General features: G+C 44.7%; 62 protein-coding genes, 1 pseudogene and 1 riboswitch (1 of these 64 only partly in view). Of the genes and pseudogenes, 42 read left to right on the top strand and 21 right to left on the bottom strand.

Annotated elements, in window-relative coordinates; genetic code table 11:
• Positions 1-533 precede the first annotated feature (533 nt).
• From rpsJ to rplQ, 28 genes are all read left to right on the top strand, one after another.
• Positions 534-845 carry a 30S ribosomal protein S10 gene (rpsJ, locus tag WR49_RS14445; protein ID WP_004736761.1) on the top strand — a complete coding sequence of 104 codons (312 nt, stop codon included), beginning with the start codon at positions 534-536 and terminating at the stop codon, positions 843-845.
• A 14-nt stretch (positions 846-859) separates the two neighbouring features.
• Entirely contained in the window at positions 860-1,489 is a 630-nt protein-coding gene (rplC, locus tag WR49_RS14440) for a 50S ribosomal protein L3 (protein ID WP_017054816.1), read from the top strand.
• Between the two features lie 16 nt (positions 1,490-1,505).
• Entirely contained in the window at positions 1,506-2,108 is a 603-nt protein-coding gene (gene rplD, locus WR49_RS14435) for a 50S ribosomal protein L4 (protein ID WP_017054815.1), read from the top strand.
• Complete coding sequence (gene rplW / locus WR49_RS14430) at positions 2,105-2,407, top strand: 50S ribosomal protein L23 (protein ID WP_004736765.1); 303 nt, start codon at positions 2,105-2,107, stop codon at positions 2,405-2,407. Before rplD ends, rplW begins: the two co-directional genes overlap by 4 nt.
• Before the next feature lie 14 nt (positions 2,408-2,421).
• On the top strand, positions 2,422-3,246 hold the full coding sequence (gene rplB, locus WR49_RS14425; RefSeq protein ID WP_017054814.1) for a 50S ribosomal protein L2: 825 nt from the start codon (positions 2,422-2,424) through the stop codon (positions 3,244-3,246).
• A gap of 19 nt (positions 3,247-3,265) precedes the next feature.
• The gene (gene rpsS / locus WR49_RS14420) at positions 3,266-3,544 is read left to right on the top strand and encodes a 30S ribosomal protein S19 (protein WP_004736729.1); all 279 of its coding nucleotides are present in this window, start codon (positions 3,266-3,268) and stop codon (positions 3,542-3,544) included.
• A gap of 10 nt (positions 3,545-3,554) precedes the next feature.
• Positions 3,555-3,887 (top strand): 50S ribosomal protein L22, encoded by a 333-nt coding sequence (gene rplV, locus WR49_RS14415; RefSeq protein WP_004736732.1) that lies wholly within the window; start codon positions 3,555-3,557, stop codon positions 3,885-3,887.
• Positions 3,888-3,905: 18 nt separating this feature from the next.
• Positions 3,906-4,604: a 30S ribosomal protein S3 gene (gene rpsC, locus WR49_RS14410; RefSeq protein WP_017054813.1), complete on the top strand. Its 699-nt coding sequence runs from the start codon at positions 3,906-3,908 to the stop codon at positions 4,602-4,604.
• Between the two features lie 11 nt (positions 4,605-4,615).
• Entirely contained in the window at positions 4,616-5,026 is a 411-nt protein-coding gene (gene rplP, locus WR49_RS14405) for a 50S ribosomal protein L16 (RefSeq protein WP_004736736.1), read from the top strand.
• Complete coding sequence (rpmC, locus tag WR49_RS14400) at positions 5,026-5,217, top strand: 50S ribosomal protein L29 (RefSeq protein WP_004736737.1); 192 nt, start codon at positions 5,026-5,028, stop codon at positions 5,215-5,217. Before rplP ends, rpmC begins: the two co-directional genes overlap by 1 nt.
• On the top strand, positions 5,217-5,471 hold the full coding sequence (gene rpsQ / locus WR49_RS14395) for a 30S ribosomal protein S17 (protein WP_008224753.1): 255 nt from the start codon (positions 5,217-5,219) through the stop codon (positions 5,469-5,471). The genes rpmC and rpsQ overlap by 1 nt, the downstream gene beginning before the upstream one ends.
• 162 nt (positions 5,472-5,633) lie before the next feature.
• Positions 5,634-6,005, top strand: a complete 372-nt coding sequence (gene rplN / locus WR49_RS14390) for a 50S ribosomal protein L14 (protein ID WP_004736740.1) — start codon at positions 5,634-5,636, stop codon at positions 6,003-6,005.
• An 11-nt stretch (positions 6,006-6,016) separates the two neighbouring features.
• Positions 6,017-6,334, top strand: coding sequence for a 50S ribosomal protein L24 (rplX, locus tag WR49_RS14385; protein ID WP_004738792.1), 318 nt, complete (start codon positions 6,017-6,019; stop codon positions 6,332-6,334).
• Between the two features lie 24 nt (positions 6,335-6,358).
• Positions 6,359-6,898 carry a 50S ribosomal protein L5 gene (gene rplE, locus WR49_RS14380; RefSeq protein ID WP_004736744.1) on the top strand — a complete coding sequence of 180 codons (540 nt, stop codon included), beginning with the start codon at positions 6,359-6,361 and terminating at the stop codon, positions 6,896-6,898.
• Positions 6,899-6,914: 16 nt separating this feature from the next.
• Positions 6,915-7,220, top strand: a complete 306-nt coding sequence (rpsN, locus tag WR49_RS14375; protein ID WP_046224474.1) for a 30S ribosomal protein S14 — start codon at positions 6,915-6,917, stop codon at positions 7,218-7,220.
• A 29-nt stretch (positions 7,221-7,249) separates the two neighbouring features.
• Positions 7,250-7,642, top strand: coding sequence for a 30S ribosomal protein S8 (gene rpsH / locus WR49_RS14370; RefSeq protein WP_004738788.1), 393 nt, complete (start codon positions 7,250-7,252; stop codon positions 7,640-7,642).
• Positions 7,643-7,652: 10 nt separating this feature from the next.
• Positions 7,653-8,186, top strand: coding sequence for a 50S ribosomal protein L6 (rplF, locus tag WR49_RS14365; protein WP_017054812.1), 534 nt, complete (start codon positions 7,653-7,655; stop codon positions 8,184-8,186).
• Positions 8,187-8,195: 9 nt separating this feature from the next.
• Positions 8,196-8,549, top strand: coding sequence for a 50S ribosomal protein L18 (gene rplR, locus WR49_RS14360; protein WP_017054811.1), 354 nt, complete (start codon positions 8,196-8,198; stop codon positions 8,547-8,549).
• A 14-nt stretch (positions 8,550-8,563) separates the two neighbouring features.
• Positions 8,564-9,064, top strand: coding sequence for a 30S ribosomal protein S5 (gene rpsE / locus WR49_RS14355; RefSeq protein ID WP_004738783.1), 501 nt, complete (start codon positions 8,564-8,566; stop codon positions 9,062-9,064).
• A gap of 7 nt (positions 9,065-9,071) precedes the next feature.
• The gene (gene rpmD, locus WR49_RS14350; RefSeq protein ID WP_004736756.1) at positions 9,072-9,248 is read left to right on the top strand and encodes a 50S ribosomal protein L30; all 177 of its coding nucleotides are present in this window, start codon (positions 9,072-9,074) and stop codon (positions 9,246-9,248) included.
• Positions 9,249-9,253: 5 nt separating this feature from the next.
• On the top strand, positions 9,254-9,688 hold the full coding sequence (gene rplO, locus WR49_RS14345) for a 50S ribosomal protein L15 (RefSeq protein ID WP_004736758.1): 435 nt from the start codon (positions 9,254-9,256) through the stop codon (positions 9,686-9,688).
• Positions 9,689-9,708: 20 nt separating this feature from the next.
• Positions 9,709-11,043 (top strand): preprotein translocase subunit SecY, encoded by a 1,335-nt coding sequence (secY, locus tag WR49_RS14340; protein ID WP_017054810.1) that lies wholly within the window; start codon positions 9,709-9,711, stop codon positions 11,041-11,043.
• Between the two features lie 41 nt (positions 11,044-11,084).
• Entirely contained in the window at positions 11,085-11,198 is a 114-nt protein-coding gene (rpmJ, locus tag WR49_RS14335; protein WP_000868186.1) for a 50S ribosomal protein L36, read from the top strand.
• Positions 11,199-11,347: 149 nt separating this feature from the next.
• On the top strand, positions 11,348-11,704 hold the full coding sequence (gene rpsM / locus WR49_RS14330; RefSeq protein WP_004738779.1) for a 30S ribosomal protein S13: 357 nt from the start codon (positions 11,348-11,350) through the stop codon (positions 11,702-11,704).
• A 19-nt stretch (positions 11,705-11,723) separates the two neighbouring features.
• Complete coding sequence (rpsK, locus tag WR49_RS14325; protein ID WP_004738778.1) at positions 11,724-12,113, top strand: 30S ribosomal protein S11; 390 nt, start codon at positions 11,724-11,726, stop codon at positions 12,111-12,113.
• A 31-nt stretch (positions 12,114-12,144) separates the two neighbouring features.
• Positions 12,145-12,765, top strand: coding sequence for a 30S ribosomal protein S4 (rpsD, locus tag WR49_RS14320; protein ID WP_004738777.1), 621 nt, complete (start codon positions 12,145-12,147; stop codon positions 12,763-12,765).
• A gap of 22 nt (positions 12,766-12,787) precedes the next feature.
• Positions 12,788-13,780: a DNA-directed RNA polymerase subunit alpha gene (locus tag WR49_RS14315; protein WP_004729813.1), complete on the top strand. Its 993-nt coding sequence runs from the start codon at positions 12,788-12,790 to the stop codon at positions 13,778-13,780.
• Between the two features lie 24 nt (positions 13,781-13,804).
• Positions 13,805-14,185 (top strand): 50S ribosomal protein L17, encoded by a 381-nt coding sequence (gene rplQ / locus WR49_RS14310; protein ID WP_017054809.1) that lies wholly within the window; start codon positions 13,805-13,807, stop codon positions 14,183-14,185.
• A gap of 231 nt (positions 14,186-14,416) precedes the next feature.
• Here the strand turns inward: rplQ and WR49_RS14305 are convergent, their stop codons facing one another.
• Entirely contained in the window at positions 14,417-14,911 is a 495-nt protein-coding gene (locus WR49_RS14305; RefSeq protein WP_046224473.1) for a DUF2780 domain-containing protein, read from the bottom strand.
• A gap of 134 nt (positions 14,912-15,045) precedes the next feature.
• A complete protein-coding gene (locus tag WR49_RS14300) occupies positions 15,046-15,666 on the bottom strand; it encodes an FKBP-type peptidyl-prolyl cis-trans isomerase (protein ID WP_017055369.1) in 621 nt (206 codons plus the stop codon).
• Positions 15,667-15,880: 214 nt separating this feature from the next.
• Between WR49_RS14300 and WR49_RS14295 the strand changes: the two genes are divergently transcribed.
• The gene (locus tag WR49_RS14295) at positions 15,881-16,459 is read left to right on the top strand and encodes a LysM-like peptidoglycan-binding domain-containing protein (RefSeq protein WP_017055368.1); all 579 of its coding nucleotides are present in this window, start codon (positions 15,881-15,883) and stop codon (positions 16,457-16,459) included.
• Positions 16,460-16,502: 43 nt separating this feature from the next.
• Here WR49_RS14295 and WR49_RS14290 read toward each other — a convergent pair whose 3' ends face one another.
• From WR49_RS14290 to WR49_RS14245, 10 genes are all read right to left on the bottom strand, one after another.
• Positions 16,503-17,351, bottom strand: coding sequence for a DMT family transporter (locus WR49_RS14290; RefSeq protein WP_017055367.1), 849 nt, complete (start codon positions 17,349-17,351; stop codon positions 16,503-16,505).
• On the bottom strand, positions 17,351-17,803 hold the full coding sequence (locus tag WR49_RS14285) for a GNAT family N-acetyltransferase (protein WP_046224472.1): 453 nt from the start codon (positions 17,801-17,803) through the stop codon (positions 17,351-17,353). The genes WR49_RS14290 and WR49_RS14285 overlap by 1 nt, the downstream gene beginning before the upstream one ends.
• Before the next feature lie 57 nt (positions 17,804-17,860).
• Positions 17,861-18,427 (bottom strand): Crp/Fnr family transcriptional regulator, encoded by a 567-nt coding sequence (locus WR49_RS14280; RefSeq protein WP_017055365.1) that lies wholly within the window; start codon positions 18,425-18,427, stop codon positions 17,861-17,863.
• A 71-nt stretch (positions 18,428-18,498) separates the two neighbouring features.
• On the bottom strand, positions 18,499-20,253 hold the full coding sequence (locus WR49_RS14275) for a lysophospholipid acyltransferase family protein (RefSeq protein WP_046224471.1): 1,755 nt from the start codon (positions 20,251-20,253) through the stop codon (positions 18,499-18,501).
• A 102-nt stretch (positions 20,254-20,355) separates the two neighbouring features.
• The gene (locus WR49_RS14270) at positions 20,356-20,793 is read right to left on the bottom strand and encodes a YHS domain-containing (seleno)protein (RefSeq protein WP_046224470.1); all 438 of its coding nucleotides are present in this window, start codon (positions 20,791-20,793) and stop codon (positions 20,356-20,358) included.
• Between the two features lie 12 nt (positions 20,794-20,805).
• Complete coding sequence (locus tag WR49_RS14265) at positions 20,806-21,555, bottom strand: NRDE family protein (protein ID WP_046224469.1); 750 nt, start codon at positions 21,553-21,555, stop codon at positions 20,806-20,808.
• Positions 21,556-21,557: 2 nt separating this feature from the next.
• A complete protein-coding gene (locus WR49_RS14260) occupies positions 21,558-22,100 on the bottom strand; it encodes a DinB family protein (RefSeq protein ID WP_046224468.1) in 543 nt (180 codons plus the stop codon).
• 19 nt (positions 22,101-22,119) lie between these two features.
• Entirely contained in the window at positions 22,120-23,253 is a 1,134-nt protein-coding gene (locus tag WR49_RS14255) for an ATP-grasp domain-containing protein (protein WP_046224467.1), read from the bottom strand.
• Positions 23,250-23,837, bottom strand: coding sequence for a DedA family protein (locus WR49_RS14250; protein WP_046224466.1), 588 nt, complete (start codon positions 23,835-23,837; stop codon positions 23,250-23,252). Before WR49_RS14250 ends, WR49_RS14255 begins: the two co-directional genes overlap by 4 nt.
• A 286-nt stretch (positions 23,838-24,123) precedes the next feature.
• Entirely contained in the window at positions 24,124-26,100 is a 1,977-nt protein-coding gene (locus WR49_RS14245) for a bifunctional 2',3'-cyclic-nucleotide 2'-phosphodiesterase/3'-nucleotidase (protein ID WP_046224465.1), read from the bottom strand.
• A 399-nt stretch (positions 26,101-26,499) separates the two neighbouring features.
• Here WR49_RS14245 and cysD point away from each other — a divergent pair, with 399 nt between their 5' ends.
• From cysD to cysC, 4 genes are all read left to right on the top strand, one after another.
• Positions 26,500-27,444, top strand: coding sequence for a sulfate adenylyltransferase subunit CysD (gene cysD / locus WR49_RS14240; RefSeq protein ID WP_261382954.1), 945 nt, complete (start codon positions 26,500-26,502; stop codon positions 27,442-27,444).
• Between the two features lie 18 nt (positions 27,445-27,462).
• Positions 27,463-28,893 (top strand): sulfate adenylyltransferase subunit CysN, encoded by a 1,431-nt coding sequence (cysN, locus tag WR49_RS14235; protein ID WP_046224464.1) that lies wholly within the window; start codon positions 27,463-27,465, stop codon positions 28,891-28,893.
• Positions 28,894-28,957: 64 nt separating this feature from the next.
• Positions 28,958-30,682, top strand: coding sequence for an SLC13 family permease (locus tag WR49_RS14230; protein ID WP_046224463.1), 1,725 nt, complete (start codon positions 28,958-28,960; stop codon positions 30,680-30,682).
• Positions 30,683-30,706: 24 nt separating this feature from the next.
• Positions 30,707-31,327, top strand: coding sequence for an adenylyl-sulfate kinase (gene cysC / locus WR49_RS14225; protein WP_046224462.1), 621 nt, complete (start codon positions 30,707-30,709; stop codon positions 31,325-31,327).
• A 111-nt stretch (positions 31,328-31,438) separates the two neighbouring features.
• Here the strand turns inward: cysC and WR49_RS14220 are convergent, their stop codons facing one another.
• The 7 genes and pseudogenes from WR49_RS14220 to WR49_RS14195 form a co-directional block, all read right to left on the bottom strand.
• Entirely contained in the window at positions 31,439-32,347 is a 909-nt protein-coding gene (locus WR49_RS14220; RefSeq protein WP_046224461.1) for a TIGR03899 family protein, read from the bottom strand.
• 350 nt (positions 32,348-32,697) lie between these two features.
• Positions 32,698-33,213 carry a DUF3299 domain-containing protein gene (locus tag WR49_RS14215; RefSeq protein ID WP_046224460.1) on the bottom strand — a complete coding sequence of 172 codons (516 nt, stop codon included), beginning with the start codon at positions 33,211-33,213 and terminating at the stop codon, positions 32,698-32,700.
• Positions 33,214-33,226: 13 nt separating this feature from the next.
• Entirely contained in the window at positions 33,227-34,486 is a 1,260-nt protein-coding gene (locus tag WR49_RS14210) for an ABC transporter permease (RefSeq protein WP_046224459.1), read from the bottom strand.
• Positions 34,483-35,199, bottom strand: coding sequence for an ABC transporter ATP-binding protein (locus WR49_RS14205; protein ID WP_046224458.1), 717 nt, complete (start codon positions 35,197-35,199; stop codon positions 34,483-34,485). Before WR49_RS14205 ends, WR49_RS14210 begins: the two co-directional genes overlap by 4 nt.
• A gap of 139 nt (positions 35,200-35,338) precedes the next feature.
• Positions 35,339-35,974, bottom strand: coding sequence for a zinc uptake protein ZrgA (gene zrgA / locus WR49_RS14200; RefSeq protein WP_046224457.1), 636 nt, complete (start codon positions 35,972-35,974; stop codon positions 35,339-35,341).
• Positions 35,975-36,020: 46 nt separating this feature from the next.
• Positions 36,021-36,305: pseudogene (locus tag WR49_RS21080) on the bottom strand (DUF2607 family protein); the annotation flags it as partial.
• Positions 36,306-36,395: 90 nt separating this feature from the next.
• A complete protein-coding gene (locus WR49_RS14195) occupies positions 36,396-36,947 on the bottom strand; it encodes a YtfJ family protein (RefSeq protein WP_046224480.1) in 552 nt (183 codons plus the stop codon).
• Positions 36,948-37,198: 251 nt separating this feature from the next.
• Here WR49_RS14195 and WR49_RS14190 point away from each other — a divergent pair, with 251 nt between their 5' ends.
• A complete protein-coding gene (locus tag WR49_RS14190) occupies positions 37,199-37,399 on the top strand; it encodes a DUF1107 family protein (RefSeq protein WP_017055346.1) in 201 nt (66 codons plus the stop codon).
• A gap of 107 nt (positions 37,400-37,506) precedes the next feature.
• Here the strand turns inward: WR49_RS14190 and msrA are convergent, their stop codons facing one another.
• Positions 37,507-38,136, bottom strand: a complete 630-nt coding sequence (msrA, locus tag WR49_RS14185) for a peptide-methionine (S)-S-oxide reductase MsrA (protein WP_046224456.1) — start codon at positions 38,134-38,136, stop codon at positions 37,507-37,509.
• 196 nt (positions 38,137-38,332) lie between these two features.
• On the opposite strand from msrA, the gene tamA reads away from it, so the two are divergent.
• From tamA to WR49_RS14170, 3 genes are read left to right on the top strand one after another with little or no spacing between them, the layout of a single operon-like run.
• Entirely contained in the window at positions 38,333-40,045 is a 1,713-nt protein-coding gene (tamA, locus tag WR49_RS14180; protein ID WP_046224455.1) for an autotransporter assembly complex protein TamA, read from the top strand.
• On the top strand, positions 40,042-43,800 hold the full coding sequence (tamB, locus tag WR49_RS14175; protein WP_046224454.1) for an autotransporter assembly complex protein TamB: 3,759 nt from the start codon (positions 40,042-40,044) through the stop codon (positions 43,798-43,800). The genes tamA and tamB overlap by 4 nt, the downstream gene beginning before the upstream one ends.
• Before the next feature lie 51 nt (positions 43,801-43,851).
• On the top strand, positions 43,852-44,208 hold the full coding sequence (locus WR49_RS14170) for a gamma-glutamylcyclotransferase family protein (protein WP_046224453.1): 357 nt from the start codon (positions 43,852-43,854) through the stop codon (positions 44,206-44,208).
• 261 nt (positions 44,209-44,469) lie between these two features.
• On the opposite strand, the gene fbp is transcribed toward WR49_RS14170, so the two are convergent.
• Entirely contained in the window at positions 44,470-45,480 is a 1,011-nt protein-coding gene (gene fbp / locus WR49_RS14165) for a class 1 fructose-bisphosphatase (RefSeq protein WP_017055341.1), read from the bottom strand.
• Between the two features lie 269 nt (positions 45,481-45,749).
• On the opposite strand from fbp, the gene mpl reads away from it, so the two are divergent.
• The 5 genes from mpl to thiQ form a co-directional block, all read left to right on the top strand.
• Positions 45,750-47,108 carry a UDP-N-acetylmuramate:L-alanyl-gamma-D-glutamyl-meso-diaminopimelate ligase gene (gene mpl, locus WR49_RS14160; protein WP_046224452.1) on the top strand — a complete coding sequence of 453 codons (1,359 nt, stop codon included), beginning with the start codon at positions 45,750-45,752 and terminating at the stop codon, positions 47,106-47,108.
• 37 nt (positions 47,109-47,145) lie between these two features.
• Positions 47,146-47,769, top strand: a complete 624-nt coding sequence (locus WR49_RS14155; protein WP_017055338.1) for a flavin prenyltransferase UbiX — start codon at positions 47,146-47,148, stop codon at positions 47,767-47,769.
• Between the two features lie 43 nt (positions 47,770-47,812).
• Positions 47,813-47,932: riboswitch (TPP riboswitch) on the top strand.
• Between the two features lie 53 nt (positions 47,933-47,985).
• Positions 47,986-48,978: a thiamine ABC transporter substrate binding subunit gene (gene thiB / locus WR49_RS14150; RefSeq protein ID WP_046224451.1), complete on the top strand. Its 993-nt coding sequence runs from the start codon at positions 47,986-47,988 to the stop codon at positions 48,976-48,978.
• A 112-nt stretch (positions 48,979-49,090) separates the two neighbouring features.
• The gene (gene thiP, locus WR49_RS14145) at positions 49,091-50,686 is read left to right on the top strand and encodes a thiamine/thiamine pyrophosphate ABC transporter permease ThiP (RefSeq protein WP_046224450.1); all 1,596 of its coding nucleotides are present in this window, start codon (positions 49,091-49,093) and stop codon (positions 50,684-50,686) included.
• Between the two features lie 10 nt (positions 50,687-50,696).
• Positions 50,697-50,970, top strand: the beginning of a protein-coding gene (gene thiQ / locus WR49_RS14140) for a thiamine ABC transporter ATP-binding protein (RefSeq protein WP_046224449.1). Its footprint extends 431 nt past the window's final position; the window shows 274 of its 705 coding nt (coding positions 1-274); the start codon lies at positions 50,697-50,699; its stop codon lies off the right edge, out of view.

Here is a 50,970-nt window from a genome sequence, read left to right as displayed (position 1 = left end):
TCCGCGAAGGTGGCCGTACTGTTGGTGCTGGTGTTGTAGCTAAAATCTTCGCTTAATCGCGAATTGATTTTGCACACTCTTCATTAGAAGAACTGCATTAAAAAGGGAAGCTTCGGCTTCCCTTTTATTTTTCTAACCTCTTACGTTTCTACAATTCCCCAAGAGTTCCCCCGTTCTTTGTTATTCGACTTTCGTCATTCAGCTACCATCGATTACCTTCATCAAATATATTCCGATTATTTTTCCAACGACACTTGCATACCAAAATGTGATCTGTATAATGCAACGCACTGGCTAACGTCGGTTGTGAACCAATGAGCACTGAGGAGTAGGTCTTACCTAGTAATGTATACTCAGCTTATGTTCGCGGTTAATAAAAATAGTAAACTTTTTGTTTGCTTCAAAAGTTAACTGACAATGCGTCCTAATTTTGGATGCTACGGTTTCACATAAATCAATCGGCATTCTCTCGTCTTTTCGAGTTTGAGTGGCGATATTGTTTGTGTAATTTTTAATAATTGGAGCTCTGTCTCATGCAGAACCAACGTATTCGTATCCGCCTTAAAGCGTTTGATTACAAGCTAATCGATGCTTCAACTGCGGAAATCGTTGAAACAGCAAAACGTACTGGCGCACAGGTTCGTGGTCCTATTCCACTTCCTACTCGTAAAGAGCGTTTCACTGTTCTTACCTCTCCACACGTCAACAAAGATGCACGTGACCAGTACGAAATCCGTACTCACAAGCGTTTGATCGACATCGTTGAGCCAACAGATAAAACTGTTGATGCTCTAATGCGTCTTGATCTTGCAGCTGGCGTTGATGTTCAAATCAGCCTAGGTTAAGGGAGATAAGAATAATGATTGGTCTAGTCGGACGTAAAGTGGGTATGACCCGCGTATTTACCGAAGAAGGCGTTTCTATCCCAGTAACAGTTGTTGAGGTTGAAGCGAACCGTATTTCTCAAGTTAAAACTCTTGAGACAGACGGCTACGCAGCAATCCAAGTAACTGCTGGTGCTAAGAAAGCTAACCGTGTAACTAAACCTGAAGCTGGTCACTTCGCGAAAGCGGGTGTAGAAGCAGGTCGCGGTCTTTGGGAATTCCGTTTAGAAAACGGCGAAGAGTTTGAAGTTGGCGCTGAGCTAAACGTAGAACTTTTCAACGAAATTAAAAAAGTAGACGTTACTGGTACATCTAAAGGTAAAGGCTTCCAAGGCGCTGTTAAGCGTTGGAACTTCTCTACTCAAGATATGACTCACGGTAACTCTTTGTCTCACCGCGCACCGGGTTCAATTGGCCAATGTCAAACTCCAGGTCGCGTGTTTAAAGGCAAGAAAATGGCAGGTCACATGGGTGCTGAGCGTGTAACGACTCAAAACCTAGAGATCGTACGTGTTGACGCTGAGCGCAATCTACTCCTTATTAAAGGTGCAGTACCGGGCTCAACAGGCGGAAACGTGATCGTAAAACCTGCTGTTAAAGCATAACGTCTAGGAGTAAGTAATGGAATTGATGGTTAAAGGTGCTGATGCACTAACTGTTTCCGAGACTACTTTCGGACGTGACTTCAACGAAGCTCTTGTACACCAAGTAGTTGTTGCATATGCAGCAGGTGCTCGTCAAGGTACTCGTGCTCAAAAGACTCGTTCTGAAGTATCTGGCGGTGGCGCTAAGCCATGGCGTCAAAAAGGTACTGGCCGCGCACGTGCTGGTACAATTCGTAGCCCAATCTGGCGTACAGGTGGTGTTACTTTTGCTGCGAAACAACAAGATCACAGCCAAAAAGTAAACAAAAAAATGTACCGTGGTGCTATGAAGAGCATTCTTTCTGAGTTAGTTCGTCAAGAGCGTTTAATCGTTGTTGATAACTTCTCTGTAGAAGCACCAAAAACAAAAGAACTTGTAGCTAAGCTTAAAGAGCTTGAGCTAAGCGACGTTCTGATTGTGACTGGCGAAGTAGATGAAAATCTATTCTTAGCTGCTCGTAACCTATACAAAGTTGATGCACGTGATGTTGCTGGTGTAGACCCAGTATCACTTATCGCTTTCGACAAGGTTCTAATGACTGCTGACGCAGTTAAGCAAGTTGAGGAGATGCTAGCATGATCACTGAAGAGCGTATCTTAAAAGTTCTACGTGCTCCGCACATCTCTGAAAAAGCAACTATGGCAGCTGAGAAAGCGAACACTATCGTTTTCAAAGTAGCTAAAGATGCAACTAAGAAAGAGATCAAAGCAGCTGTAGAAAAGCTATTTGAAGTTGAAGTTAAGTCTGTAAATACTCTTGTATTAAAGGGTAAGACCAAACGTCAAGGTATGCGTGAAGGCCGTCGTTCAGACGTTAAGAAAGCCTACGTTACTTTGAAAGAAGGTCAAGATCTTGACTTCGTTGGCGGCGCGGAATAACAGGAGTAGTAAAAATGGCTATTGTTAAATGTAAGCCGACTTCCCCTGGTCGTCGTCACGTCGTTAAAGTTGTTAACGCTGACCTACACAAGGGTAAGCCATACGCACCACTTCTAGAGAAAAACTCTAAGAACGGTGGTCGTAACAACAACGGTCGTATCACAGTACGTCACATCGGCGGTGGTCATAAGCACCACTACCGTGTAGTTGACTTCAAACGTACTAAAGATGGCATCCCAGCGAAAGTTGAGCGTCTAGAATACGATCCAAACCGTAGTGCTAACATCGCTCTAGTTCTGTACGCAGACGGTGAGCGTCGTTACATCATTGCACCTAAAGGTGTTAACGCAGGTGACCAGATTCAATCTGGTGTAGATGCAGCAATCAAAGCAGGTAACACTCTGCCGATGCGCAACATCCCAGTAGGTTCTACTGTACACTGTGTTGAACTTAAGCCTGGTAAAGGTGCTCAGCTAGCTCGTTCGGCTGGTGCTTATGCTCAAATCATCGCTCGCGATGGTGCATACGTAACTATTCGTCTACGTTCTGGTGAAATGCGCAAAGTTCTTTCTGAAGGTCGTGCAACGATCGGTGAAGTTGGTAACTCTGAGCATATGCTACGTGAACTTGGTAAAGCTGGTGCTTCACGCTGGCGCGGCGTACGTCCAACCGTACGTGGTGTAGTAATGAACCCGGTGGATCACCCACATGGTGGTGGTGAAGGCCGCACATCTGGTGGTCGTCACCCAGTATCTCCTTGGGGCGTTCCTACTAAGGGCTTCAAGACTCGTAAGAACAAGCGCACTGACAAGTACATCGTACGTCGTCGCACTAAATAATCTATAAAGAGGAATCGCCATGCCACGTTCTCTCAAGAAAGGTCCTTTTATTGACCTACACTTGCTGAAGAAGGTAGAGAAAGCGGTGGAAAGCGGAGACAAAAAGCCTATTAAGACTTGGTCCCGTCGCTCAATGATCATCCCAACAATGATTGGTTTGACCATCGCTGTCCATAATGGTCGTCAGCACGTTCCAGTTTTCGTTACCGAAGAAATGATCGGTCACAAACTGGGCGAATTTGCACCAACTCGTACTTATCGCGGTCATGCTGCAGATAAGAAAGCTAAGAAGAAATAAGGAGTAGATGATGGAAGCTTTAGCTAAACATAACTTTGCTCGTATTTCTCCACAGAAAGCTCGCTTAGTTGCAGACCAAATTCGCGGTAAGTCGGTAGACCAAGCTCTAGAAATTCTAACTTTCAGCAACAAAAAAGCTGCTGTATTGGTTAAGAAAGTTCTTGAGTCAGCTATCGCTAACGCGGAACATAACGAAGGTGCAGATATCGACGATCTAAATGTCGCTAAAATCTTCGTAGATGAGGGCCCTATCATGAAGCGCATTATGCCTCGTGCTAAAGGTCGTGCGGATCGTATCTTGAAGCGTTCAAGCCACATCACTATTGTTGTAGCAGATCGCTAAAGACTAGGAGAGTAAGCAATGGGTCAGAAAGTACATCCTAATGGTATTCGTCTTGGCATCGTTAAGCCTTGGAATGCTACATGGTTTGCTAATACCAACGAATTCGCTGACAACCTAGACGGCGACTTCAAGGTACGTCAGTTCCTTACAAAGGAACTACAAAAAGCATCATTATCTCGTATCGTTATCGAGCGTCCAGCTAAGAGCATCCGTGTGACTATTCACACAGCTCGTCCTGGCGTTGTTATCGGTAAGAAAGGTGAAGACGTAGAGAAGCTACGCACAGCTGTAGCTAAAATCGCAGGTGTACCAGCGCAAATTAACATCGCTGAAGTACGTAAGCCTGAGCTAGATGGTCAGCTTGTAGCTGATAGCATCGCGTCTCAACTAGAGCGTCGTGTTATGTTCCGTCGTGCAATGAAACGTGCGGTACAAAATGCTATGCGTCTAGGCGCTAAAGGCATCAAAGTACAAGTAGGTGGCCGTCTTGGCGGTGCTGAAATCGCACGTTCTGAGTGGTACCGTGAAGGCCGTGTGCCTCTACACACTCTACGTGCAGACATTGATTACGCAACTTCTTCGGCTCACACTCAATACGGTGTGATCGGCATTAAAGTTTGGATCTTCAAAGGTGAGATTCTAGGCGGTATGCCAGCTGCTAACGCAGTAGAGCCAAAAGGCGATAAGCCTAAGAAGCAGCGTAAAGGCCGTAAGTAAGGAGTCGAACGATGCTACAACCAAAACGTACTAAGTTCCGCAAGGTTATGACTGGTCGTAACCGTGGTCTAGCGAAAGGTACTGAAGTAAGCTTCGGCGAATTCGGTCTTAAAGCTGTTGGCCGTGGTCGTCTAACTGCACGTCAAATCGAAGCGGCACGTCGTGCTATGACACGTCACATTAAGCGTCAAGGTCAAATCTGGATCCGTGTATTCCCAGACAAGCCGATTACTGAAAAGCCTCTTGAAGTTCGTCAAGGTAAAGGTAAAGGTTCAGTTGCGTACTGGGTTGCTCAAATCCAACCTGGCAAAGTTATGTACGAGATGAATGGCGTACCTGAAGAGTTGGCACGTGAAGCGTTCCGCCTAGCGGCACGTAAACTGCCTGTTAAAACTACTTTTGTAACTAAGCAGGTGATGTGATGAAAGCACAAGATCTACGCGAAAAGAACGTTGAAGAGCTTAACGCTGAGCTATTGAATTTGCTACGTGAACAGTTCAACTTGCGCATGCAAGCTGCAACTGGTCAGCTACAGCAAACTCATACTCTAAAAGCTGTACGCCGTGACATCGCACGTGTGAAAACTGTTTTGACTGAAAAGGCAGGCGCATAATGAGCGAAACTAACCGCATCCAGCAAGGTCGTGTTGTAAGTGACAAGATGGACAAGTCTATCGTTGTTGCTATCGAACGTACTGTAAAACATCCAATTTACGGTAAATACGTTAAGCGCACGACTAAAGTACACGCACACGATGAAGACAACACTTGTGGCCTAGGCGACAAAGTTGAAATCGTTGAGTGTCGTCCTCTGTCTAAGACTAAGTCTTGGACATTGGTTAAAGTTCTAGAAAAAGCGAAGATTTAATCTTTGTAATTCTATAACTTATAAGCGGCTCCAAATTATTTTTTGGAGCCGCTTGTTTTTTGTCTACCCAATTTTAAAAAAGGGTGGTACAATTCGCGTCCCTTTTAAAGAGGCAGCCCGACCCGAGAGGGTCTAGTTTTAATATTTAGCGGAGCACTAACAATGATCCAGATGCAAAGTACACTTGACGCAGCAGATAACTCTGGCGCGCGCAAGGTAATGTGTATTAAGGTTCTGGGTGGCTCTCACCGCCGTTATGCACATATCGGTGACGTCATCAAAGTTACAGTGAAGGAAGCAATTCCTCGCGGTAAAGTAAAGAAAGGTGATGTTCTGAAGGCGGTAGTAGTGCGCACCCGTAAAGGCGTTCGTCGCCCAGACGGTTCTGTCATTCGCTTCGACAGTAATGCTTGTGTATTGTTAAATGACACTACTGAGCAACCAGTCGGCACACGTATCTTTGGTCCTGTGACTCGTGAACTTCGTAATGCGAAATTCATGAAGATTGTATCACTAGCACCTGAAGTTCTGTAAGGAGCGGCAACATGGCAGCTAAAATCCGTCGTAATGACGAAGTAATCATTCTTGCTGGTAAAGATAAAGGCAAGAAAGGTAAAGTAACTAAGGTTCTGACAACTGGTAAAGTTATCGTTGAAGGCATCAACCTTGTTAAAAAACACCAAAAGCCGGTTCCGGCTCTAGGTCAACAAGGTGGCATCGTTGAACAAGAAGCAGCTATTGATGCTTCTAACGTTGCAGTTTTTAACGCGGCTACTGGTAAAGCAGACCGTATCGGTTTCCGTATCGAAGATGGCAAGAAAGTTCGTTTCTTCAAATCTAACGGCGAAACTGTTTCTAACTAATTAGAAGTAATTTGGAGTTCTACTATGGCGAAACTGCATGATTACTACAAGTCGTCTGTAGTCGCTGAGCTTACCAAAGAGTTCAGCTACACAAGCGTCATGCAAGTCCCTAGGATTGAGAAAATCACCCTAAATATGGGCGTTGGTGAAGCAATCAACGATAAGAAACTACTAGAAAACGCAGCATCTGATATGGCAACGATCTCTGGTCAAAAGCCACTTATCACTAAAGCGCGTAAATCTGTAGCTGGTTTCAAAATTCGTGAAGGCTACCCAATTGGTTGTAAAGTAACCTTGCGTGGTGAGCGCATGTGGGAGTTTTTAGAGCGTTTAATCTCTATCGCACTTCCACGTGTACGTGATTTCCGTGGTGTTAGCGCTAAGTCTTTTGACGGTCGCGGTAACTACAGCATGGGCGTTCGCGAGCAAATCATCTTTCCGGAAATCGACTACGATAAAGTCGATCGCGTCCGCGGTCTTGATATCACTATCACGACTTCTGCGGGTTCCGATGAGGAAGGCCGAGCTCTGCTGGCTGCCTTTAACTTCCCATTCCGTAAGTAAGGGTAGGGTTACTGTTATGGCTAAACAATCAATGAAAGCACGTGAAGCTAAACGTGCAAAACTAGTAGCTAAGTTCGCTGAAAAGCGTTCTGCGCTAAAAGTTATCATTAGCGATGTAAACGCATCTGAAGAAGAACGTTGGAATGCGGTTCTTAAACTGCAATCTCTTCCACGTGATTCAAGTGCATCACGTCAGCGCAACCGTTGCAACCAAACTGGTCGTCCACACGGTTACCTACGTAAATTCGGTCTAAGCCGCATTAAGGTTCGTGAAGCTTGCATGAAAGGCGAGATTCCGGGTCTTCGTAAGGCTAGCTGGTAATTGCCACTTAATCATTTGGAGTAAATCTTATGAGCATGCAAGATCCGATTTCGGATATGCTGACCCGCGTTCGTAACGGTCAGGCAGCAAATAAAGTTGCTGTAAAAATGCCTTCTTCAAAGCTTAAAGTTGCAATTGCTGCATTACTTAAAGCTGAAGGTTACATCGTAGACTTCGCTGTTGAAGGCGAAGCAAAACCTGAGCTAGAAGTTACTCTTAAGTACTTCCAAGCTAAACCTGTAATCGAGCAAATCAAGCGTGTATCACGTCCTGGTCTAAGAGTTTATAAAAATAAAGACTCTTTACCTACAGTGATGGGTGGTCTTGGTATTGCAGTTGTTTCTACTTCCAAGGGTCTGATGTCTGACCGTGCTGCTCGTAAAGCAGGTCTTGGCGGTGAAATCATCTGTTACGTAGCTTAAGGAGTAGATTATGTCTCGTGTTGCTAAAGCACCTGTCGCTATTCCAGCTGGCGTAGAGGTGAAACTAAACGGCCAAGAAGTTACTGTAAAAGGTAGCAAAGGTGAGCTTACTCGCGTTCTTAACAACGCCGTAGTTATTGCACAGGAAGAAAACAACCTAACTTTCGGTCCGAAAGAAGGTGTTGCTAACGCATGGGCACAAGCTGGTACAGCTCGCGCTCTAGTTAACAACATGGTTGTGGGTGTTACTGAGGGCTTCACTAAGAAGCTTACTCTTAAGGGTGTTGGTTACCGTGCTGCTATGAAAGGCAACTCTGTAGCTCTAACTCTTGGTTTTTCTCACCCAGTAGAGCACGCTCTACCTGAAGGTATTAAAGCTGAGTGCCCTAGCCAAACTGAGATCATTGTAACTGGTTGTGATAAACAGCTAGTTGGTCAAGTTGCGGCTGACATTCGTTCTTATCGTGAGCCTGAGCCTTATAAAGGTAAAGGTGTACGTTACGCAGATGAAAATGTGCGTACTAAAGAAGCTAAGAAGAAGTAAGGTATCACTATGGATAAGAAAGCATCTCGCATCCGTCGTGCTACACGTGCACGTCGTAAGATTGCAGAACTTGGTGCAACTCGCCTGGTAGTACACCGTACTCCTCGCCATGTTTACGCACAAGTTATCTCGGCAAACGGCTCTGAGGTTATCGCAGCTGCTTCTACTGTAGAAAAAGCGATCCGTGAGCAAGTTAAGAACACTGGTAACATTGATGCAGCTAAAACAGTTGGTAAAACTGTTGCTGAGCGCGCTCTTGAAAAAGGCGTAGCTTCAGTTGCATTCGATCGTTCTGGTTTCCAATACCACGGTCGAGTAGCGGCGCTAGCAGAATCTGCTCGCGAAGCTGGTCTGAAATTCTAAGGTAGGGTTGGAAGATGGCTAAAGAACAACAACAAGCTAATGATTTGCAAGAAAAATTGATTGCTGTTAACCGTGTATCTAAGACGGTTAAAGGTGGTCGAATCATGAGCTTCACTGCACTAACAGTAGTTGGTGACGGTAATGGTCGTGTAGGTTTCGGTTACGGCAAAGCTCGTGAAGTACCTGCTGCGATTCAAAAAGCAATGGAAAAGGCGCGTCGTAACATGGTTACTGTTGCGCTTAACGAAGGCACTCTTCACCACCCGGTGAAAGGTCGTCATTCGGGCTCTAAAGTTTACATGCAGCCAGCTGCTGAAGGTACAGGTGTTATTGCCGGTGGTGCAATGCGTGCTGTGCTTGAAGTTGCGGGCGTACATAACGTACTTTCTAAAGCATACGGTTCTACGAACCCTATCAATATCGTTCGTGCAACGATTGGTGCTTTAGTTGACGTTAAGTCACCAGAAATGGTTGCTGCTAAACGTGGTCTAACTGTTGAATCTATTTCGGAGTAAGCACACGATGGCAACTATTAAAGTAACTCAAACTAAAAGCTCAATTGGTCGCCTACCTAAGCACAAAGCGTGTCTTAAAGGTCTAGGTCTTCGTCGCATCAACCATACAGTAGAACTTGAAGATACACCGTGCGTACGCGGTATGATCAACAAGGTTTACTACATGGTTAAGATTGAGGAGTAATCAGAATGCGTTTGAATACTCTATCACCGGCTGCTGGCTCTAAACCTTCTAAGAAGCGTGTAGGTCGTGGTATCGGTTCTGGCCTTGGTAAAACAGGTGGCCGCGGTCACAAAGGTCAAAAGTCACGTTCTGGCGGCTCTGTTCGTCCAGGTTTTGAAGGCGGTCAAATGCCTCTAAAACAACGTCTACCTAAATTCGGTTTCACTTCTCGTAAGAGTCTAGTGTCTGCTGAAGTTCGTCTAGCTGAGCTAGCGAAAGTAACAGGTGACGTAGTTGATCTTAACAGCCTTAAAGCTGCTAACGTTATCACTAAGAACATCGAATTTGTTAAGATCGTTCTTTCTGGTGACCTAAGCAAAGCTGTGACTGTTAAAGGTCTACGCGTGACTAAAGGCGCTAAAGCTGCAATCGAAGCTGCAGGCGGTAAAATCGAGGAATAATCTCGAGGAACGAGGTACAGATGGCTAAGAAACCAGGAAAAGATTTTCGTAGTGCTCAGAGCGGCTTAAGTGAACTAAAGTCGCGCTTATTATTCGTAATTGGTGCACTTTTAGTATTCCGAGCCGGCTCTTTTGTGCCGATCCCTGGTATTGACGCAGCTGTACTTGCCGATTTGTTCGATCAGCAAAAAGGTACCATCGTTGAAATGTTTAACATGTTCTCCGGTGGTGCTCTTGAGCGTGCATCTATATTAGCATTGGGTATCATGCCGTACATTTCGGCATCGATCGTAGTCCAATTGCTAACTGTAGTTCATCCAGCGTTAGCGGAACTCAAGAAAGAGGGTGAAGCAGGCCGTCGTAAGATAAGCCAATATACACGCTACGGCACGCTTGTACTTGCAACATTCCAAGCTATTGGTATCGCAACAGGCTTACCAAACATGGTCGATAATCTGGTTGTTATCAACCAAACCATGTTTACGCTTATTGCAACCGTGAGTTTAGTAACTGGCACCATGTTTTTAATGTGGTTAGGTGAACAAATCACTGAGCGAGGAATCGGTAATGGTATTTCCATTCTGATTTTTGCAGGTATTGTTGCAGGGTTGCCTTCTGCAATCGGTCAAACAATCGAGCAAGCGCGTCAAGGTGAATTGCATGTGCTTCTTCTGCTGTTGATTGCTGTATTGTCTTTTGCTGTTATTTACTTCGTAGTTTTCATGGAACGTGGTCAACGTCGTATTGTCGTTAACTATGCGAAACGTCAACAAGGTCGTAAAGTTTTTGCAGCACAAAGCTCTCATCTGCCTCTTAAAATTAATATGGCAGGTGTTATTCCAGCGATTTTTGCATCGAGTATTATTTTGTTCCCAGGAACATTAGCACAGTGGTTTGGTCAAAATGGCGAAAGCAGCGCGTTCGGTTGGTTAACTGACGTGTCATTAGCTCTTAGCCCTGGTCAACCTTTGTATGTAATGCTTTATGCAGCAGCTATAATCTTCTTCTGTTTCTTCTATACAGCGTTGGTGTTTAACCCTCGCGAAACAGCTGATAACTTGAAGAAGTCTGGTGCATTCGTACCCGGTATCCGCCCAGGTGAGCAGACAGCGAAATATATCGATAAAGTAATGACTAGACTGACCCTTGCGGGCGCTCTATACATTACTTTTATATGTCTGATTCCTGAGTTCATGATGGTCGCGTGGAACGTTCGTTTCTACTTTGGCGGCACATCACTATTAATCGTAGTGGTAGTTATCATGGATTTCATGGCACAGGTACAGACTCATCTGATGTCTCAACAGTATGATTCTGTGTTAAAGAAAGCGAATCTGAAAGGTTACGGCCGTTAATTCGGTTATAACAATTTCGATTCCATTTACGGAGTTTAGCAATGAAAGTTCGTGCTTCCGTTAAAAAAATCTGCCGTAACTGTAAAGTTATCAAGCGTAACGGTGTCGTTCGCGTGATTTGCAGTGAGCCAAAGCATAAGCAACGCCAAGGCTAATAAGCAGAAATTTTTACTTGAAATACAAGGTAGAGTCGAGTATATTCCTCGGCCTACCTTTTGCGTGCAAAAGAAGTAGTATGCCGCAGCGTATCCATAACGGGCTTTGCTGCGGATAATTCTTTTATGAACCCCCTTAGGAGTGAATAATGGCCCGTATAGCCGGCATTAACATTCCTGATCATAAGCATTCTGTAATTGCACTTACTGCAATCTACGGTATCGGTAAAACTCGCTCTCAAGCTATTCTAGCTGAAGTGGGTATTGCTGAAGATGCTAAGATCAGTGAACTAACTGAAGAGCAGATCGATCAACTGCGTGATGGTGTAGCTAAGTACACTGTAGAAGGTGATCTACGTCGTGAAGTATCGATGAACATCAAGCGTCTTATGGACCTTGGCTGTTACCGCGGTCTTCGTCATCGTCGCAGTCTACCACTACGTGGACAGCGTACTAAAACCAACGCTCGCACCCGTAAGGGTCCGCGCAAGCCGATCAAGAAATAGTCGGATAAGGTAGAGTACAATGGCAAAACAACCAACTCGCGCGCGTAAGCGCGTACGCAAGCAAGTAGCTGATGGCGTAGCGCACATTCATGCTTCTTTCAACAACACAATCGTAACTATCACTGACCGTCAAGGCAATGCTCTTGCATGGGCTACAGCAGGTGGTTCAGGCTTCCGTGGTTCTCGTAAATCTACTCCGTTCGCAGCACAAGTTGCAGCTGAGCGTTGTGGTGAAATGGCTAAAGAATATGGCCTAAAGAACTTGGAAGTTATGGTTAAGGGTCCAGGTCCAGGTCGCGAATCTACTGTTCGTGCACTGAACGCTGCTGGTTTCCGTATCACTAACATTGTTGATGCGACACCAATCCCTCATAACGGTTGTCGTCCACCTAAGAAACGCCGCGTTTAAGTTTCGTTTCTAGGAATATTGGAGAAAGATCATGGCAAGATATTTGGGTCCTAAGCTGAAGCTTAGCCGTCGCGAAGGTACTGACTTATTTCTTAAGTCTGGTGTCCGTGCGATCGATACCAAGTGTAAAATTGATAACGCACCAGGTGTACACGGCGCTCGTCGCGGTCGTCTATCTGAGTATGGCGTTCAGCTTCGTGAGAAGCAAAAAGTTCGTCGTATCTACGGCGTTCTAGAAAAACAATTCCGCAACTACTACAAAGAAGCTGCACGTCTTAAAGGCAACACGGGTGCAAACCTGCTTCAGCTTCTTGAAGGTCGTCTTGATAACGTAGTTTACCGTATGGGTTTTGGTGCAACTCGCGCTGAATCTCGTCAACTAGTTAGCCACAAGTCTATCCTAGTTAACGGTAAAGTTGTAAACGTTCCTTCTTTCAAAGTAGCGGCAAATGACGTTGTTTCTATTCGCGAGAAAGCTAAACAGCAATCTCGTATTAAAGCTGCTCTAGAAGTTGCTGAACAACGTGAAAAGCCAACTTGGATTGAAGTAGATGCTGGCAAAATGGAAGGTACATTCAAGCGTATGCCTGAGCGTTCTGATCTATCAGCTGACATCAATGAACACTTGATCGTCGAACTTTACTCTAAGTAAGGTTAAAAAAAGAGAGGACACAATGCAGGGTTCTGTAACAGAATTTCTTAAGCCGCGTCTTGTTGACATTGAACAGATCAATACGACACACGCGAAAGTAACTCTTGAGCCATTAGAGCGCGGTTTCGGCCACACTCTAGGTAATGCTCTTCGCCGCATTCTTCTATCTTCTATGCCGGGTTGTGCCGTAACAGAAGTTGAAATTGAAGGTGTGCTACACGAATACAGCACTAAAGAAGGCGTTCAGGAAGATATCCTTGAAATCCTTCTGAACCTTAAAGGTTTAGCTGTACGCGTTGCTGAAGGCAAAGATGAAGTGTTTATTACACTGAACAAATCAGGCTCAGGCCCTGTTGTTGCAGGTGACATCACCCACGATGGTGATGTAGAGATCGCTAACCCTGAGCACGTAATTTGTCACCTAACGGATGACAATGCTGAGATCGCTATGCGAATCAAAGTAGAACGTGGTCGTGGTTACGTTCCAGCTTCAGCTCGTATCCATACTGAAGAAGATGAGCGTCCAATTGGTCGTCTACTTGTTGACGCTACTTACAGCCCGGTCGATAAAATCGCCTATGCTGTAGAAGCGGCACGTGTAGAACAACGTACTGACTTAGACAAGCTTGTTATCGATATGGAAACGAACGGTACTCTAGAACCTGAGGAAGCAATCCGTCGTGCAGCTACTATTTTAGCTGAACAATTGGATGCGTTCGTAGATCTTCGTGATGTACGTGTACCTGAGGAGAAGGAAGAGAAGCCAGAATTCGATCCTATCCTACTACGTCCTGTAGACGATCTTGAACTAACAGTTCGCTCTGCTAACTGTTTGAAAGCAGAAGCGATTCACTACATCGGTGATCTTGTACAGCGCACTGAGGTTGAGCTACTTAAAACGCCAAACCTTGGTAAGAAATCTCTTACAGAGATTAAAGATGTGCTTGCTTCACGTGGTCTTTCTCTGGGCATGCGCCTAGAAAACTGGCCACCAGCGTCAATCGCTGAAGATTAATCGAAAAGTTAGAAGGATTAGGTCATGCGCCATCGTAAAAGTGGTCGTCAACTCAACCGCAACAGCAGTCATCGTAAAGCGATGTTCAGCAACATGGCTAGCTCTCTTGTTCGTCACGAAGTTATTAAGACTACCGTGCCTAAAGCAAAAGAACTACGTCGCGTAATTGAGCCGTTGATTACCCTAGCTAAGACAGACAGTGTTGCTAACCGTCGTCTTGCATTTGCTCGCACTCGTGATAACGAAGTTGTAGCAAAACTATTTAATGAACTAGGCCCGCGCTTTGCGGCTCGCCAAGGTGGTTACACTCGCATTCTTAAATGTGGTTTCCGTACTGGTGATAAAGCTCCAATGGCTTACATTGAGCTAGTAGACCGCCCAGCTGCTGAAGACGCCGCTGAGTAATCTAGACTAGATTATTAATACAAAAAGCCGAGCATTAGCTCGGCTTTTTTGTATCTGTAGAATAAGGAATAGATAACAAAAATTGCACTATGACGTTTGGCATTTTTTGCCTGTCTTATCTGCTTTATTTTTCAAAAATATCTCGTATCTCGCATATCTTTTCTTCCATACACAAAAAAGAGCACCGAAGTGCCCTTATCAAATTTCAAGCTAGCTATTAATAACTAACGATTATTGCCATACAGCTGCAAGTGAATCCATCAGGCCGCTCGTGGCACCTTGTGACTGTAATGCTTGAAGAATGATTGGCGCAAATGTCGTAACCATTGATGGATCCATACCTAATCCAGAAAATGCACTTTCAACGGCACCTTGTGAGCTTAATAGCGATGATAGACCTGTAGACTCTAGGCTTGACATGCCAGGAATAAGTGATGCGAGTTCTTTGTTGTCGACTGTGCCTAGTGAGTTTTGTGCAAGGGCTAACATTGAACCAATACCACCAACTGCTTGGTCGCTAGTAACAGAAGCTTGGTCAGCTACTGTATCCACAAGAGGTGTTGTTTCGTTCTGTTGAGACCACATATTCACTGCCGCCATTAGTGTAGTTTGGGATAGTTGGGAATAGTTGGTATCTGATGATGAACTGGTTTGTTCAGAGTCGCTAGTGCTAGCGCAAGAGACAACAGCAAGGCTGCTTAAAACTGTGATGAGTACTTTCTTCATTATTCGTCCTTAAGTAATAAAGTAATTTACTCTTTCACTATAAACGAAAAACGGCGATGTAGTGACATCGCCGTTGGATTATTTTAATTTTATTTCCCTATAGTAGTTTGTTTTACTATAGGTTTTTTCAAAAATTAAAGAACAGCTAGAAGTTCTACTTCAAATACTAGAGCAGCAAATGGTGGGATTGCTGCGCCTGCGCCACGCTCACCGTATGCTAGATCTTGAGGGACGTATAGCTTCCACTTAGAGCCAACAGGCATCATTTGTAGAGCTTGTACCCAACCTTGAATTACGCCAGTTACTGGGAATTCAGCTGGTTGGCCACGAGATACAGAGCTGTCGAAAACAGTACCGTCAGTTAGTTCACCGTGGTAGTGAACACGTACTTGCTTGTCTGCTGTTGGAATTTCGCCAGTACCTTCAGTTAGTACTTCGTACTGAAGACCAGACTCAAGAACCGTCACTTCTGAACGAAGAGCGTTGTCAGCTAAGAAAGCCTCGCCGTCAGCAGCTGCAGCTTTAGCTAGTTCTTGACGTGCTGCTTCACCACGAGCGTGTAGCTCTTGTAGTGCGTTGTTGATTTCGTCAATTTCGATAGCTGGCATGTCACCAACTAGAGCTGTTGCGATACCGGCAGCGATTGCGTCAACGTTTAGGCCTTCAAGACCAGAACCAGCAAGTTGTTGGCCCATTTGTAGACCGATACCGTAGCTTGCTTTTTGCTCTACAGTTTCAAATTTTACTTCAGACATGAAAAGTCACTCTTTTTGTCAGTACGAAAACAGTAAGAATACCAGTATTAGCATCGTGAAGAAATGGTTAGCCCCTGATCACTTGTGCTTTACTAAGCCCAAAATCACAGCTATGTTAATTTTTCTGCTTTGCTCCTCGTTGTGACGGAAAGATCTATACTGTTGGTACTTTGGTTTTTATACTGTAGTGATTCAACGTATAGGACGCAGTGGTATGAATCGTCGTCAAAAGAAAAAACAGCAAGTTGACCACTTTGCAGAGCTTAAGGATCGACTGCTACAGCTCAAAGTCAAATTGAGCTCACTCGATATAAAAAAAATGAAGGCCACAGTTACGCAAACTTGGCAAGCATTGCCGAAGTTGCACCAAAGGTTATTGATGGTCATAGTGCCAATCGTATTGGTCTTACTTTTCGTGCCGCTCCCAGAGCCTAAAGTAGAGGTAGTTCCATCAACATCGCGTGTCGCACTTGAGATAGACACCGTTGGGTTAAGTAAACAGCAAAATACAAAAAGTACCCCATCAGAATCTAGCACCTGGCAGGAGTATCTTGTTAAGCAAGGTGACACTTTGGCGCAGGTTTTTCGAAACAATGATTTACCGCTGTCTGATCTTAACGCTTTAGTCCGTATTGAAGGCTCTGATAAGCCTCTTAGCCAGATCCGAAAAGGCCAGCTAGTGCGATTTAAAGTTGCAGAAACGGGTCAACTGGATATTCTTCAACTAGAGAAAGGCGACACTTCGGTGATGTTTTTCCGACTGTCTGATGGTGGCTTTGGTCGAAGCAAGTAAATCAGACGAAGTTGATAGCTACCTATTCTTTGATAGAAAAGAGCTAATGACTAGCTCTTTTTTTTGGGCGTTTGAAAGGTGCCAGCGGCAAGATAATCAGCATGATTCCGATAAAGGTCAATGTGTCTGGGATTTCATCGAACCATGCTGCTCCGATGAATGCAACAAAGACTAACCCCGAATACTCTGCCAATGCAATTTGGCTAGAGTGAGCTTTCTGATAGGCGGCAACGGCCAGACCGTTATAGCTCAGTATCAATGTTGCGCTTAATCCAATGTATCCCAAATGTTCTATGGAAACCGGTTGCCAGTACAGGAAGCATAATATCAATGAAGCTGGAACTGAGAATAATGTTGTCCACCACAGCGTCGTGACCACCGATTGCTCGCTAGGGAGTTTTCTTACTAGGACATTGAAGAGTGCGAGTGTGAGCGCTGTGCCCAAAGCAAACAGTGCTGCCCAGTGGAATTGCGATGGCCTTAAGACTATCAGCGCACCAATGAAGCCGATGGTAGTGGCGATAACCTTGCCAAGTGCTGGTTGCTCTTTCAGTAGAAACATAGCAAGAGGCAACATCAATAAGGGGGCGACGTAAAACACAGCGTTAGCAGTTGCCAAAGATAAATGGGTGATCGCCACAACCATACACCCACTGCCAATTAATATTAGCTGCCCTCGTATAAAGGTGACTTTGGCTTGCTGTAAGCGTCGTTGCTCTTTTTTCTGTTGCAGCCACAAAGGGGTGATGATAAGTAGGGATATCAACTGTCGGAAAAAAATATACTGAAGAGGCGGTACTTCACCATTCAATAGTTTAACTGCTACGTCCGAAAGTGAGGCAAACAGGTTACCCGCAATCAGCATTAGGATACCGACAGTGATATTCGACATTACTTCTCTAATCTCATGTCTACATGTGGAATATCATCTTCCAGGTACATCTCAGAGATCGTCTTGAATCCATGACTTTTGTAGAAGCTTTCTAGGTGTTGTTGTGCGCCAATATCGATGGCTGTACCCGGCCAAAAACCCTCACAGCTTGTTAATGCTTCTTTCAGTAGTTGATGTCCTAGGCCATCACCTCTTGCGGATTGTTTGGTTGCGACTCGACCAATACTGGCGTTGTCATAAGTCGTGCCCGGTGGCAGTAAACGCGCGCACGCTACCAATTCTTCATCAGCGTAGCCTAATAGGTGTTGAACACCTGTGAGTGTGTCTTTACCGTCAAGCTCCGGATAAGGACAAGTCTGCTCAACCACAAATACATCTACTCGTAATTTAAGTAATTGATAAAGCTGTTGCGTTGAAAGTTCTGTAAAGGGAAGTGAGTACCAATTGATCATGTTTATATCCAGAGATTATCGATGATCTGAATGTACTATGCGTGATGATTATTGGCATTAACTATTGTTAATTCTACCTTTAATTCTGCTAAGGCTTATCGAGGTTATTCCTAGGTAGGCTGCAATCTGGTTGTTGTTCAAGCGCTGTTCCAGATCGGGATAATGTTCGCAGAAAAGTTGGTAACGTTGCTCTGGGGTGTAGAGTAGCATAAAGCGTTCTTTGTTTTCTTTATGCATCAGTTGAGTTTCTAACAACTTTAAATACAAGGGGTTATTCGATGAACGCCACTCAGTTAGGGCTATCATTGGAAGTTCTAATAGCGTGATTGGCGTTAAAGTTTCCAGTAGATAAGGGGAGGCTTGTTTTTTTATTAGGCTCTCAAAACCGATGATCCAATCTTGTTCCCAGTAGAACTCTTTGCTGTATTGTTTACCGTCGTCAGTGAGGTAGCAAGCATGGCACAAGCCCTCAAGTACAAAGTAGATTGAGCTCGCCATCTCTCCTTGGTTGATCAGTATGTGTCTAGTCGGCAGTTCAAGCGGTTTCGCGACGCCTAATAGAGACTCAATTTGATTTTCAGAGAAGTCGAAGCTTTGTAATTGTTCGATAAAAGAGGTGTGCATGAAAATAACCTATCCCAAATAAGTGCCGAAATCATCGCACTTATTTGGAGAGACGTACAGAGCAGGATAAATCAGCGTCGAGCATGTTGTTCTAGATAGTCTTGAGCAAGTTTTCGACCCATGTATTTACCTAGAGTTTTCAATGGTACTTTCTTAAGGTTCACCACAATTAAGCCGTCTAACGCATCATTAAATGATGGGTCGACGTTAAAGCACACCAGCTTACCGTTCATCCCTAGATATTGGCGCAGCAGTACCGGCAGGCCTTTGCCTTGCTCCATACGTGCTAACACTTTAGAGAGCAGAGGCACATTCGCCAGTGAAGAGAGCAGGTGATTCTGCCAGAACACATGACTACTGGTATTGAGTGGTGAAGAAGGTGAAACCAGATGCGCTTTTTCTTCATCGTAGTGGTGAATTGATAAGGTGGTCGCGATCAACAGGCGCGCATTGTGGCTGTAATCATTACTGATACTGACCGGGCCAAATAGGTGGGTGTATTGAGGGTGACGAGAGACAAAGGTTGCGATACCTTTCCATAGCAGTAACAGTGAGTTAAGGCTTTTTTGATAAGGTTTACTCACTACAGAACGCCCAAGCTCGATACTGTTGTCTAACGTATCGATGAACTCTTGATTGTAGTTAAACAGACTACGAGAGTAGAGCTGATCAAGTCCGTGCTCTGCGATTAATTTGTCGACCATACCAAGTCGATAAGCGCCGACCAATTCTGCCTTCGCTTTGTTCCACACAAACAGTTGGTGGTAGTAAAGATCGTACTCATCTAAATCACAAGCAAGCCCGCTGCCTTCTCCAACTTCTCGGAAACTCTCTTCTCTGACTCGACCGATCTCACGCATTAAGTTTGGAATGGATTGGCTTGGTGTGCAGTAGACCTCAAAGTCGCCCTGCTCGAGTAGTTTCATATCTTCAGGGAGTGAGTCTATTTCGATTGATAATACTTCTGGTGATATTGGCGCTATCACTTGGGTATCGAAAGAGGGCGCGTGGATTGGCGTACTCAGGCTATCTTGTTGACTCATGAGGTAGGTATTGAGTCGTAGGTAGTTGACGATATCCATCTCTTTTTCAAACGATTTTATCTCTGAATACGGAATCGATGAGCCAATTGAGATAGAGATAGTCGTCGCTTGCTTATTCAGAAGTTCACGGCCGAGTAGAGCGGTTCTTAATAGCGGATGGACTCGACCTGCTTGATAGAAAAGTTCACTGTTTTTACCATTGATGAAGGTCGGAACCGTAGTGGCTTGATGACGTTTGACGAATTTGGCAACCGATTTGCTCCATTCGATGTCTGTTAGTGTTTTTGTCCCTTTACGGTAACTCGATACTTCGCCCGCAGGGAACACGATCAACAGTCCACCGTCTGCTAAGTGACGATTGGCATCTCGAATGGCTTTAGTGTTGGTTCGTTTCGATTCTTTACTATTAAAGACATCGACCCCAATGAAAAGCTCATCCAATTCAGGCAGGCGTTTAAGTAACTCATTTGCCAACACCTTCACATCCTTTCTTACCGATCCTACGAGATCAGCAAGGATCACGCCTTCAATCGCGCCAAGAGGGTGGTTAGCCACAATCACGACAGGCCCTTTTTCCGGGATGCTTTCTGTGCTTCCCGATGCAACCGAGTAGTCGATATTGAGCGCCGACAGAGTGTAATTCATGAACTCGAAGCTAGATAACTCGTTTTGTCGATCTTGATAGAGTCGGTCTAGCTTAGATAGCCCAGTTGCCCACTCGACAACAGACTCACCCAAACCAAAAGGCGTGTAACGTGGTAAACGAAAAGGACTATCAATCATAATGAAGCTACCTTATTGACTAAAGTTGTTTAGGAAACCGTCTTGATTCTTGAAATCTGTCACACTTAAAAACCGCACCGCATAGCTAGATTGGGTTCAGCTCTATTTAATGAGTTTCGGCCAAACTTTATCGGCTTGTTGAATGTGCTGTGCTTGGTCTTGTTCCCAACGCTGCTTAATCTCTTGGTCGTAGTTGAGGTAAAGCTTGTTATCAACGATCGACCATTGATGTGGGTCACCCGGCGCAAAGTCACTTTTTTCCGATACGGCCCAAGCACAATAACCACCATATTGAGGGGCATATTTTTCAGGATTACTAACAAATAAAGTCAGATTCTTTTCAGAAGAGAAATACCAGTCCGCCCCTTTGTACTCAGTGTTGAATTTTTTACTGCCTTCAACGGGCTTCCCGGAAGTGAAATAAGCCACAGTGTCGTAGCCATCGAGCGCCTTGCTGCTAAAGAATCCGGTGTAGATTTCATCGGCGGCAAATACGTAAGGGCTAACAAGTAGCAGAACCATGGTTAATAGTTTTCTCATGATGGGCTCCATCTATAGATTGATTGCGGGTGATAAATCAAAGGTAAAGCGTTGCTGATTTATCTGGCATGGTTTAATGGGCTCGCATGGCGAGCCGGGTGTATAAAACATAGAGGCTTGGCCATGCAGATTACGTAAGTGTGTAAAGCTCACGGTATGTGCGTCTTCGCGATGCATACAGGTCGCTAAATGAGGTTGTTCGTTGTGATGGTGAGAGTGAAACTGCAGTAAGTTCTGTTGATTCTTGCCTGTTGCCATAAGTTGGTCGTACTTTGCTTGTCGGTAGGTTTGCACTCGCTCTAAATCAACACCAGATGAGAAGAGTGGAGAATCGGTTTCGACTATTTTTTGTTGAATGCCATCCCACATGTAGGCGATAACCAAACCATGGTGTTGAGTTAAGTTCGGCGCGAAAGCCAGTAGGGTAAACGGGGCAAAGGAATGCAGATCGAGCTTATGAAATGCATCAGAGAGCTGACTGATATGACGACTCGATGATAGGTTCTTAAGTAACAAACCACGGCTGACCAAAGGGCCATCAGGTACAATGCCTTGATAGTTATTGAGTAGACAAAGCGAAAGCCCGAACTCATTAATGCTTATCCAACTACCACCGCCAGTTGGGTCGAGTGGCATAATGATATCGACACCGTTAACTCGATATTGTTTGGGCGGCATCGCCAGTGCTCGCGTCTTTTGTTCATCACGATTAAAAAAGACCTGATAGCCATTTTCTTCAAGTAGCCAAGATACTGAACACATGGTTATTGCTCCCTCAGATAACTACTGGTGGCTGGGGCATAACCAAAAGTGTTGCAGGTTTCCATGTCTAGGAAGCTGGTGATCACCTTGATCATCGCGTAATGATGATTGGCATGCAGAGCGGCAAAGGTGATCTCTCTTTCTAGCGTAGAAGGCAGGCTTGCAAACACCTGAGTATCCATCGAAACCTCGGTTTGGATCATGATGGGCGCTTCGAGATCGTTGCGGTCTAGTCGCTCAAGCCAGTTGATCACATAGCGGATCTCTTTGACTGCAATTGAGCGGTTGTATTCGACTGGATGGCCACGACGACGGGTATTGTAATCAACGGTCGCGTTCTCTTTTAAAATCAGAGCATGAAAAAGATCGAGCGTATGACGAGTATGCTCACCAATAGAGCTTGTGACGTGCGGCTTCGCTCGTGTCAGATAGTCACTGTCAGATATTGCTAACAAGAACTCTAAACCCTGATTCAATATCTCTGTCGCTCCCTTGATACTGGGAGAGACAGAAGTGAGGGCGCTTGGTTGGGCTATCGGGTTCATTCATGATCCTCGTACAAAGTTAGTCGGTGGCCGGATATTGTTGAACAAGGCGTCGCTCTTCTTGCCACGCGTTAAGCAAGCTCTTAAAAGAAGGAGGTTGATGGCCTCTTTGTTTTTGTTGAGCGCCAATATCAAAAAGAATGCGGTATTGCAGAAGTAGCGTAGAAAATATCTCTCGTAGTGGTGTGTTGCGATCCCAGATGTGCCCGGCTTCACTGCTTGCACCATTGACCTCAAGGATGGTGAAATCCTCACCTTTCATTAGGCTGTACATGTCCTTAAACTTGACGTCGAGTCGACCAAAATGGAAGCCATCGAAGTCGTCGAATATCTCATCTAAACATTCGGTTAAAGCTTGAGTAATGTATTGATTACCGTCTCGGAAGATGCAGCCACGGCTATGACTACCTGCAAACGCAAGTTGGAACTCTTCGCCCTCTGCGAGCACTAGATCCAATTTATCTTGATGCCTTGGCAGATAGAGGTGACTGAGCTGCCCAGCACGTGGGCTGTTCTCGATTAACTGCTTGAGTGTCGAGGTACCATTTCCCGTCACCATAGGCGAATATTTGAGAGTGATCGAGATGATCTCGCCTTGCTTTTTGTTTGGATAACGAACATAGAAAACACCCGCTTCAGCCTGATAAGGCGCCTTTTTTTGCAATAGAAAGCGAGCACTAATTGGGAAGGATTCAATATATTGCTCAAGCTGATCTTGGTTGTTGATCAGTTTTACTCCAACACCTCGGCAACCCAGATCCGGTTTCGCCACAATAGGGAAATCGAGATCCGATTGTATCAATGCGCAGTGTGCATTTTCGGCTTGTTTTTTACTGCTGAGATCCGTTTTGGTTAGGGTGATAAACGGTGAGATCCAACACTGACTTGAAGATCCGGCAAGGCTCAATATCTCATGCTTTGATTCGCCGACCATGCCACTGAGTTTGATGCTCGGGTTGGCGATGAGCGGCAGCGCCCAGTCAAAGTGCCGTAACCCTTGTATCAGGCTTTGCATGACCACTGGCGTGTAGAAGAACCAAGTCGGAAGAAACTCATAAGGAGAGACACTACGCACGGTATCTTTTTCAAGCAGAGGCATGCCTGCATTAATTTGATGTGCGGGAATGATGCGAATATCTTGCGGTGAACTCATGATAATCCTCTAGAGTAGGTTTTATTCATTAATCGATTGCCGATAAACAGCAAAGCGATGGCACACGGGATGACGATCCATTGATATTCAGAGGCTTGCAGCCACGCTGATGTCCCTAAATAGTAGATGGCAGAGAAGACAATGCCAGTCCAGATAGCTGTCGCGCTAATAACTGCAAACAAGAAAGTAGGCAGTGGTATGGCGAAAAAGCCACTTAAAGTAAAACCAACGGTACGTAGCCCAGGAATAAAGCGGATAACAAAAAGGCTGCTGAATGCGTTTTGACGTAATTTAGTACGAAGTGCCCGAAAGTATCGGTTGGTGAGGGCTTTGTAACGAACAGCTCTGAAATAGCGTCCTGATTTACCAAGGTAATAAAGGCCAAGATCACCAGTAGCAATGCCAATGAAAATCGCAAGTAACGCATATTGAGGAATAATGAGCCCTTGAGTGGCTAGACCCGCCGCGGTAACAATCGCCAGATCTTCAAGCAGGTAAGAAAGCGCAATAATGCCAAGCATCAGCCATAGCAGCGACTCCTCCCCTGAATGTAACCATGCTTGAATGCTCTCGACGGTGCCCATCAAATGTCCTTATCTATCCTATAGATGAATGGTTTATTGGCCATTCATTGAGTGTAGTAAATTAAATAGACAGGAGGAGCTGAGAAAAACTTACAGCGTATTGCTGCTTTTTTACGTTGATTAGATTCAATTAGCGGTTTGAGCTGTGTTGTTTAGATGATGAATTAACAGGTGTTTGGGGGGCGAAAGGTAGGGTTTTTAGGATTAAAATTTAGATAACAAAACAAAAAGGCTGAGTCGTTAAACTCAGCCTTTTAGACGGTTAACTATTGATGACTAGAGTAATCTATTTAGTTAGGTCAATTTGGTAAACACCGAAGCCAACATCGTCAGTCGCAACACGTTTCATTGGGTATTGACCCTTATCTTTGATGAACTGTGCCGCTTTCTCACTTGGTGACGTTTCAAAGCGGATATCTAGCTTTTTATCCGTTTTGATTGGTGCGAATGACCAGTTGTTGTCAGCTGTTGGGCTCACTTGGCCTTGTTCTTTGCTTACGCGAGAGATGTAGTTTGCAAGTACAGTACGGTTCTCATCTGGTGCATCAAATGCGATGAAGTCTTCACCTGTACCTGGGAACTTAGCACTGTATGCGCGGTAGTTGTTGGTTGCGATCAAGAAGTCTTGCTTCATGTCGATTGGCTTACCTTGGTAAGTTAGGCTAACAATACGCTGTGAGTCAGGGTTAACCACTTTACAGTTTGCATCGTATTTCGCAGGTTGAGTGACGTCGATTTGGTAATCAACACCGTCGATAACATCGAAGTTGTAAGTACGGAAGTTATCCCACTCGATCAGCTGTTGTGGTGCCGTTGAGTTCACGTCGATCTGGTTGAATTGACCAGCAGAACACTCAAGCCACTCTTTTACTTCATGACCTGTTACTTTCATCGCAACTAGCGTGTTCGGGTAAAGGTACAAGTCAGCAGCGTTACGGAATGTCAGTTGACCAGATTCTACTTCAGTGAAGTTAGCTGGGTCATTCTTACGACCGCCCGCTTTGAATGGTGCAGCCGCTGAAAGTACTGGCGTACCGTCTAAGTCTGGGTCACCTTGGATGAATTGCTCAACGTAATCTTTTTGTGCAAGGTTAACAATCTGTACGGTTGGATCGTCTTGTACTAGAGACAGGAAGCTGTACATCACGTCGTCTGCTTTACCAATTGGTTGATTAACAAACTCACGAGTACCCGCATGGTCTTTTTCTAGTGCTGTTACGATGCCTTCATCAGCAGCAGCAAGTGATTTCTTTTCGATCTTGTCGTAGATAGGACGCGCTTCCGATTGGCCTTTAACGACTTCCCACTTGCCGTCTTTTTGTGCAAGTGTTAGATCCATAACACCAACGTGGCTACCCCAACGACCTGGCATTACTGCCGCAACACCGTTCATGGTGCCGTTTTCGTTGTCAACGCCTTGGATGTTGTCGAACCCTTTACCTGGGAACACGGCGTGAGAGTGGCCGAATGCGATAGCATCAATGCCTTCTACTTCAGAAAGGTAAAGCGTAGAGTTCTCTTCGCCAGCTTTGTATGGGTCTTGAGATACGCCAGAGTGAGGGATAGCAACGATAACCTCTGCGCCTTCCGCTTTCATTTGAGGCACTAACTCGTTAGCGGTCTCAATGATATCGCGAGCGATCACTTTGCCTTCTAGATTCTTCTTATCCCACGTCATGATTTGTGGTGGAACAAAACCGATGTAACCCACTTTTACTTCATGCTCTACGCCTGCAGTATCTTCAAACGTGTGCGTCTTGATGATGTATGGCGTGAAGTAGTGTTTTTTGGTTTTTGCATCGTAAACGTTAGCACTGACGTACGGGAAATCAGCGTCGTTGATCGATTCTTCTAGGAACTCAAGACCGTAGTTGAATTCGTGGTTACCTAGGTTTGCAGCCTCATAGCTTAGTTGATTCATGGCTTTGTATGCGGGGTGAACTTCACCTGCTTCAATACCTTTGTCTGCCATGTAGTCACCCATTGGGCTACCTTGCAACAAGTCACCGTTATCAACTAATACGCTGTTGATTACTTCGCTTTGCGCTTTTTTTACTAGGGTTGCAGTACGTGCTAAGCCGATTTTTTTTGATGGCTTGTCTTTGTAGTAGTCGTAATCCATTAGGTTAGTATGGATGTCCGTTGTTTCTACGACACGTAGTTTAATCACTTCATCGGTATCAGGTGTGGTTGTGCAGCCTGCTAGAGTCAGACCAAGGCCTGCAAGTACAGCCAATGACAAAGGTTTTATTGCAACTTTCATTGTGGGCTCCAAAGTGGATGGTAGAAAATTCATTGCGTAATGTAACAAAATGCAATGAAACAATGATTACAGCTAATTTTAATCCGTGACTTAGATCGATTACTTTGTGCTGCTCTGCAATGAGCCTCCCAAATCTGTTAAATCGACAAATAATTGATATCGATTTAATAGGTCTATCTATCGATAAATGCAGTCCCTTATCAGCTTTTCGAATAAAGAATGAAATTTTAGAATTTCCAGTAATATGAGAGGCTCGTCATAATGCCTAAGTCAAGGACGTATCAGGCAGATGAATAGCAAGGACAGCTCAAAACGAAGCTTCTTTTTCTTCTAGTGCCAATACTCCTATTCACTGAAGTGGATGAGTTAAATCCCTTACTTGGCAAGAACAAGTAATGAATTGCTCGTTATGCGAGCCTTAAAGGAAGCACTGTAATGGACCAAGAACGTTTAACCCACCTAAAACAGCTAGAAGCGGAAAGTATCCATATTATCCGTGAAGTGGCGGCTGAGTTTGATAACCCAGTGATGATGTACTCCATCGGTAAAGATTCTTCTGTGATGCTTCATTTAGCTCGCAAAGCGTTTTACCCAGGAAAGATTCCATTCCCATTATTACACGTTGATACGGATTGGAAATTCCGCGAGATGATCGAATTCCGTGACCGTACAGCAGAAAAGTATGGCTTTGATTTATTGGTACATAAAAACCCTGAAGGTATCGAGATGGGTTGTAACCCATTTGTACATGGTTCTTCGAAACATACGGACATCATGAAAACTCAGGGCCTCAAGCAGGCGTTAAACAAGTATGGGTTCGATGCTGCTTTTGGTGGTGCGCGTCGTGATGAAGAAAAATCTAGAGCAAAAGAGCGTGTTTACTCTTTCCGCGATAAGAACCACACGTGGGACCCAAAAAACCAACGTCCAGAGCTTTGGCACACTTATAACGGTCAGGTTAATAAGGGCGAAAGCATCCGTGTATTCCCGTTATCAAACTGGACTGAACTGGATATTTGGCAATACATCTATCTAGAGAGCATCGATATTGTTCCACTTTACCTATCGGATAAGCGCCCTGTTGTTGAACGTGATGGCATGCTGATCATGGTCGATGACGAGCGTATGGAGTTGCAAGAAGGTGAAGTGATCGAAGAGAAAAGCGTTCGTTTTCGTACTTTAGGCTGCTACCCACTAACTGGAGCGGTTGAATCTGAGGCGAATACGCTCACTGGCATTATTGAAGAAATGCTGGTGGCAACCTCCAGTGAGCGTCAAGGTCGAGCGATTGACCATGATCAGTCGGGCTCTATGGAGCTGAAAAAGCGCCAAGGTTATTTCTAAGAATCTAAGGAAAGAAAAATGAATAGTGCAGTAGAAGCCGAATTGGCTGAACTAGGAATTGAAGGTTATCTAAGTCAGCATCAGCATAAATCTATGCTTAGATTTTTAACTTGTGGCTCAGTAGATGACGGTAAAAGTACCTTAATCGGTCGCTTACTCCATGATACAAAACAGATTTATGAAGATCAGCTAGCCGCGGTTCACTCAGATAGCCAACGAGTGGGCACCACAGGTGAGAAGCCTGACTTGGCACTGCTTGTTGATGGCTTGCAGGCTGAACGTGAGCAAGGCATCACGATCGACGTAGCTTACCGCTACTTTTCGACGCAAAAACGTAAATTCATTATTGCTGATACCCCAGGGCATGAGCAGTATACGCGCAACATGGCAACAGGCGCTTCAACGTGTGATCTGGCAGTGATCTTGATTGATGCTCGTAAGGGCGTGTTGGATCAAACACGTCGCCATTCGTTTATTTCTAACCTGCTTGGCTTGAAACATTTCATCGTTGCAGTGAACAAGATGGATCTGGTGGATTATTCGCAAGATCGTTTTGAAGAGATTCGTGATCAATATCTAGAGTTTGCTGAAAACCTAGAAGGCGAAACCAATATTCAGATCTTGCCAGTTTCGGCGCTTGAAGGCATTAACGTAGCAACGTCAAGTAAAGAGCTCGCATGGTTCGAAGGTCCATCTCTATTAGAAGTGTTAGAGAACGTCGATATTGATAAAAAGCGTTCTGCAGGTGAGTTCCGTTTCCCTGTGCAATATGTGAACCGTCCTAACTTAGACTTCCGTGGCTTTGCTGGCACTGTTGCCTCTGGTCGTGTGAGTGTCGGTGATGAAATCAAGGCTCTGCCGTCAGGTAAAAGCTCTAAGGTTGCACGTATTGTTACCTTTGATGGTGACTTGGAATCTGCGCAAGCGGGCTTAGCAGTCACGCTGACACTTGAAGATGAGATCGATATCAGTCGTGGTGATTTGATTGTGTTGGAAAACGCTCAAATTGAATCAACCAACCACGTATTAGCCGATATCGTGTGGATGACAGAACAACCACTGCAACCGGGAAAAGCTTACGACATTAAAATCGCAGGCAAGAAAACCGTCGGTCAGGTTGAAGCGGTTCGTCACCAATACGACATCAACAACCTGTCGACTCACGAAGTTGACGAGTTACCGCTGAATGGTATTGGCTTGTGTGAGTGGTCACTGAACGAGACCATTGCGCTGGATAAATATCGTGAAAGTGCTGATACCGGAGGCTTCATCGTTATTGATCGTCTGACTAACGTTACGGTTGGTGCTGGTTTGATTCGAGACCGTTTGGGCTCAGTTGAACAGCAAGCTGGTCACTTCTCTGCATTTGAACTTGAGTTTAACGCATTGGTTCGCAAACATTTCCCTCATTGGGATGCCAAAGATTTAAGCCAACTACTGAAGTCATAACGACCAAGTCATCGCTTATTGAATCAGGCGGAAACCCATCGTTTCCGCCATAAAGGACGGGTATATGTGGCAACAAGGATTTGTATTAGCGATTTTGCTTGGCATCATTACTTGCCTACTCGTAACCCGTATTAAGCCGAGCTTTATCTTTGCTGGTGCGGCGTTTATTGCTTTTATGGCAGGACTGATTGACTTGTCGAGCCTGGCTAATAACTTCACTAACTCCTCGTTACTGACTTTAATTCTTCTGATCCTCGCATCAAGTGCGTTGGAGAAAACTCGCTTAATCAGCTGGGTTAGCCGAAATATATCTGAAGGTCGGCTAGGTACAGTAGTAGCGAAGTTGGGTATTTCCACCGCGTTACTTTCATCTTTTACCAATAACACGGCAGTCGTTGTTTCTCTGATCGGTGCGATTAAACGTAATCAGCAACATGCGCCTTCCCAATTGCTTATCCCGTTGTCATACGCTGCCATATTAGGTGGCACGCTGACATTGATCGGCACTTCAACCAACTTGATCATTAATAGCTTTGTTGAAGATGCGGGATTACCGAGCCTGAATTTTTTCACACCCACCCTAATTGGCTTGGCAGTCTTGGTCGGTGGTGTGTTGATCCTTATTCCTCTAAGCTACTTTCTACCCAGTTACGATGATGGATCTCAAGATGATCTACCTTACTTCTTAGAAGCCAGAGTTGAACCGGGCTCACCGTTAGTTGGCCGCAGTGTTAGTGAGAACAACCTAAGAGCACTGAGAAAACTCTTCTTAGCGGAAGTGATTCGAGACGGTAAAACCACCGCGTCTATTGACCCTAATTTTATTCTTCAAGCTCGTGATCGATTACTGTTTTGTGGCGACGTCGAGAGCGTAGCGACACTGCAAGAAATCCAAGGGCTGACTCTGTTTGGTCAACATCACCTTAATGGCCAGAGCTTTGTTGAAGTTGTGGTGAGCTCTTCGGCCAGCTTCTGTAACAAAACCCTGAAAACCAGTCAGTTTAGAGACCGTTTCGATGCGGTTGTAGTGGCTATTCGTCGTGGCCATGAGCGCCTTGAAGGTGGCCTTGGCAACATCACTTTAACGGCTGGTGATACCTTGATTTTGGTTCCCGGAAAACGTTTTGAAGAGCAGCGTCAGCAACACAACAAAGAGTTTGTGTTGATGAATGACCTAGATTCGAGTGCCAAGCTTGATGCGGATAAATCGACGTTAGTTCTATTTGGCTTCGCCAGTGTAATTGGCCTAGCACTTGCTGACGTACTACCTATTATTAAAGGCTTAGCTGTCTTTCTTTTATTGCTGGTGGCCTTTGGAGTGGTACAGCTTGGTGAACTTCGCCGACGTTTTCCCGTTGATATTGTGGTGATTGTTGGTTCAGCGCTGTCGATTGCTCAACTGATGATTTCATCGGGTCTGTCTGAGCGTATGGGGCTGATGTTTATGGAAGCCTTTAATGGTTGGGGCGTGTTTGGTGCGTTAGTCGCGACTTACTTTATGACGTTGGTGTTGACTGAACTGGTTACCAATAATGCGGCCGCAGCACTCTCGTTTCCTATTGGTTACAGCATGGCTGTTGGCTATGGTGTCGACCCAATGCCGTTCATTATGGCGGTTTTGTTTGGAGCGAGTGCCAGTTTTATTTCGCCATATGGCTACCAAACCAATTTGCTAGTTTATAGCGTAGGTAATTACCACCTCACGGATTATCTGCGCATCGGCATTCCAATCTCGATTGTCTATTCGGGTTTGGTCTTGACCTTAATTCCTTACTTTTTCCCATTTTAATGCTCTTTATTTAAAGGACTCATTATGACCGCAGTACTCAAGCCAAAAGATGAGAATGTTGTGTGGCACCAACACTCGATTAATAAAACATTCCGTTCTGATTTGAAATCACAAAAGTCCGCCGTGCTCTGGTTCACGGGGTTGTCTGGTTCTGGAAAGTCGACAGTCGCAGGGGCACTAGAGAATCGTTTGGCACAGCTTGGTTATCATACTTATTTGTTGGATGGCGATAATGTTCGTCATGGGCTATGTAGTGACCTTGGTTTCTCTGAGCAAGATCGCCGAGAGAATATCCGTCGTATTGGTGAACTCGCTAAATTGATGGCAGATGCAGGTTTGATCGTGTTGTCAGCGTTTATTTCGCCACATCAAGCGGAAAGGCAGTTAGTGCGTGATTTATTGCCGGAAGGTGAGTTTCTTGAGGTGTTTGTAAATACGCCACTTGAGGTGTGTGAGCAGCGTGACCCCAAAGGGCTGTATAAGAAAGCGCGCGCTGGAGAAATCCCTAATTTCACTGGCATTAGCTCAGCTTACGAGGCGCCGCAGAGTCCTGAGATAGATCTACCCGCGGGAGAGAAAACACTCGATGAGTTAGTAGAATTGTGTATTGACGCTTTAGAGAAGCGCAACATTTTAGCCAATTGAGTTGAGTGGTATGACTGAGACTACGCTTACTTAGCCATGTATTGAATGTCCCTTTCAGTAACGTAGCCTTGGTTGTGTCGAGACTGCAAGCCTATCTCTTCAATCATATTGTTAAACAGTGTAGTTTACGGTGCTTTTCGTTTCTGTCTGTACCGTGAATTTTTGGCTCAACAGAGTAATCAGTTGGTCGTAGTACTGCATGTTGGGTTTGTTGCCAAGTAAGGTACACAGCTCATTGCCTGTTGGACTAAATCGGTAGTAAACCAGCTTAACCCCTTTTGATATAGGTGCCAGTGACATGCTCTTACCTTGGTAAGCCAAGTGTAACGCTGGATCGAAATCAATTTCACCAGACTCTAATTCAGTACCTAGAATGATACCGATCTCAATTAAGTGAAGCAGGCTAGAGTAGGGCAGATTGTGTCCACCTAGGTTGATAGTGTTGGTGGAGTCTCTTTTACCAAAGCTGAATATTCCTGCATGGGATTTAAAACCAAGTAATAGTTTCCTGCTGTTATCACTGCCAAAACTGCAGCCCAGTGAAGCTGCTCTTTGCAGAGTTAATGCTTCTTTTGGGGTCATGTCTTGCAATATTTTCAGCGCCTTCATCGAGGTTGAGCCTGGATTGGTAACTTCTCTTTTTAACACCTGAGCCCAGAGTCTTTGCATCGATGTATTATGGATCTCTTGCGCCATATCGAAAAAACGGTATAGCCAGTCCTGATCCGGGTCTCCCGCGGCTTCATCCTTACAGGAAGAGTGCGCCAATTTGAGAATCTGCTCTAGATTCTTTTGACGCAGCTCCTTACGTTTTTTCTCACGCAATAGGGCTCGTTCGATAAGCGTGCTCTCAGCTTTACCGTTTGGTTTTACACTATGACTGATTAAGGAATCTAAGCCGAAGGTTTGTGCGATATGCAGCATTCTGCTTGCACTGTCGGCAATATGAGGCTTTTTATCATGCTTATGCTGTGTATCACTTGCATGCTCAATAATTACTGGTTGTTTGGTTTCAGACATAAAAGTACCGTAGGAGACGATTTAACTGCCTAAAATGTAACTCTTTATCTTATTAGTGGCTAGATTTTGCGTGCAGAGTTGAAGACTTCAACAAAATTTTACTTTTGATAATGATAATAAAATGTTAAATTTGTTGTAATTATCAAGGGGGATTTATGAATCAAGTTAATGATAATAAGCTGAAGAAAAAGCTTGGCATAGGGGTATTACTCGTTACTTATGTTGGTTTTCTAGCTTACATGTCTAATTACATCGTATAATTTAGATTAAAATTCTAGTTATTAAACTGTTATTGAATAATATCACTTGTTCGGTGACGGTAGCTCATCCTTGAGCCACCCTTCTAATGGCTACATATCGTCATACTCTTCAATCGCTGTGCCTTCAATAAGATAACCTGTTTGAGCTAAGTCGTGGCTTAGTGACTCTGTTTTCAGCGTACCTACTAAATAGATCACATCCCATAACTGTTGTATTGGTGCTCCTTGTGGAAACTTTACGTAGATAATTTGGTTTGGCGGCGGCGGTGGCACGTGGATACATGCGCCAAAGTAAGGCACCAGCAAAAACTCTGTGATCATGTTCTCATCACCTTCTAGTGGAATCACAAAACCAGGAATTTTCACTTTGCTGCCATTCAGTTCCGGACGAACTGCGCCAAGTGTCGATTGTTGAGGTTTGTCCATACTGTCGTGGTTAACTGTCGGCATGCCGAACGAATCCAACTGAGCACGTTCTGATTCCGGAATCAAATCAATCCAATCCAGAGTTAATACCGATTCGTCAGTCGGCGCGGTTTCAGCGTGAGCTGTGCTGATCAATGGGAACAAAAGTAGCCCAAGTATCAGTAGAAGTTTGCGTTGCATCATAGGTTCCTAATTAGATTCGAATGGTCATGCCATCTGCCAATGATTGACGGTATGCACGGAAAGCGGGAATAAAGCCGATGATGACTCCTGCGGTTTGTACCAACATGAGCAGTTTCCATTCATGAGATGTAATGGCGGATATCGATATGTTGATACCATAACTTTGTTGCACAATAGGAGCAACTACTGCGATCAAGGCAAACAACACGGCAACACCCAATGTGATACCGAGGAAGGTTAGGGCACTTGCTTCACTGATTAGTAAACCAAACACATGACGAGGCCTTGCTCCCATCGCGCGCAGAATGGCCATCTCTCGACGTCTTTCTTGCAAGCTAGTGAGTAGACTACTCAGCATCCCTAACAGTCCCGCGATTACAACAAACCCTGAAACAATCAGTAGTGCTTGTTCTGCTACTGCCATCATTCCCCATAATTCGTGAAGCGCAATGCCTGGCATAATGGCGCTTAAAGGTTCTTGGCGGTAGTTATTGATTTCTCGTTGCAGTGCAAAGGTTTGGATCTTCGATTTAAGGCCAACCATCATCGCGGTAATCTGCTTTGGTTGGAAGTCACGTTGCTTTAGCGCTTCAGCATTCGGTGTGTGCCCGAGGTTAGCCCCCGATTCCCAACCAACGTGAATCGCTTCAATGGCCTCTAACGAAACATGCACCGTTTTATCTACTGGTGTGCCGGTTGGCGCGAGTATTCCGACAATGGTGAAGGGCAGGTTGTCGTGGCGACTGAAGGCGACATCACTGATACCGTGCGCCAGAATGATGTGATCACCAATCTTGTAATCTAACTTCTTCGCGACATCGGCACCAATCACCACATCAAATAGCTGATTGAACTCTTTGCCTTGCTGAAAAGTAAGTGGTTGCTTACTTCCATAGCGATAATTCTCGAAGTAGCTATGATTGGTACCCATTACGCGGAAGCCTTTATGTGAATCACCCAATGAGATTGGGATCGCCCACTTTACAGCGTTGTGCTGGCTAAATTCTTCATAGCTTTTCCAGTCGATGTTGTTGGTCGCATTACCGATTCTAAATATGGAATAAAGCAGCAGGTTTACCTGACCAGAGCGGCCACCGACGATAAGGTCAGTACCTGAAATCGTATTCGCAAAGCTGCTCTTAGCTTCGGTTCTTACACGTTCCACACCGAGTAATAGAATGACTGACACCGCCACAGTGAGAATAGTCAGAATGGCTGTGGCTTTACGGTTGAGTACGCTTTTTAAGGCTAAGTGAGTAATGACTTTCATACGACAACCTTAGCTTGGTTAACGGTTTTTAAATCTATGGTTCGAGTGAACAGTTTTTCTAGTGTTGGATCGTGACTGATAAAGATCAGGGTAGAACCCGCCTGATTCGCTTGTTCTAGCAACAGTTCGATAAAGGCTTCTCGGTTGTCATGATCCAGAGCCGATGTCGGTTCGTCGGCAATAATGATTTTGGGTTGGCCGATCAAAGCACGAGCGGCAGCAACACGTTGTTGTTGACCAATACTCAACTCGGTAACGGGCTTGTCCATTAGAGCTTGAGGTAGCTTTAATCTGAGCAACAACTCTTGAGCGGTTGCTTGCAAGCTGTTCTGACTTTCAGTGACTTGCTGCTTACGAATCTTAGAAAACTGACAAGGAAGCGTCACGTTGTCGATGACAGACAAGTAAGGAAGCAGGTTAAATTGTTGGAATATATAACCAATATGATCGGCTCTGAATTTGTCTCTTTGGCGAGGTGTCAATTGAGTAAGATCTTGGCCTAAGATAGAGACTCCACCTTGCTCTGCTTGGTTGATTCCGGTCAGTAGCCCTAACAATGTTGATTTTCCGCAACCACTAGGCCCTTTAATGAAAAGGTGCTCTTTTGATTGAATTTGTAGAGAGGGGATTTCTAGCGTTGTCGGTAATTCAGGCTTCCAACGAAAGCTGATATTTTCGAGTTTGACCACAAGTGATGAACTGTCAAAAGACATATTAGCTCCAATAATTAAAGCGGTGTCTCTACTGGACAGTTATTAGAATAATAAATTCCCAGAGCACACCGATTTGTACAGCCAAGTAAGTGAATACTTACTTGGCTGCTTATCTACGTTTAATTCAATCTAATGCTAATTAGAATCGAAAACTAATACGATCTGCGTTAAGTACTTCTTGAATTTGAGCACTGTCAGTTAGCAGGTTCACAGTCATTGATTTTGTGTTGCTGAACTTAGAGAACCACTGAGTATTCACGGTATCCAGTTTTTCAATGTCAGAACATTGGTAGTGGTACTCGACAGTGAACTCACCGTGGCCGCCTTCTGAGTGGTCATGGCCTTCGTGGTCATGGCCTTTGTGGTTGTCATGATCGTGTTCTGCGTGGTCATGGCCTTCGTGGTCGTCATGATCGTGTTCTGCGTGGTCATGGCCTTTGTGGTCGTCATGATCGTGTTCTAGCGTGTTAGTCACCGATTTAAATTTCAGCGTACAGCTCGCATTGTTAAAGCTAAACAGCTCGTCTGGCTTGTTTAGTTGTGCGATAGCTTGCTCAAACACTTTCTTTTGCTCAGTAGTTTCTGGAGCATGTTCAAAGCCAACCACATCCGCACCTGGCGCTGTTACTTCAACAAGCAGTTCTTGTCCATCTTGAGCGATGTTTACTTCAACTTGACCATGTACGTGTGCTTCATGAGAGCGGAATTCTTCGTTTGCTAGAACATTAGTCGAGACAGTCATGCCGATAACAACGGCTAAAATAGAAGGTTTCATGTTTTTTTCCTGAATAAAGATTAATTAAAAAATAGTGGTAATTAAGGATCTTTACAGGAGGAGAACGTGCCAAGTAAGAGAAGTACAGACGCTTCAACGAGCGTATTGGCTCTGTTATAGCAACCGTAAATTCAGAATGAACTTCTGGAATCAATGACAGTGAGTGTGCCGTAATGAATTGGTTTATCGAAAACAGTTCACAGTGATGTGAAGTGTGATGCTCGGGGTCAATATCCACAATATGTGTTGCTGCTAGCACGCTTAACATGAGCATTAGCCCAAGCAAGAAGCCTGTTTTGCGTTTCACATTATTAGGTGTGTTTTGCCACATCAGGATGATTAACCACAGCATTAAAAAAGGATACTGTTATAATATAACAATATCCTTTGGTCAGGTCTCGAAAAAGACGCGAATATCTGATTAAAGGTTCGCTTTAATCAGTCCAATAACTTGTGTGACCTCTGATTCGTTAAGCGCCCCTTCTTTAACAAACAAGATTTTACCTTGTTTGTCTTGAACGATAATCGCAGAACTATCTTCTTGCAGAGCCCATGAAGACGCGACTGCGCCGTCTTCATCTAACACCATAGAAGACCATGGAAACTCTTCTTTGCTGCTTTCGGCAGACGATTTAACAAAAGACCCGGTCCCCCAAATCGCATCATCTTGATTGATAATGGTTGTGGTTTGGTAGCTGTCTTCTGAGAACTTCGATGCGGTAATCGCTGCCATTAATGGGGCGTTGAGCTCTTTAGAGCTGCTGCGGCCAGCAATAGCTTGAACGACGCGAACTTTACCTAGGAGATTGCTGGTTGTCCAAGCTTGATAGGCGGTATTTCCGTCATTTATAACAATTTCACCATAGTTGCTAACATCGACAGCAGGTAGAGTTTCACCTACAGATAGATTGTGAGCATTGGCGAAGAGTGGAGAGGCTGCGGCTAAAAAAGCCAGTAGAATTTTGTTTTTCATTATATTTTTGTTCCGCTTATTGGTTTGCATTGGAAGTATAATATGAAATTTGAAAAATGCCTCTTTAACTTTTTATCCTACGGCATTGAAATAAGTTGCACACTTGTTGCCAAAAGGTATAATGCATTGATAGCAAGTTAAATAATAGATTATCTTGCTGTTTGCTAACGGATTTAGCGATTAAATGTGCTTTGAACTAGGATATGTTCAGGTGCCTGACTGTAGTACTCAAATGGAATTGAGGTTGTATTATGTTAAGAGAATTTTCGACTTATCGCCCACATCAGGTGGCGCGTTTCGTTAAAGTCCTGTTCAAAGGCCAGTTTGCCATCGAAGGTATCGGAGAGTTTCGCTTCGACCAAGGCAAGGTGCTTCTTCCTGAAGTGTCAGACAAGCAAAAGCTCACCATTTTTAAAGAAGTTAACGGCACGATTGCTGCTCTGCCGGTATAACCGACCTTTATTTATCGAGCTTCAAATAAACCAACAACAAAAAAGGGTTTCCGAATGGAAGCCCTTTTTTAATGAGTATCGTTTTCGTTTATTACCCGAACTGAAAGTTATTGTGGAGGAAAGCAAACCCCTGTTCCGCCCAACCCACAATAGCCATTAGGGTTTTTGGCTAGGTATTGCTGGTGGTAGGTTTCTGCAAAAAAATATTTTCCTGCCGGTAGAACTTCCGTTGTGATCTCGTTGCCTAAAGATTCAGTCATTGCTCTTTGATATTCTTGCTTAGAGTGCTCAGCAATAGCTTGTTGTTCTTCGCTGAAGGTGTAGATTGCGGAGCGGTATTGAGTCCCCAAGTCGTTGCCTTGGCGCATGCCTTGAGTTGGGTCATGACGCTCCCAAAAGGTCTTTAGTATTTGAGCTAAAGAGGTTTGTTTGCTGTCAAAAATCACACGAACCACTTCGGTATGGCCAGTTTGCCCTGAGCATACTTGTTCATAGGTTGGATTGACTGTGTATCCACCTGAGTAACCAACTGAGGTAGAGACAACCCCTTGCAATTGCCAAAACAAACGCTCAGCTCCCCAGAAGCATCCCATACCAAGCAGGACTTCTTGTTGAGAACCAGTAGGGGAATCTAGCAAGTCGGTCTGATTGACGAAATGGCGCTCAGTGATTCGGATTGGGTCAGCATTTCCCGGTAATGCGGTTGCTGCGGAAACCAGAGGTTGTGTGTTTAGCATGTTATATTCCTTCTTGCATACGTTTACCGCGTTGGTTTTTATGAACGGTAGGCTGATATTAACGGTTGGTTAATATTGACTAAGTCTTCAAATTAGACCGTGTTATGACTGGATTTATTACAGACTCAGTGCCCTTTTAACGGTATGATTTATTTTCACTCATTTACGTACTGATAACTTCTTCAACCAATTAAACATGATAAGAATAACTTTACCAGTTCTGATTGGCACTCTACTGTCCTCGACACTCACTTACGCTGATGTATCCCTTAGAATTGAAGGGGTTAAAGGTGCGCTTGAAGACAATGTGGATGCTTATTTAAGTGCCATTCCCGAAGATGAGTATTCAGTTTCGCTTAGGTTCCAATCACGCTTGGAATCCATGATTCAAGAAGCGCTTAATGCTTTGGGCTATTACCAACCTAGTATTACATTCTCTCGAGCTGAAGATGATTCTGAGCTTATTGTGTCTGTTGAACCGGGCGAGCCTGTTCTAATTTATACATCTGATATCGTGCTCAGCGGAGAAGCAAAAGATGATCCCGACTTTTTGGCTTTAGTGGCAAAAAGTAACTTGTCTAAAGGCTCGGTTCTCAATCATGGTAATTACGATTCGTTAAAGTCTTCAGTGCGTAACCTTGGCTTGGCGAAAGGTTACTTTGATGGAACTTATGAAGTGAGTAAACTCGAAGTCGCCCCGGAACTTAATCGTGCATATGTTCGATTGCATTACAACAGTGGTATTCGCTACCACTTTGGTGAAACGAAGGTGACTGGTAGCCAGATCGAGGAAGATAAAGTTCAATCTCTTAAGCCTTTTAAAGATGGAGATGCTTACTCGATTACTAAAGTCGGCGAGTATAACCAAAACCTGTCCAATACGGATTGGTTCTCTTCTGTGTTTGTTGAACCTGATTTAAGTCAATTGGGCGAAGGCCGTGAAATTCCGATGAAGGTGAGCCTTGCTCCACAATCGCGTAACCAAATCGAAACGGGTATCGGTGTATCAACCGACCTTGGTGTAAAAGGCACTCTCAAATGGAAGAAACCGTGGGTTAACGCCAGTGGTCACAGTTTCAATAGTAGTCTGTCAATTTCTAAGCCTGAGCAGACTATAACCGCGACTTATAAAATCCCGCTAGATGATGTTCTTAATGATTATTATCAAGTTAAGTACGGAATGAAGAATTTAGATAACCGTGACACTAAGAGTTTGGAGTCAAACTTAGCGTTAGAAAGATATTGGCGTCTTGATAATGGCTGGCAGCGCACTGTGTTTATTCGATATTTGCTCGAAAACTATGAGCAAGGTCTGCAAGATGACTTAGCGCAATTCGTGTTGCCGGGCATCTCTTTCTCAAGAACTCGAACTCGTGGTGGCTCGATGCCAATGTGGGGCGATAAACAAACCATCATGGTTGAAGCTGCAGATGACACCTTGTTGTCTGAAACTCGAGTGGTGCGTTTTCAGGGACAAACGGCATGGATTCGCAGCATTGGTGACAATCACCGAGGCTTAACTCAGCTTCAATTCGGCGGTAACTTTGCCGATGAATTTGATAAGTTGTCTCCCTCACTAAGGTTCTTTGCCGGTGGTGACAATAGTATTCGTGGTTATGGTTATGAATCTATCTCTCCTCGTGATGAAAGTGGCGCACTAACGGGGGCAAAATACATTGCCACCAGCTCATTTGAATACCAATACAGATTGGTTGGTAATTGGTGGGGAGCAGCCTTCTACGATATTGGTGATGCATTCAATGATAAACCTGAATGGAAACATGGTACTGGTGTGGGTGTTCGCTGGGCGTCGCCTGTTGGTCCTGTGAGTTTAGATTTTGCTTGGGGACTAGATGCGAAGAAAGGCGATGAGTTCCAACTGCACTTTAGTTTAGGGCCAGAATTATGATCAAAGTGATGGGCAAATGCATTAAGTGGACGTCGATTTCTTTGACGTCTATTTTGCTGTTGTTGATAGCCCTACTCGGTTTTGTTTTGTTCACCAATCCAGGGCTGAACACAGTGTTGTGGGGCGCTGAAAAAGCATTGCCACAACTTGAAGTGGAAAGCACCAAAGGAGCACTGTTCCCAAGTTTTACGCTTAATAATGTGAAGTTTAAAGATGATAGCCTTCATATTGATACCAAAGTTAAAAAACTGGTACTGGCTATTAATCCTCGCTGTGTACTCGACCCTAAGTTGTGTGTCGACCGTTTAACGATTCAAGGTTTAGACTTCGCATTTACTGAATTACCCCCTGCCTCTACAGAAGAAACAGAACCGGCTCCGCCAGTGACATCGGTGAAAACACCTTTACCTATAGTGATCAATCGCGTCGCTTTGTCTGATATTAAACTGAATATCTTGGGTCATGAAATCGAATGGAGCTTGTTCTCAACAGCTCTAAGCATGCAGGGTGAAAAGCTGACGGTATCGCCAACCTTATTCAATGATCTGAAAGTTCAACTTGCTGAATCGGAGGAAGAAACGCAAGCAGAAGCGGTCGAACCAGGATCAACCGCTAAAACAGCGATCGAGCTGCCTGAAGTCTGGATTCCTTTACAGGTTGTGCTGGAGCGTTTTGACCTAAACCGTTTTACTTTAGAGCAAGAAACTCCAATTATCGTCAACCACCTTGGCCTCGAAGCTAAGGCAGGCAAACATACGGTCGATGTTTCAACTTTAGAACTCGATATGCCACAAGCAAGCGCTAATCTTGCAGCAAAGGTTGAGCTGAAAGAAGGTTACCCGTTAGATCTTTCTTTGGAGGCGTTGGTTAAAGAAACCGATCTAGCAGGCCAGAAATTATCACTGAAAGCACAAGGGAGTGTGGCCAAGCTAAACCTAGATTCCCAGTTTTCTGAATTGATTGAGGCAAAGTTGTCTGGGGATATTCAACCCTTAGAGCCGACTCTGCCATTTGATCTTCTTTTAGAGGGCGGGCAAGCGCAGTGGCCCCTTACCGGAAAAAGCGATTACCAAGCGACAATTGAGCAATTCAAAGCCGATGGTTCACTAGATGGTTTCAATGTTCTACTTAAAGGTGAAGCCGATGGTAAGGAGATTCCTGAGTTAGCCATCGATCTACAGGGCAAAGGCACGACGGAACAGATTGAGCTCGAGCGTCTTAAGCTGAACACGTTAGGCGGTGAACTTAACGGTGTCGTTAAAGCGAACTGGAAAAATCTCGTTAACTGGCAAGCTGATGTAACACTCAAAGATATTCAACCGGGTCTGCAGTGGCCTGAAGCCGAGGGCAACATTAGCGGAAGCATCGTCACCTCGGGTGAGTTGACGGAAGCGGGCGGCTGGGCGATTGAACTGCCTAAATTGGATATTGAAGGGATCTTGCGAGAGTATCCTCTGGATATCGAAGGCCAGTTGTCGGCGTCGGATCGTAGTGCGAGCGGTGAACCTAAACTGAAGACCAGTGGTTTGAGTTTGGCTCACGGTGTTAACTCAATTAAGGCTTTGGGTCAGCTTGATCAGCAATGGGACATGGGCGTTGAAATTTACGTCCCTGATCTTCTAAAAAGTATCCCCGAGTTGAAAGGTCGAGTGATCGGTAACATCCAACTGAGCGGCCCAACGAAAGAGCCGAAGGTCGATCTTGCTTTAAATGTCGATAAGGTTGATTGGAATAGCGAGGCAACACTTGAGTCGTTGTCGCTCAATGGCTCTGTGGTTCCACTACCATTACCTGAAGCTCAAGCTGATCTGGTATTAAAAGCCAAGAACTTAACCTATCAAGAGCAAAGCGTTGAAAGTATCGACTTAACGGTGAGTGGCGGTGAGAAGAAGCATACGGTAACACTTGATGTGATATCTGACATCGTGTCGACAAGCTTAGCGATTTCTGGTGAATTGATTCAAAAACCTTCTCTTATTTGGGATGGCTCGTTAGACAGAGTCAAAATTACCACTCAGCAAGGCCCTTGGGTGTTAGATCAACCTGTCGCGATAAAGGCGAATGTTGATAAGCAGTTTGCCGATGTTCAAGCACACTGTTGGAATCAATCGGGTTCGAGTGTGTGTCTGGATGAAGACGTTCGTGTTGGAAAATCGGGTGAGGCGAAATTGGCGATCAACCAATTCAACTTCGAACAGATTAAAGCTTTTGTGCCTAAAGAGACGCAACTACAGGGCTTAGTGAATGCGACCGCTCATGCTAAATGGTCGGAGCAAGGTGAGCCTGAGGTTACGGTAAGCGTTGATATGCCGAAAGGTCAGGTTGTGCAACAAGTCGGTGAGCCCATCACACTAGGTTGGGAAAGCGTTGCATTGAATGCCCAACTGAAAGACAACAAACTGGATGCCGACTTTAAGTTGGATGTTTCCGACAATGGTGACCTGTCTGGCACGGTGTCGTTGCCGAATATTCTTGCCGAAGACAAAATGGTCGATGCTGCCATTAAGCTGACCACGTTCCATCTTGATTTCTTACAACCAATTCTCGGTGAATACAGCTTATTGAAGGCCGACCTTGAGAGTGATTTAAAAGTAAAAGGCTCTTTGATGCATCCTCAAGTCTTTGGTCAGTTCTCTGTTGATGGTATTCAAGTTAAAGGTGATGTAACGCCTATTGATGTTCAAGATGGCCGTATCGACCTCGACTTTGATGGTTATAGTGCAAAACTGGATGCGAATGTTGAAACGCCTGATGGTCATCTTGATATAGAGGGGAATGGGGATTGGCAAGATCTTAAAGCATGGCACTCTAACGTTAGAGTCTTCGCTGATGAGTTAATGGTCGATATTCCACCGATGGTTAAGGTTAAGGTTGTGCCTGATATGACTATTGATGTCACCCCAGAATTGGCAAAAATCACTGGTGATATTGCATTACCATGGGGACGCATTGTTGTCGAAGACTTACCACCGTCTGCCGTTGGCGTCTCTTCTGATCAAGTTATCTTGAATAAAGACCTTGAGCCGGAAAGCGAAGACACGATCCCATTTGATGTGATGACCAATATTAATATCTCTATCGGTGATGACTTTAAACTTTCTGCGTTCGGCCTAGAAGGCGGTTTAGTCGGTAAGCTTAATGTCGCTCAAAAAGACCAAGGGCCGTTTATCACAGGTGAAGTAAACATTGTGGGTGGTACTTACCGATCATTCGGACAAGACCTGTTGATCAAAGAGGGTAAAATTTTGATGAATGGACCGCCAGATCAGCCATACGTAGCGATAAATGCAATACGTAATCCGGATAATACTCAGGATGACGTGATCGCAGGGATTCGAGTTACGGGCCCAGCGGCAGAGCCAGCCATCGAGATTTATTCTGATCCTGCCATGCCGCAAGCCAACGCGCTGTCTTATATTTTGCGTGGTCAAGATATAGATGGAGAGTCGAATGGTTCGATGACGACTACCTTAATTGGCTTGAGTTTGGCGAAAAGCGGTAAGGTTGTTGGCGAAATCGGTGAGGCATTTGGTGTACAAGATTTACAACTGGACACTGCCGGTTCAGGTGATGACTCTCAAGTAACAGTCAGTGGCTACATTCTGCCTGGCTTGCAGGTGAAGTATGGTGTCGGTATTTTTAACTCTTTAGGTGAGTTTACCGTTCGTTACCGATTAATGCAGGACCTTTATGTTGAAGCGGTATCTGGCCTAGACAGTGCCGTTGACCTGTTATATCAGTTTGAATTCGAGTAGCGGCTTTGTGAGTTCGTCGATGTGCAAATGTGAATAGGCTATGGAGTGTATATGCGACATCTTGTTTTTGTATATGGCACCTTGAGACAAGGCCAGTCCAATCACCACTATGTGCAGGATTGCGAGTTGTTGGGGCGCTTTGATACTCCTAAGGAATTTGCTCTGTTCGATTTAGGCGCGTATCCAGCTCTAACTTGTGGAAGTAAAAGTGTTGCTGGCGAAGTCTATGTCATTAACGATGAAGTTCTAGCCTCGCTTGACCGGCTAGAAGATGTTCCTGTTGAGTATCGTCGCGAGCAAATAGAGACTATATTTGGATTAGCGTGGGTATATTTGTATCAACTTGAGCTAACAGCTAATAAAGAAATACTTTCGGGTGACTGGTGTAATACCAATCGTAGTAAATAACTGTTCACCCTAGCTTGTTAAAAATCTCGATAACGTCGTTAGATTTTTTGATTGTAGAATAACTACTTATCGAAACTATTTATTGAAAAGAGCAGCCTTGTTCTCAATCTTTTTTCTTGCGTTATTTTTGATCACTTACTTACTGTGATTGGTATAAGTGGAACAACCCGTAGTCGCTCTATATTCTAAATATCCAACAAAAAGCCAGCATGTGAATGCTGGCTTTTTTAATGACGTTATTTTGAGGAGTAAACGAGAGGTTTAGTCTCGGTTAAGCTCAAGAAACTCTTCTACTTTTCTCACCATGTTCTTTGAACCTACAAAGAATGGTACACGTTGGTGTAATTCTGTTGGCTTGATGTCCATGATGCGCTGTGCACCATCAGAAGCGATACCGCCAGCTTGCTCCATAATGAAGGCAATAGGGTTGCACTCATAAAGTAGGCGTAGCTTACCTTGAGGGTGGCTTTCTGTGCTTGGGTATAAGTATATACCGCCTTTAAGTAGGTTACGGTGGAAATCAGAAACCAAAGAGCCGATGTAACGTGACGTGTATGGACGGTTATCACTAGGCTCACTTTCTTGACAGTATTTGATGTATTTTTTCACACCAGTAGGGAAGCGGATGTAGTTTCCTTCGTTGATAGAGTAGATCTTACCTTCGTCTGGAATCATCATATTTTCATGAGATAGACAGAATGTACCCAGTGATGGGTCATAGGTAAAACCATTTACACCTGCCCCTGTTGTATACACCAACATGGTTGAAGAGCCGTAAATCACGTAACCAGCGGCTACTTGTTTGTGGCCAGGTTGTAGAAAATCTTCCTGTGTTGGTGGGGTACCAATCGGTGATACTCGACGGTAGATAGAGAAAATTGTACCAACCGAGACATTCACATCGATGTTTGAAGAGCCATCGAGTGGATCCATCAAAACAACGTATTTTGCGTTTTTATTGAGCTCTTTATTGAAGGCTACCGCTTCGTCTTCTTCTTCACTTGCTACACCACAAACTTGGTCACGAGCTTCAAGAGCCGCTTTAAATTTATCGTTCGCGTAAAGGTCTAGCTTCTGTTGCTCTTCACCTTGAACGTTGTCTGTACCAACAGCGCCAGTAATGTCGACAAGACCTGCTTTGTTGATTTCTCGGTTAACAATTTTTGCAGCAAGGCGAATTGATGACAAAAGGGATGATAGATCACCACTTGCATGGGGGAAGTCACTTTGTTTTTCAACAATGAACTCACCAAGGGTGCGCATCTCAGACATGTTATTTCCTTAAACTTCTCTGAATATTAGGGGGGATTTGAGCACTGTAGAACTTGCCTCTTGTGTGGGCTTTATTCATCTAGACACTTACCTAAATTCTACGGCTTAGATCTTTTTAATGGTAATGAACTAAGCGACACAGATCTCACTTACTATGTCGACTTCATTTGTTTTGCATTGCTACTCGCTTTTAATTGCCATTTCATGATAATGAGTGCAGTAGTTTGATTTAGACATGGTTCATTTAGCCAAGCGTTTGGAAGCAATTTATGCATATTCATATCTTAGGAGTTTGTGGCACCTTCATGGGTGGTGCTGCAGTACTGGCTCGTCAATTAGGGCACAAGGTTACAGGTAGTGACGCGAATGTTTACCCTCCAATGAGTACTTTGTTGGAATCTCAAGGGATTGAAATTATTGAAGGGTTCGATCCTAGCCAGTTAGAACCAAGGCCGGATCTCGTGGTGATCGGCAATGCAATGAGCCGTGGTAATCCGTGCGTTGAGTATGTCTTGAATAACAACCTTAGATACACATCAGGCCCACAGTGGTTGCAAGAGTTCTTGCTGCATGACCGTTGGGTTCTGGCGGTATCAGGCACGCATGGCAAGACGACAACATCGAGCATGCTGGCTTGGATCTTGGAAGACTGTGGCTATGCGCCGGGCTTTTTAGTTGGCGGTGTGTTGGGTAACTTTGGTATCTCTGCTCGTCTTGGTGAAAGTATGTTCTTCGTGGTGGAAGCCGACGAATATGACAGTGCTTTTTTCGATAAACGATCTAAGTTCGTTCATTATCACCCAAGAACTTTAGTCATAAATAACTTAGAGTTCGATCATGCCGATATCTTCGATGATCTTGAAGCGATCAAGCGTCAGTTTCATCATTTAGTGCGTACTGTGCCAAGCAACGGCCGCATTTTTTCACCGAAGCAAGACATCGCGATCCAAGATGTTCTAGCTCGCGGTTGCTGGAGTGAGACGGAATCGAGTGGTGAACTCGGTGATTGGGATACCAAGAAGCGGGTTAAAGACGGCTCTAAATTTGAGGTGTACTTCCAAGGCGAATGTATTGGAACCGTCGACTGGGATTTGGTTGGTGATCATAACGTTAGTAATGCTTTGATGGCGATTGCGGCAGCCAGACATGTGGGTGTGACGCCTGATTTAGCGTGTGAATCGCTGGCGAACTTCATCAATACCAAACGTCGTTTGGAGTTTAAAGGTGAGGTTGCTGGTGTCTCTATTTATGATGATTTTGCTCATCATCCAACGGCAATTGAACTTACGCTCGGTGGTTTACGTAATAAGGTCGACACGAAAAAAATCATTGCCGTTCTAGAGCCTCGCTCTGCCACCATGAAGCGTGGTGTGCACAAAGAAACCTTGGCTGATTCGCTCAAACAGGCGGATTCTACCTACTTATTCCAACCGGATAACATTGATTGGTCAGTACAAGATGTTGCCGATGCGTGCCATCAACCCGCCCATGTAAGTGATGACATGGATGCATTCGTTGCTAGAATTGTCTCAGAGGCACAAGTGGGTGACCAAATCTTGGTAATGAGTAACGGTGGCTTTGGTGGTATTCATCAAAAGCTGTTGGATGGATTGGCACTCAAAGCTTAACTGATTCACGGCTTTATAATTTGAAGTAATTGAGAACATGACAAAACACGATAAAGCGATAACTCTTGCTTTCACTGGCGCATCTGGTGCGCCTTATGGACTGCGTTTACTTGAATGCCTTTTGGCGGCCGATTATCAGGTCTATTTGATGATATCGTCGGCAGCGCGAGTAGTCTTAGCGACCGAGCATGAACTTAAGTTACCTGCTGGACCGGAAGCGGCGAAACAAGCCTTGGTTAAGCATCTAGGCTGCGACCCAGAAAAGTTGATGGTGTGTGGCAAAGATGATTGGTTCTCACCGGTTGCATCTGGTTCTGCTGCGCCGAAGCAGATGGTGGTATGTCCATGCTCTGCGGGAAGTTTGGCGTCAATTGCTCATGGTTTATCGGATAACTTGATTGAACGAGCTGCAGATGTCGTCATGAAAGAGCGAGGCCAACTGTTGTTGGTGGTGCGTGAAACACCATTTTCGACTCTGCACCTAGAGAACATGCACAAACTCTCAACCATGGGCGTGACAATCATGCCTGCCGCTCCAGGTTTTTATCACCAACCTAAGTCGATTGAAGATCTGGTTGATTTTATGGTGGCGCGCATTTTGGATCATCTTGGTATTGATCAAGGTTTAGTGCCACGTTGGGGCTACGATCAACGTAATTAATCCAAACTTGATAGCTTATTGTTAAAGTTCGAATTACAATTCTGAACACTCATCGGGGAGCTGACCATTCAAATAATGAATGCGAGCTGAGATCAAGCAGGCGCTTGGGACCCGTAAACCTGAACCAGATAATGCTGGCGTAGGAATTGAGTTAGGAACAACTTCTACCGTTCTCCTCCCTCAAACCTGTGCCGCTCAGACCATGGAGAGCGTCCAGTGAAATTCACATTAACTACCCTTGCTGTTACTACAGCGATCTCTTTTTCTGCCTTTGCTGCAGATAACACTTTGACCGTATACACCTATGATTCTTTTGCAGCGGATTGGGGCCCTCGTCCTGCCGTAGAGAAAGCATTCGAAGAGAAGTGTGGCTGTGATGTGAATTTTGTCGCGCTAGAAGATGGTGTGTCGATTCTGAACCGCTTGCGTCTTGAAGGCGGCAACAGCAAAGCCGATATCTTGCTAGGTCTCGACAACAACCTGATGGCTGAAGCGAAAGCGACGGGATTATTGGCGGAACACAAGGTTGATACGTCATCAGTAACACTGCCTAATGGCTGGGATGACAAGACCTTTGTACCTTATGACTTTGGTTACTTTGCCTTTGTCTATAACACAGAGAAACTAGCAAACCCGCCTAAGAGCCTGAAAGAGTTGGTTGAGCAGCGTGATGATCTCAAGGTTATCTACCAAGATCCACGTACTTCAACACCTGGTCAAGGCATGATGCTATGGATGAAATCGGTTTACGGTGACGAAGCAACGACAGCTTGGAAGAAGCTGGCTCAAAAAACCGTGACGGTAACCAAAGGTTGGTCTGAAGCTTACTCTATGTTCCTAGAAGGTGAGTCTGACTTGGTTCTGTCTTACACTACGTCTCCGGCTTATCATATCATTGCAGAGAACGATTCTAAGTACGCAGCAGCGAGCTTTGAAGAAGGGCATTACACTCAAGTCGAAGTGGCCGCTAAGGTTAAAGGCAGCAACAACGAAAAGCTTGCTGATGAGTTTATGGCGTTTATCCTAAGTGATGAATTCCAATCGGCGATGCCGACAGGTAACTGGATGTACCCAGTAACGGGTGTCGAGCTACCAAAAGGCTTTGAGCAGTTAACAGTTCCACAGAAAGCACTGAGTTTTAGCTCTGAAGAGATCGCCGAGAAGCGTAAGCCTTGGATTCGTGAATGGCAGAGTGCGCTTACTTTTTAACTGACTATTTAAGAAAATGAGCTTTCTAACGTACTTTTAAAAACTAGCTTTCTGTATTTAAAGGTTCATTCGTTATGTTTGGAATGAACCATTTACGGTAAAAAATCAATTTATGATAAAGAAAACACCTAAGGTCGGGGTTTGGGTTGCGATACTCATTACCGCCTTCGTGGTTTCAGCAGTTGGGGCATTGCTTAGCAATGCCCCTTCTCTTGATATCAGCCAAGTATGGTCCGATCCTTACTATTGGCATGTAACGAAATTCAGTTTTTATCAGGCGACACTCTCAACTTTTCTGAGTGTTGGCTTTGCTATACCTATCGCTCACGCCCTGTGTCGTAGACAATTTTTTGGACGCGCTTTGTTGTTAAGGCTGTTCGCGTCGACCTTGGTTCTACCTGTGTTAGTTGGTGTCTTTGGCTTATTGGCGATTTACGGCAACAGTGGTTGGTTAGCTAAGTTTTTGGCAAACTTCGACATTGAGCTACCATTCTCGATTTATGGCTTGAATGGTATTTTGTTGGCGCACGTCTTCTTCAATTTACCTTATGCTAGTCGTTTGCTTTTACAAGCTTTAGATACTGTGCCTGCCGAGCAGCACAAGCTGTGTGCTCACTTAGGTATGAGCCATTGGAATAAATTTAAATGGGTTGAATGGCCGAGGCTAAGACAGCAACTGCCGCATGTGTGCGGGTTGGTCTTCATGCTGTGCTTCACCAGCTTTGCTACCGTGATGGCTCTTGGTGGAGGCCCTAAATCAACCACTATCGAACTGGCCATCTATCAAGCGATTAAATTCGACTTTGACCTGCAGGCTGGCGCGTTACTCGCGATATGGCAAATGTTGTTGTGTGGCGTATTAGCGGTGAGTATTCAGCGCTTGTCTAAACCTATCTCCGTAACAGCCAGCCAACTGTCGGAAGAGAAATATCTGGTTAAGGACAGCTGGTGGTCAAAAGCTTGGGATAGCTTTTGGATCATAGTTGTCTCAATGCTGGTATTGCCGCCACTAGCCATGGTCATATTCAGTGGCATTAACTCACAAGCTTTGATAGTGCTGAGCAGTGATCCGTTCTGGGCTGCGTTAATGACCTCGGTTCGTGTCGCTTCCCTCGCAAGCATTATCGCCGTTGGTATTGGTATTGCGATACTCCTGACCAGTCGCGCATGGCGTTTGCAGAACAAGAACTTTCGAGCCGATAAAATCGAACTGATTGGTACTATTATTTTAGTGACGCCGGGCTTAGTGATTAGTACTGGTCTCTTTTTATTACTGCGTTCCTTTACCGATGTGTTTAGCTTGGCATTCTTTATTGTGATTGCAGTAAACAGTTTGATGGCGCTGCCTTATGTGATTAAAACCTTGGCTCAACCTATGCTGCATCTTTCTCAGCAGTATCAGTATGTGTGTGCAAGCTTAGGAATGACAGGATTCACTCGCTTTAGGCTGGTGGAATGGCGTGCACTTCGCAAGCCAATGGCGCAGGCTTTCTCTATCAGCTTTATGTTGGCGATGGGCGACTTAAGTGCTATTGCCTTGTTTGGTAGTCACGATTTTAGAACTCTGCCTTTGTATCTATTCCAATTGTTAGGCAGCTATCAAATGGAAGCGGCTGCGGTGGTTTCAGTGAGTTTACTGTTATTGAGTGTGGGCAGCTTTAGTCTGATTGAATTTTTGTTTACTCGAAGCTCAAAGCTAAAGAGTTAAGGAACCGATGATGTTAGTGATGAAAGAGGTGGATTACCACTATCACCAAGAGTTGTTTAGTTTTGATTTCCAAGCAGAACAGGGTGATATTGTTGCTTTGATGGGGCCTAGTGGTGCGGGTAAATCAACGCTACTCGCATTGGTTGCTGGGTTTATTGAGCCGACATCGGGTGAGATATCGGTAGCAGGACAATCGCTGATTGGCAAAGAAGCGCATCAGCGTCCATTGGCGATGTTGTTCCAAGAACACAATCTATTTGCTCACCTCACGGTGCGTGAAAATA

The sequence above is a fragment of the Vibrio sp. ECSMB14106 genome, from assembly GCF_000972265.1.
GTDB classification, from domain to species: Bacteria; Pseudomonadota; Gammaproteobacteria; order Enterobacterales; family Vibrionaceae; genus Vibrio; species Vibrio kanaloae.
Note: the sequence above shows the minus strand (reverse complement) of the source record. Positions and strands in the feature narration are given on the sequence as shown.

What these genes read in the sequence shown, in the direction of transcription:
- rpsJ (WP_004736761.1), top strand. Translation starts at nt 534, where the DNA reads ATGCAGAACCAACGTATTCGTATCCGCCTTAAAGCGTTTGATTACAAG.
- rplC (WP_017054816.1), top strand. Translation starts at nt 860, where the DNA reads ATGATTGGTCTAGTCGGACGTAAAGTGGGTATGACCCGCGTATTTACC.
- rplD (WP_017054815.1), top strand. Translation starts at nt 1,506, where the DNA reads ATGGAATTGATGGTTAAAGGTGCTGATGCACTAACTGTTTCCGAGACT.
- rplW (WP_004736765.1), top strand. Translation starts at nt 2,105, where the DNA reads ATGATCACTGAAGAGCGTATCTTAAAAGTTCTACGTGCTCCGCACATC.
- rplB (WP_017054814.1), top strand. Translation starts at nt 2,422, where the DNA reads ATGGCTATTGTTAAATGTAAGCCGACTTCCCCTGGTCGTCGTCACGTC.
- rpsS (WP_004736729.1), top strand. Translation starts at nt 3,266, where the DNA reads ATGCCACGTTCTCTCAAGAAAGGTCCTTTTATTGACCTACACTTGCTG.
- rplV (WP_004736732.1), top strand. Translation starts at nt 3,555, where the DNA reads ATGGAAGCTTTAGCTAAACATAACTTTGCTCGTATTTCTCCACAGAAA.
- rpsC (WP_017054813.1), top strand. Translation starts at nt 3,906, where the DNA reads ATGGGTCAGAAAGTACATCCTAATGGTATTCGTCTTGGCATCGTTAAG.
- rplP (WP_004736736.1), top strand. Translation starts at nt 4,616, where the DNA reads ATGCTACAACCAAAACGTACTAAGTTCCGCAAGGTTATGACTGGTCGT.
- rpmC (WP_004736737.1), top strand. Translation starts at nt 5,026, where the DNA reads ATGAAAGCACAAGATCTACGCGAAAAGAACGTTGAAGAGCTTAACGCT.
- rpsQ (WP_008224753.1), top strand. Translation starts at nt 5,217, where the DNA reads ATGAGCGAAACTAACCGCATCCAGCAAGGTCGTGTTGTAAGTGACAAG.
- rplN (WP_004736740.1), top strand. Translation starts at nt 5,634, where the DNA reads ATGATCCAGATGCAAAGTACACTTGACGCAGCAGATAACTCTGGCGCG.
- rplX (WP_004738792.1), top strand. Translation starts at nt 6,017, where the DNA reads ATGGCAGCTAAAATCCGTCGTAATGACGAAGTAATCATTCTTGCTGGT.
- rplE (WP_004736744.1), top strand. Translation starts at nt 6,359, where the DNA reads ATGGCGAAACTGCATGATTACTACAAGTCGTCTGTAGTCGCTGAGCTT.
- rpsN (WP_046224474.1), top strand. Translation starts at nt 6,915, where the DNA reads ATGGCTAAACAATCAATGAAAGCACGTGAAGCTAAACGTGCAAAACTA.
- rpsH (WP_004738788.1), top strand. Translation starts at nt 7,250, where the DNA reads ATGAGCATGCAAGATCCGATTTCGGATATGCTGACCCGCGTTCGTAAC.
- rplF (WP_017054812.1), top strand. Translation starts at nt 7,653, where the DNA reads ATGTCTCGTGTTGCTAAAGCACCTGTCGCTATTCCAGCTGGCGTAGAG.
- rplR (WP_017054811.1), top strand. Translation starts at nt 8,196, where the DNA reads ATGGATAAGAAAGCATCTCGCATCCGTCGTGCTACACGTGCACGTCGT.
- rpsE (WP_004738783.1), top strand. Translation starts at nt 8,564, where the DNA reads ATGGCTAAAGAACAACAACAAGCTAATGATTTGCAAGAAAAATTGATT.
- rpmD (WP_004736756.1), top strand. Translation starts at nt 9,072, where the DNA reads ATGGCAACTATTAAAGTAACTCAAACTAAAAGCTCAATTGGTCGCCTA.
- rplO (WP_004736758.1), top strand. Translation starts at nt 9,254, where the DNA reads ATGCGTTTGAATACTCTATCACCGGCTGCTGGCTCTAAACCTTCTAAG.
- secY (WP_017054810.1), top strand. Translation starts at nt 9,709, where the DNA reads ATGGCTAAGAAACCAGGAAAAGATTTTCGTAGTGCTCAGAGCGGCTTA.
- rpmJ (WP_000868186.1), top strand. Translation starts at nt 11,085, where the DNA reads ATGAAAGTTCGTGCTTCCGTTAAAAAAATCTGCCGTAACTGTAAAGTT.
- rpsM (WP_004738779.1), top strand. Translation starts at nt 11,348, where the DNA reads ATGGCCCGTATAGCCGGCATTAACATTCCTGATCATAAGCATTCTGTA.
- rpsK (WP_004738778.1), top strand. Translation starts at nt 11,724, where the DNA reads ATGGCAAAACAACCAACTCGCGCGCGTAAGCGCGTACGCAAGCAAGTA.
- rpsD (WP_004738777.1), top strand. Translation starts at nt 12,145, where the DNA reads ATGGCAAGATATTTGGGTCCTAAGCTGAAGCTTAGCCGTCGCGAAGGT.
- WR49_RS14315 (WP_004729813.1), top strand. Translation starts at nt 12,788, where the DNA reads ATGCAGGGTTCTGTAACAGAATTTCTTAAGCCGCGTCTTGTTGACATT.
- rplQ (WP_017054809.1), top strand. Translation starts at nt 13,805, where the DNA reads ATGCGCCATCGTAAAAGTGGTCGTCAACTCAACCGCAACAGCAGTCAT.
- WR49_RS14305 (WP_046224473.1), bottom strand. Translation starts at nt 14,911, where the DNA reads ATGAAGAAAGTACTCATCACAGTTTTAAGCAGCCTTGCTGTTGTCTCT.
- WR49_RS14300 (WP_017055369.1), bottom strand. Translation starts at nt 15,666, where the DNA reads ATGTCTGAAGTAAAATTTGAAACTGTAGAGCAAAAAGCAAGCTACGGT.
- WR49_RS14295 (WP_017055368.1), top strand. Translation starts at nt 15,881, where the DNA reads ATGAATCGTCGTCAAAAGAAAAAACAGCAAGTTGACCACTTTGCAGAG.
- WR49_RS14290 (WP_017055367.1), bottom strand. Translation starts at nt 17,351, where the DNA reads ATGTCGAATATCACTGTCGGTATCCTAATGCTGATTGCGGGTAACCTG.
- WR49_RS14285 (WP_046224472.1), bottom strand. Translation starts at nt 17,803, where the DNA reads ATGATCAATTGGTACTCACTTCCCTTTACAGAACTTTCAACGCAACAG.
- WR49_RS14280 (WP_017055365.1), bottom strand. Translation starts at nt 18,427, where the DNA reads ATGCACACCTCTTTTATCGAACAATTACAAAGCTTCGACTTCTCTGAA.
- WR49_RS14275 (WP_046224471.1), bottom strand. Translation starts at nt 20,253, where the DNA reads ATGATTGATAGTCCTTTTCGTTTACCACGTTACACGCCTTTTGGTTTG.
- WR49_RS14270 (WP_046224470.1), bottom strand. Translation starts at nt 20,793, where the DNA reads ATGAGAAAACTATTAACCATGGTTCTGCTACTTGTTAGCCCTTACGTA.
- WR49_RS14265 (WP_046224469.1), bottom strand. Translation starts at nt 21,555, where the DNA reads ATGTGTTCAGTATCTTGGCTACTTGAAGAAAATGGCTATCAGGTCTTT.
- WR49_RS14260 (WP_046224468.1), bottom strand. Translation starts at nt 22,100, where the DNA reads ATGAACCCGATAGCCCAACCAAGCGCCCTCACTTCTGTCTCTCCCAGT.
- WR49_RS14255 (WP_046224467.1), bottom strand. Translation starts at nt 23,253, where the DNA reads ATGAGTTCACCGCAAGATATTCGCATCATTCCCGCACATCAAATTAAT.
- WR49_RS14250 (WP_046224466.1), bottom strand. Translation starts at nt 23,837, where the DNA reads ATGGGCACCGTCGAGAGCATTCAAGCATGGTTACATTCAGGGGAGGAG.
- WR49_RS14245 (WP_046224465.1), bottom strand. Translation starts at nt 26,100, where the DNA reads ATGAAAGTTGCAATAAAACCTTTGTCATTGGCTGTACTTGCAGGCCTT.
- cysN (WP_046224464.1), top strand. Translation starts at nt 27,463, where the DNA reads ATGAATAGTGCAGTAGAAGCCGAATTGGCTGAACTAGGAATTGAAGGT.
- WR49_RS14230 (WP_046224463.1), top strand. Translation starts at nt 28,958, where the DNA reads ATGTGGCAACAAGGATTTGTATTAGCGATTTTGCTTGGCATCATTACT.
- cysC (WP_046224462.1), top strand. Translation starts at nt 30,707, where the DNA reads ATGACCGCAGTACTCAAGCCAAAAGATGAGAATGTTGTGTGGCACCAA.
- WR49_RS14220 (WP_046224461.1), bottom strand. Translation starts at nt 32,347, where the DNA reads ATGTCTGAAACCAAACAACCAGTAATTATTGAGCATGCAAGTGATACA.
- WR49_RS14215 (WP_046224460.1), bottom strand. Translation starts at nt 33,213, where the DNA reads ATGCAACGCAAACTTCTACTGATACTTGGGCTACTTTTGTTCCCATTG.
- WR49_RS14210 (WP_046224459.1), bottom strand. Translation starts at nt 34,486, where the DNA reads ATGAAAGTCATTACTCACTTAGCCTTAAAAAGCGTACTCAACCGTAAA.
- WR49_RS14205 (WP_046224458.1), bottom strand. Translation starts at nt 35,199, where the DNA reads ATGTCTTTTGACAGTTCATCACTTGTGGTCAAACTCGAAAATATCAGC.
- zrgA (WP_046224457.1), bottom strand. Translation starts at nt 35,974, where the DNA reads ATGAAACCTTCTATTTTAGCCGTTGTTATCGGCATGACTGTCTCGACT.
- WR49_RS14195 (WP_046224480.1), bottom strand. Translation starts at nt 36,947, where the DNA reads ATGAAAAACAAAATTCTACTGGCTTTTTTAGCCGCAGCCTCTCCACTC.
- WR49_RS14190 (WP_017055346.1), top strand. Translation starts at nt 37,199, where the DNA reads ATGTTAAGAGAATTTTCGACTTATCGCCCACATCAGGTGGCGCGTTTC.
- msrA (WP_046224456.1), bottom strand. Translation starts at nt 38,136, where the DNA reads ATGCTAAACACACAACCTCTGGTTTCCGCAGCAACCGCATTACCGGGA.
- tamA (WP_046224455.1), top strand. Translation starts at nt 38,333, where the DNA reads ATGATAAGAATAACTTTACCAGTTCTGATTGGCACTCTACTGTCCTCG.
- tamB (WP_046224454.1), top strand. Translation starts at nt 40,042, where the DNA reads ATGATCAAAGTGATGGGCAAATGCATTAAGTGGACGTCGATTTCTTTG.
- WR49_RS14170 (WP_046224453.1), top strand. Translation starts at nt 43,852, where the DNA reads ATGCGACATCTTGTTTTTGTATATGGCACCTTGAGACAAGGCCAGTCC.
- fbp (WP_017055341.1), bottom strand. Translation starts at nt 45,480, where the DNA reads ATGTCTGAGATGCGCACCCTTGGTGAGTTCATTGTTGAAAAACAAAGT.
- mpl (WP_046224452.1), top strand. Translation starts at nt 45,750, where the DNA reads ATGCATATTCATATCTTAGGAGTTTGTGGCACCTTCATGGGTGGTGCT.
- WR49_RS14155 (WP_017055338.1), top strand. Translation starts at nt 47,146, where the DNA reads ATGACAAAACACGATAAAGCGATAACTCTTGCTTTCACTGGCGCATCT.
- thiP (WP_046224450.1), top strand. Translation starts at nt 49,091, where the DNA reads ATGATAAAGAAAACACCTAAGGTCGGGGTTTGGGTTGCGATACTCATT.